The 57,671-nt window shown below is 38.8% G+C and carries 49 protein-coding genes (2 of these 49 cut by a window edge); 27 read left to right on the forward strand and 22 right to left on the reverse strand.

Going from position 1 to position 57,671, the window contains the following annotated elements; translation table 11 throughout:
• The 10 genes from ABEG20_RS21490 to ABEG20_RS21535 form a co-directional block, all read left to right on the forward strand.
• Positions 1-1,501, forward strand: partial view of a RagB/SusD family nutrient uptake outer membrane protein gene (locus tag ABEG20_RS21490; RefSeq protein ID WP_406825256.1) — the 3' portion only. 83 nt of this gene lie to the left of the window's left edge; 1,501 of the gene's 1,584 nt are visible here — the last part of the coding sequence; its start codon lies off the left edge, out of view; the stop codon is at positions 1,499-1,501.
• Between the two features lie 18 nt (positions 1,502-1,519).
• On the forward strand, positions 1,520-2,530 hold the full coding sequence (locus ABEG20_RS21495; protein ID WP_406825257.1) for a SusE domain-containing protein: 1,011 nt from the start codon (positions 1,520-1,522) through the stop codon (positions 2,528-2,530).
• A 97-nt stretch (positions 2,531-2,627) separates the two neighbouring features.
• A complete protein-coding gene (locus ABEG20_RS21500; protein ID WP_406825258.1) occupies positions 2,628-4,538 on the forward strand; it encodes a glycoside hydrolase family 13 protein in 1,911 nt (636 codons plus the stop codon).
• Positions 4,539-4,624: 86 nt separating this feature from the next.
• On the forward strand, positions 4,625-5,311 hold the full coding sequence (gene pgmB / locus ABEG20_RS21505; protein WP_406825259.1) for a beta-phosphoglucomutase: 687 nt from the start codon (positions 4,625-4,627) through the stop codon (positions 5,309-5,311).
• Between the two features lie 98 nt (positions 5,312-5,409).
• On the forward strand, positions 5,410-7,728 hold the full coding sequence (locus ABEG20_RS21510) for a glycoside hydrolase family 65 protein (RefSeq protein WP_406825260.1): 2,319 nt from the start codon (positions 5,410-5,412) through the stop codon (positions 7,726-7,728).
• Complete coding sequence (locus tag ABEG20_RS21515; RefSeq protein WP_406825261.1) at positions 7,725-9,566, forward strand: alpha-amylase family glycosyl hydrolase; 1,842 nt, start codon at positions 7,725-7,727, stop codon at positions 9,564-9,566. Before ABEG20_RS21510 ends, ABEG20_RS21515 begins: the two co-directional genes overlap by 4 nt.
• Positions 9,567-9,758: 192 nt before the next feature.
• Positions 9,759-11,135, forward strand: a complete 1,377-nt coding sequence (locus tag ABEG20_RS21520) for an MFS transporter (protein ID WP_406825262.1) — start codon at positions 9,759-9,761, stop codon at positions 11,133-11,135.
• 150 nt (positions 11,136-11,285) lie between these two features.
• Complete coding sequence (locus tag ABEG20_RS21525; RefSeq protein ID WP_406825263.1) at positions 11,286-13,217, forward strand: alpha-amylase family glycosyl hydrolase; 1,932 nt, start codon at positions 11,286-11,288, stop codon at positions 13,215-13,217.
• A gap of 165 nt (positions 13,218-13,382) precedes the next feature.
• The gene (locus ABEG20_RS21530) at positions 13,383-14,942 is read left to right on the forward strand and encodes a S10 family peptidase (protein WP_406825264.1); all 1,560 of its coding nucleotides are present in this window, start codon (positions 13,383-13,385) and stop codon (positions 14,940-14,942) included.
• A 520-nt stretch (positions 14,943-15,462) separates the two neighbouring features.
• Positions 15,463-16,425 carry an acetyl-CoA carboxylase carboxyltransferase subunit alpha gene (locus ABEG20_RS21535; RefSeq protein WP_406825265.1) on the forward strand — a complete coding sequence of 321 codons (963 nt, stop codon included), beginning with the start codon at positions 15,463-15,465 and terminating at the stop codon, positions 16,423-16,425.
• Between the two features lie 163 nt (positions 16,426-16,588).
• Here the strand turns inward: ABEG20_RS21535 and ABEG20_RS21540 are convergent, their stop codons facing one another.
• Both ABEG20_RS21540 and ABEG20_RS21545 read right to left on the reverse strand, forming a co-directional pair.
• A complete protein-coding gene (locus tag ABEG20_RS21540; protein ID WP_406825266.1) occupies positions 16,589-19,627 on the reverse strand; it encodes a DUF2723 domain-containing protein in 3,039 nt (1,012 codons plus the stop codon).
• A gap of 214 nt (positions 19,628-19,841) precedes the next feature.
• Positions 19,842-22,868, reverse strand: coding sequence for a DUF2723 domain-containing protein (locus ABEG20_RS21545; RefSeq protein ID WP_406825267.1), 3,027 nt, complete (start codon positions 22,866-22,868; stop codon positions 19,842-19,844).
• Between the two features lie 369 nt (positions 22,869-23,237).
• On the opposite strand from ABEG20_RS21545, the gene ABEG20_RS21550 reads away from it, so the two are divergent.
• The 3 genes from ABEG20_RS21550 (at position 23,238) to pth (ending at position 25,660) form a co-directional block, all read left to right on the forward strand.
• Positions 23,238-24,179 (forward strand): ribose-phosphate pyrophosphokinase, encoded by a 942-nt coding sequence (locus tag ABEG20_RS21550; RefSeq protein WP_090504927.1) that lies wholly within the window; start codon positions 23,238-23,240, stop codon positions 24,177-24,179.
• Between the two features lie 153 nt (positions 24,180-24,332).
• Positions 24,333-24,917 carry a 50S ribosomal protein L25/general stress protein Ctc gene (locus ABEG20_RS21555; RefSeq protein ID WP_406825268.1) on the forward strand — a complete coding sequence of 195 codons (585 nt, stop codon included), beginning with the start codon at positions 24,333-24,335 and terminating at the stop codon, positions 24,915-24,917.
• A gap of 182 nt (positions 24,918-25,099) precedes the next feature.
• Positions 25,100-25,660 carry an aminoacyl-tRNA hydrolase gene (gene pth / locus ABEG20_RS21560; protein ID WP_406825269.1) on the forward strand — a complete coding sequence of 187 codons (561 nt, stop codon included), beginning with the start codon at positions 25,100-25,102 and terminating at the stop codon, positions 25,658-25,660.
• Positions 25,661-26,370: 710 nt separating this feature from the next.
• On the opposite strand, the gene ABEG20_RS21565 is transcribed toward pth, so the two are convergent.
• Positions 26,371-27,036 (reverse strand): tetratricopeptide repeat protein, encoded by a 666-nt coding sequence (locus ABEG20_RS21565; protein ID WP_205058624.1) that lies wholly within the window; start codon positions 27,034-27,036, stop codon positions 26,371-26,373.
• Between the two features lie 123 nt (positions 27,037-27,159).
• Complete coding sequence (locus ABEG20_RS21570; protein ID WP_406825270.1) at positions 27,160-27,552, reverse strand: hypothetical protein; 393 nt, start codon at positions 27,550-27,552, stop codon at positions 27,160-27,162.
• A 120-nt stretch (positions 27,553-27,672) separates the two neighbouring features.
• Between ABEG20_RS21570 and recF the strand changes: the two genes are divergently transcribed.
• Together recF and ABEG20_RS21580 are read left to right on the forward strand one after the other, a co-directional pair.
• Positions 27,673-28,776 (forward strand): DNA replication/repair protein RecF, encoded by a 1,104-nt coding sequence (gene recF / locus ABEG20_RS21575; RefSeq protein ID WP_406825271.1) that lies wholly within the window; start codon positions 27,673-27,675, stop codon positions 28,774-28,776.
• The gene (locus ABEG20_RS21580) at positions 28,769-29,059 is read left to right on the forward strand and encodes a DUF721 domain-containing protein (RefSeq protein WP_406825272.1); all 291 of its coding nucleotides are present in this window, start codon (positions 28,769-28,771) and stop codon (positions 29,057-29,059) included. The genes recF and ABEG20_RS21580 overlap by 8 nt, the downstream gene beginning before the upstream one ends.
• A 99-nt stretch (positions 29,060-29,158) precedes the next feature.
• On the opposite strand, the gene ABEG20_RS21585 is transcribed toward ABEG20_RS21580, so the two are convergent.
• Both ABEG20_RS21585 and ABEG20_RS21590 read right to left on the reverse strand, forming a co-directional pair.
• Positions 29,159-29,335: a hypothetical protein gene (locus ABEG20_RS21585; protein WP_205058620.1), complete on the reverse strand. Its 177-nt coding sequence runs from the start codon at positions 29,333-29,335 to the stop codon at positions 29,159-29,161.
• 321 nt (positions 29,336-29,656) lie between these two features.
• The gene (locus tag ABEG20_RS21590) at positions 29,657-30,412 is read right to left on the reverse strand and encodes an FKBP-type peptidyl-prolyl cis-trans isomerase (RefSeq protein ID WP_406825273.1); all 756 of its coding nucleotides are present in this window, start codon (positions 30,410-30,412) and stop codon (positions 29,657-29,659) included.
• Positions 30,413-30,570: 158 nt separating this feature from the next.
• Between ABEG20_RS21590 and ABEG20_RS21595 the strand changes: the two genes are divergently transcribed.
• From ABEG20_RS21595 to gwsS, 4 genes are read left to right on the forward strand one after another with little or no spacing between them, the layout of a single operon-like run.
• The gene (locus ABEG20_RS21595) at positions 30,571-30,771 is read left to right on the forward strand and encodes a hypothetical protein (RefSeq protein ID WP_406825274.1); all 201 of its coding nucleotides are present in this window, start codon (positions 30,571-30,573) and stop codon (positions 30,769-30,771) included.
• A gap of 55 nt (positions 30,772-30,826) precedes the next feature.
• On the forward strand, positions 30,827-31,792 hold the full coding sequence (gwsG, locus tag ABEG20_RS21600; protein WP_406825275.1) for a grasp-with-spasm system ATP-grasp peptide maturase: 966 nt from the start codon (positions 30,827-30,829) through the stop codon (positions 31,790-31,792).
• On the forward strand, positions 31,789-32,004 hold the full coding sequence (locus ABEG20_RS21605) for a hypothetical protein (protein WP_406825276.1): 216 nt from the start codon (positions 31,789-31,791) through the stop codon (positions 32,002-32,004). Before gwsG ends, ABEG20_RS21605 begins: the two co-directional genes overlap by 4 nt.
• The gene (gene gwsS, locus ABEG20_RS21610; protein WP_406825277.1) at positions 31,991-33,046 is read left to right on the forward strand and encodes a grasp-with-spasm system SPASM domain peptide maturase; all 1,056 of its coding nucleotides are present in this window, start codon (positions 31,991-31,993) and stop codon (positions 33,044-33,046) included. The genes ABEG20_RS21605 and gwsS overlap by 14 nt, the downstream gene beginning before the upstream one ends.
• Before the next feature lie 81 nt (positions 33,047-33,127).
• Here gwsS and ABEG20_RS21615 read toward each other — a convergent pair whose 3' ends face one another.
• Entirely contained in the window at positions 33,128-33,547 is a 420-nt protein-coding gene (locus tag ABEG20_RS21615; protein ID WP_039479466.1) for a nucleoside-diphosphate kinase, read from the reverse strand.
• Between the two features lie 265 nt (positions 33,548-33,812).
• Between ABEG20_RS21615 and ABEG20_RS21620 the strand changes: the two genes are divergently transcribed.
• The 3 genes from ABEG20_RS21620 to ABEG20_RS21630 all read left to right on the forward strand — a co-directional run bounded on the left by ABEG20_RS21620 (position 33,813) and on the right by ABEG20_RS21630 (position 37,027).
• Positions 33,813-34,823 (forward strand): bifunctional oligoribonuclease/PAP phosphatase NrnA, encoded by a 1,011-nt coding sequence (locus ABEG20_RS21620; protein ID WP_265851880.1) that lies wholly within the window; start codon positions 33,813-33,815, stop codon positions 34,821-34,823.
• 46 nt (positions 34,824-34,869) lie between these two features.
• A complete protein-coding gene (locus ABEG20_RS21625) occupies positions 34,870-35,865 on the forward strand; it encodes an FKBP-type peptidyl-prolyl cis-trans isomerase (RefSeq protein WP_406825278.1) in 996 nt (331 codons plus the stop codon).
• A gap of 193 nt (positions 35,866-36,058) precedes the next feature.
• On the forward strand, positions 36,059-37,027 hold the full coding sequence (locus ABEG20_RS21630) for an FKBP-type peptidyl-prolyl cis-trans isomerase (protein WP_406825279.1): 969 nt from the start codon (positions 36,059-36,061) through the stop codon (positions 37,025-37,027).
• A gap of 207 nt (positions 37,028-37,234) precedes the next feature.
• On the opposite strand, the gene ABEG20_RS21635 is transcribed toward ABEG20_RS21630, so the two are convergent.
• The 5 genes from ABEG20_RS21635 to yiaA all read right to left on the reverse strand — a co-directional run bounded on the left by ABEG20_RS21635 (position 37,235) and on the right by yiaA (position 42,299).
• Complete coding sequence (locus ABEG20_RS21635) at positions 37,235-37,705, reverse strand: CYTH domain-containing protein (RefSeq protein WP_406825280.1); 471 nt, start codon at positions 37,703-37,705, stop codon at positions 37,235-37,237.
• Positions 37,706-37,755: 50 nt separating this feature from the next.
• The gene (locus tag ABEG20_RS21640; protein ID WP_406825281.1) at positions 37,756-39,705 is read right to left on the reverse strand and encodes a beta-N-acetylhexosaminidase; all 1,950 of its coding nucleotides are present in this window, start codon (positions 39,703-39,705) and stop codon (positions 37,756-37,758) included.
• A gap of 359 nt (positions 39,706-40,064) precedes the next feature.
• Complete coding sequence (locus ABEG20_RS21645) at positions 40,065-40,445, reverse strand: STAS/SEC14 domain-containing protein (protein WP_406825282.1); 381 nt, start codon at positions 40,443-40,445, stop codon at positions 40,065-40,067.
• Positions 40,446-41,023: 578 nt separating this feature from the next.
• Positions 41,024-41,740: a gamma-glutamyl-gamma-aminobutyrate hydrolase family protein gene (locus tag ABEG20_RS21650; protein WP_406825283.1), complete on the reverse strand. Its 717-nt coding sequence runs from the start codon at positions 41,738-41,740 to the stop codon at positions 41,024-41,026.
• Between the two features lie 148 nt (positions 41,741-41,888).
• A complete protein-coding gene (gene yiaA / locus ABEG20_RS21655) occupies positions 41,889-42,299 on the reverse strand; it encodes an inner membrane protein YiaA (RefSeq protein ID WP_406825284.1) in 411 nt (136 codons plus the stop codon).
• Positions 42,300-42,467: 168 nt separating this feature from the next.
• Between yiaA and ABEG20_RS21660 the strand changes: the two genes are divergently transcribed.
• Together ABEG20_RS21660 and ABEG20_RS21665 are read left to right on the forward strand one after the other, a co-directional pair.
• Positions 42,468-43,964 carry an NAD(P)H-hydrate dehydratase gene (locus ABEG20_RS21660; protein WP_406825285.1) on the forward strand — a complete coding sequence of 499 codons (1,497 nt, stop codon included), beginning with the start codon at positions 42,468-42,470 and terminating at the stop codon, positions 43,962-43,964.
• A 112-nt stretch (positions 43,965-44,076) separates the two neighbouring features.
• Positions 44,077-44,778, forward strand: a complete 702-nt coding sequence (locus tag ABEG20_RS21665; protein ID WP_406825286.1) for an AIM24 family protein — start codon at positions 44,077-44,079, stop codon at positions 44,776-44,778.
• 198 nt (positions 44,779-44,976) lie between these two features.
• On the opposite strand, the gene ABEG20_RS21670 is transcribed toward ABEG20_RS21665, so the two are convergent.
• The 4 genes from ABEG20_RS21670 to ABEG20_RS21685 form a co-directional block, all read right to left on the reverse strand.
• Complete coding sequence (locus tag ABEG20_RS21670) at positions 44,977-45,834, reverse strand: anti-sigma factor domain-containing protein (RefSeq protein WP_406825287.1); 858 nt, start codon at positions 45,832-45,834, stop codon at positions 44,977-44,979.
• A gap of 2 nt (positions 45,835-45,836) precedes the next feature.
• Positions 45,837-46,388 carry an RNA polymerase sigma factor gene (locus ABEG20_RS21675; RefSeq protein WP_406825288.1) on the reverse strand — a complete coding sequence of 184 codons (552 nt, stop codon included), beginning with the start codon at positions 46,386-46,388 and terminating at the stop codon, positions 45,837-45,839.
• 114 nt (positions 46,389-46,502) lie between these two features.
• Positions 46,503-47,396, reverse strand: a complete 894-nt coding sequence (gene lipA / locus ABEG20_RS21680; RefSeq protein WP_406825289.1) for a lipoyl synthase — start codon at positions 47,394-47,396, stop codon at positions 46,503-46,505.
• Positions 47,397-47,467: 71 nt separating this feature from the next.
• On the reverse strand, positions 47,468-47,920 hold the full coding sequence (locus ABEG20_RS21685) for a GNAT family N-acetyltransferase (RefSeq protein WP_406825290.1): 453 nt from the start codon (positions 47,918-47,920) through the stop codon (positions 47,468-47,470).
• A gap of 396 nt (positions 47,921-48,316) precedes the next feature.
• Between ABEG20_RS21685 and cysS the strand changes: the two genes are divergently transcribed.
• The 3 genes from cysS (at position 48,317) to ABEG20_RS21700 (ending at position 52,090) form a co-directional block, all read left to right on the forward strand.
• Positions 48,317-49,777 carry a cysteine--tRNA ligase gene (gene cysS, locus ABEG20_RS21690; RefSeq protein ID WP_406825291.1) on the forward strand — a complete coding sequence of 487 codons (1,461 nt, stop codon included), beginning with the start codon at positions 48,317-48,319 and terminating at the stop codon, positions 49,775-49,777.
• A gap of 337 nt (positions 49,778-50,114) precedes the next feature.
• On the forward strand, positions 50,115-50,972 hold the full coding sequence (locus ABEG20_RS21695) for a nuclear transport factor 2 family protein (RefSeq protein ID WP_406825292.1): 858 nt from the start codon (positions 50,115-50,117) through the stop codon (positions 50,970-50,972).
• Between the two features lie 230 nt (positions 50,973-51,202).
• Positions 51,203-52,090 carry a glycerophosphodiester phosphodiesterase family protein gene (locus ABEG20_RS21700; RefSeq protein ID WP_406825293.1) on the forward strand — a complete coding sequence of 296 codons (888 nt, stop codon included), beginning with the start codon at positions 51,203-51,205 and terminating at the stop codon, positions 52,088-52,090.
• 139 nt (positions 52,091-52,229) lie between these two features.
• Here the strand turns inward: ABEG20_RS21700 and ABEG20_RS21705 are convergent, their stop codons facing one another.
• The 6 genes from ABEG20_RS21705 to ABEG20_RS21730 form a co-directional block, all read right to left on the reverse strand.
• Positions 52,230-52,421 carry a hypothetical protein gene (locus ABEG20_RS21705; protein WP_025144195.1) on the reverse strand — a complete coding sequence of 64 codons (192 nt, stop codon included), beginning with the start codon at positions 52,419-52,421 and terminating at the stop codon, positions 52,230-52,232.
• A 127-nt stretch (positions 52,422-52,548) separates the two neighbouring features.
• Entirely contained in the window at positions 52,549-53,070 is a 522-nt protein-coding gene (locus ABEG20_RS21710) for a tetratricopeptide repeat protein (RefSeq protein WP_406825294.1), read from the reverse strand.
• 340 nt (positions 53,071-53,410) lie between these two features.
• On the reverse strand, positions 53,411-53,707 hold the full coding sequence (locus ABEG20_RS21715; RefSeq protein WP_406825295.1) for a hypothetical protein: 297 nt from the start codon (positions 53,705-53,707) through the stop codon (positions 53,411-53,413).
• A gap of 1,103 nt (positions 53,708-54,810) precedes the next feature.
• Positions 54,811-55,773, reverse strand: coding sequence for an AAA family ATPase (locus ABEG20_RS21720; RefSeq protein WP_406825296.1), 963 nt, complete (start codon positions 55,771-55,773; stop codon positions 54,811-54,813).
• A 5-nt stretch (positions 55,774-55,778) separates the two neighbouring features.
• On the reverse strand, positions 55,779-57,137 hold the full coding sequence (locus tag ABEG20_RS21725; protein ID WP_406825297.1) for a peptidylprolyl isomerase: 1,359 nt from the start codon (positions 57,135-57,137) through the stop codon (positions 55,779-55,781).
• Between the two features lie 55 nt (positions 57,138-57,192).
• A protein-coding gene (locus ABEG20_RS21730; RefSeq protein ID WP_406825298.1) for a hypothetical protein crosses the window boundary here: on the reverse strand, positions 57,193-57,671 show its 3' portion. 109 nt of this gene lie beyond the right edge of the window; only the last 479 of its 588 coding nucleotides appear in the window; its start codon lies off the right edge, out of view; it ends in the stop codon at positions 57,193-57,195.

Consider the following 57,671-nt stretch of genomic DNA (forward strand, 5'->3'; position numbering starts at 1 on the left):
AAAGCCTACGAATGATGTAACGGCCGACGTGGTTTATGCTACGCCTGCAGGATACAAACAAGAGCTGGTGAAATTGTATGCCACTTACGCATTAACCAGTCCAACAGGATCTGATAATAGCGACATTGGCGGTTTGAATGCCGGTTTTGCAGATTTCTTCAGGTTATTCTGGACTTCACAAGAACTGGTAACCGATGAAGCAATTTGTGCCTGGGGAGATACAGGTATTCCTGAATTGGATTATGGTACCTGGAATACCGATAATCAATTTTTAAGGGGTTTATATTCTAAAAGCATTTTACAGATTACGATCTGTAATGAATTTCTTCGCGAAAGTACACCAGAAAAACTGGCAAGTCGTAACATTACCGGTTCTGATGCTTCTGCTATTCAGCGTTATCGTGCCGAAGCCCGTTTCTTAAGGGCATTTCAGTATTGGGTGTTATTGGATGGTTTCGGAAATCCGCCTTTCGTAACAGAAGCAGATGCTATTGGCAAAACGAATCCTAAGCAAATTCAAAGAGCAGCTTTGTTTACTTACGTAGAGTCAGAATTAAAAGCCATTGAAGGCGATTTGGCCGATGCGCGGACAAATGAATATGGCCGTGCTGATAAAGGAGCAGACTGGGCATTGTTAGCCAGGTTATATTTAAATGCCCAGGTATACACCGGCACAGCAAAATACACCGAAGCCATTACCTATTCAAGTAAGGTTATCAATGCAGGTTATTTATTAAAAAATAATTACAAAGATTTATTTCTGGCTGATAATAACCTTAATAATACAGAGAACATTTTAACCATCAATTACGATGGGGTAAGAGGAACAAATTTCGGTGGAACTACCTTTTTGATTAATGCTGCAATCAATGCAGACATGAGCCCTGCATCGTATGGAGTGCCTTCAGGTGGCTGGGGCGGTAACAGAACCCGTCAGAATTTACCGGCCTTATTTCCTGATCCTAATGGAACGGCAGATAAACGCGGTATATTTTTTGGTACAAAAAGCAATGTAGACGATATCGGAGTATTTACAGATGGATTAAGGGTAACCAAATTTAAAAACGTTACGTCCGGAGGAATTACTCCTGCATCATTAAACGGAACATTCAGTTCATTGGATTTTGCATTATTCCGTTTAGCGGAGCAATACTTAATCTATGGTGAAGCCGTAATGCGAGGTGGTTCGGGCGGTAGTACTGCACAGGCACTTGCCTATGTGAATAACCTACGTCGCCGTGCTTATGGTAACAACAGTGGCGATGTAAGCACGCTATCGGTAGATTTCTTTTTAGACGAACGTGCCCGCGAGTTATATTGGGAGGCACACCGCCGTACCGATTTAATCCGTTATGGCAAATTCACTGGTGCGGCCTATTTATGGCCATTTAAAGGTGGTGTTAAAGCAGGTGCAAGTTTGCCGGCTTACCGTAACTTATATCCAATTCCGACAGCAGATTTAATCGCTAATCCGAATCTGGTTCAGAACACAGGCTATTAATCTTAATATTTTATAAAGATGAAATCAATATTCTTTAAATCCTTTGCCCTTAGCTTTATCGTGCTATCGCTATGGTCGTGCAAAAAAGACGAAACCCGGGCCATAGCCAATGCAGGTACAGGAGGTACTTTAAAAAGTTCGGCTACGACGGTAATTTTAGATAAAAGTATGCTCAATGTCAATGTGATTACTTTTACCTTAAGTAATGCTAATTTTGGTTATCAGGCAGCTGTTACCAATATTTTACAACTGGCTCCAAAAGGATCAAATTTTGCCGCAGATAAAACAAAAGATGTAATCATTGATCCAAATGTGACAACTAAAAGTTATAATGGGTTGGATTTTAATAATTTACTGCTTTCTTTGAATCTGTCAACTGCTGTAAATTCTGATATAGAAATCCGGGTAAAAGCTTCCATTTCTAATGCGGTAAGTCCGGTTTACAGTAATGTAGTTTCGATAAGTGCAAAGCCATTCCCTTTAACTTCGTGGGTCTATGTTCCGGGTGCATATCAGGGATGGAATCCACCAACAGCCGATAGCTTGGTTTCAGTTACCGGTAACGGCATCTATACCGGAATTATCAAGTTAGACGGTGGTAACTTTAAAATTACTACTGCTAAAAAATGGGATGTAGCATATGGCGATGCCGGAGGCGGTAAGCTCAGTACCTCAGGTGGGGATATCAGTTCCGTTTCGGCAGGTTTTAAACTGCTCACTATTGATCTTAATGCCAATGTCTATACGATTATCAATGCAGATTACTGGTCAATTATCGGTAATGCCATTCCAGGAAGCAATTGGACTGTTGATACCGACCTCAGTCCGGTAAATGATGGCAAAAACACCTGGACCGGAACATTTGCTTTAACGCCTGGTGCCTTTAAGTTTAGAAAAAATCATGACTGGGGAACTAGTATTGGCGATAATGGTGCAGATATTAATGTTACTGTTGCTGGTAATTATAAGCTTACCTTAACACTTAATGCAGATGGTAAAACCGGGGTTTTCACCATGGTTAAAATTTAATCATTAACTAAATTATTCCTGTAGAGATCTTTTGATTTCTACGGGATTTTTAAAATCATTATAAAGTTTTAGCATGATAAAATCCCGTACTGTCGCCATGTCTCTTCCCCTCATCCCTTCTCCTTTTAATATTCAGGCTAAAATCCATACAAAAGTGCAAGGATTAAAAACAATGTTCACTATCCTGGTTGCACTGTTGAGCAGCATTAATCTTTTTGCTCAAAAGTTAGAGCGTATAGAACCGATGTTCTGGTATGTGGGGATGCAAAATCCTAAACTGCAATTATTGGTACATGGCGAAAATATTGCTTCAAGCTCGGTTTCCTTAACTTATCCGGGGGTAAAACTCTTAAAGGTTAACAAAGTTGAAAACCCGAATTATTTATTTCTCGATTTAACCATTGCTCCGGCGGCCAAAGCAGGGAAATTCCCGATTAACTTTGCCGTTAACGGAAAAAAGATATTTACTTACACTTACGAATTAAAAAACCGCGATAAAAGCGCAGGCAGAATTCAGGGGGTAACCAACAAAGATTTCATTTATCTGCTCATGCCCGATCGTTTTTCGAACGGTGACAAGAGCAACGATGTGGTTCAGGGTTTAACTGAAACCGCATTAAACCGCGACAGTATGTATTACCGACATGGTGGCGATATCCAAGGCGTAATCAATCACCTCGATTACCTGAAAGATTTAGGAATTACGACCGTTTGGATGACACCAGAGGTAGAAAATGATATGCCACAGGCTTCATATCATGGCTATGCGGTAACCGATCACTACAAAATAGATCCTCGTTATGGTACCAACGCACTTTACAAGAAATACGTAGAAGTTGCGCATGCCAAAGGACTAAAAGTAATAAAAGATATTGTACACAACCACATTGGTACCCAACATTGGTTTTATAAAGATTTACCCATGAAAAGCTGGTTAAACCAATGGCCAAAATATACACAGACCAGTTACCGCGATCAAACGGTAATGGATATCCATGCATCAGCAGCCGACCGCAAGCAGATGTTGGATGGCTGGTTTGTACCTTCAATGCCCGATTTAAACCAACGTAACCCTTTCGTACAAAATTACCTGACCCAAAACCACATCTGGTGGATAGAATATGCTGGTATTGATGGTTTACGTTTGGATACTTATGGATACAATGATCCGGCTTACATGGCTGATTGGGCTGTAAAAGTGCAGACAGAATTTCCACACTTATCTGTTTTTGGCGAAACATTGGTAACCGCGGTGGCGAACCAGGCTTTTTTTACAGGTGGCAACACCGTTAACAGAGGTTTTGATACCCATTTACAGGGCATTACCGATGCTACTTTAAAAGATGCGATTTATGAAGGCATAAATGGTAAAAATGGCTGGGTAGATGGAATTAACCGTTTGTATGCAACCCTGGCGCACGATTTTCTTTACAAAAATCCAAATACCAACTGTATTTTTCTGGACAACCACGATATGAGCCGTTTTTACTCAATGGTGGGTGAAGATTTCGATAAATACAAAATGGGAATGAGTATCTTATTAACCATGCGCGGCATTCCGCAAATGTATTACGGAACAGAAATTTTAATGAAAAATTTCTCCAATCCAGATGGATTAATCCGTTCTGATTTTCCTGGGGGATGGGAAGGCGATAAAAAAGATAAATTCATCGCCGGTGGCCGTACAAACAAAGAAAACGAAGCTTTCAACTTTGTAAAGACCTTAGCTAATTTCCGCAAAAACAGTCCTGCATTGCAAACAGGTAAATTGATGCAGTTTGTGCCGCAGGATGATATTTATGTTTATTTCCGCTACCATGCAGAACCAAAAGGCACTGTAATGGTTATTGTAAACAATACAGAAAAAGAAAAAATACTGAATACAGATCGATTTGCCGAAAGAACAACAGGAATTACTTCCGCTAAAAATATAATTACCGGCGAAAACATCGAATTTAAAAACATTAAAGTACCCGCTAAGACTACATTGGTGCTTGAATTAAGGTAGAAAGGTAAAAGGTAGAGGGTTTAAGGTGTCGGACTTACATCTTGATACTTGATACTCACTACCTGATACAAAAAAATATAACAAAGATGCAAGAAAATCTCCAATCTAAAATCTCAGATCTCAGATCTCAAATCAAAGCTTGTTTATTCGATTTAGATGGCGTACTGGTAGATACTGCGGTTTACCACTATAAAGCATGGAAACGTTTAGCTAATACCATGGGTTTTGATTTTACTGAAGAGCAGAACGAACAGTTAAAAGGTGTTAGCCGGGTAGAAAGTTTGAACAAGATTTTGGCCTGGGGCGGCGTAGAGAAAACGGATGATGAGAAAGAAGAATTGGCCACTTTGAAAAACAGTTGGTATGTAGATATGATTACCAAAATGACACCTGCTGAAGTTTTGCCCGGAACGGTTGATTTTTTAACCGAAATACACAAAGCAGGTTATAAACTGGCATTGGGCTCAGCAAGCAAAAACTCAGGAATCATTTTAGAAAAAACAAATCTGGCCCATTTCTTCGATGAAATTGTGGATGGCAATATGGTCACCAAATCAAAGCCTGATCCGGAAGTATTTTTAAAAGGTGCTGAACTTTTAGGTTTTAAACCCAGCGAATGTGTGGTTTTTGAAGATGCCGTTGCAGGCGTAGAAGCGGCAAAAAGAGGCGGAATGAAAGCTATCGGTATCGGTGAAAAAAGCGTGCTTAGCCAGGCAGATTTGGTCGTAAGCGGATTAGATAAATTAACAGTTAAAGACTTAGAAGAGTTGTAGGAGTAGCAAGTATTAAGTAGTAAGTATCAAGTAGTAAATTTATCTTGATACCCGATTCTAATTACTTAATACTGGTTTCTCGTTACTTGATACTAAATATGAAAAATTACATTAAAGCAGATGAGTGGAATATTATCGAAGAAGGCTTTGATCCACATTTAAATAAAATTTCGGAAAGCATTTTCAGTTTGGGTAATGGACGTATGGGCCAGCGCGCCAATTTTGAAGAAACCTATACCGGAGAAACTTTACCGGGTAATTATGTTGCAGGTGTTTATTATCCTGACAAAACCCGTGTGGGATGGTGGAAAAACGGTTATCCGGAATATTTTGCAAAAGTATTAAATGCAGCAAACTGGGTAGGTATCGAAGTAAAAATTGATGATGAAATCCTGAATCTGGCAACAGCTGAGGTGATCGATTTTAAACGTGTACTGAACATGCATGCCGGATATTTAGAGCGTAGCTTCACCGCGAAATTAAAAAGTGGTAAAACCCTGAAAGTTAAATCAACCCGTTTTTGCAGCATTGCTGATGATGAAGTTGGTGCCATCCGCTATAGCATTACACCATTGGATTTTGATGGAAAATTAACTTTAACACCTTTTATCGATGGTGATGTAAAAAATCAGGACAGTAACTACGATGAAAAATTCTGGGATATGATTGCTGATGAAATTTCGGGAACGGAAGCCTATATCAAACTCAGAACAAAGAAAACAGCATTTGAAGTTTGTACAGGAAGTAATATTGAGTTGTATAAAAATGGAGAGAAATTAGATATCAATCCAGAGCCTGTACGTAAAGAGAAATTCGTCAGACAAACTTTTTCCGTAAATGTTAAAGCAAACGAAGATATTACCCTGGTCAAAATCGCGGCCAATCTGTCTTCAGAAAATTATCCTAAAGAATCACTTTTAAAAGAAACGAAATCGGTAATAGCCAAAGCATCTGCTAAGGGCTTTGATACTTTATTAAAGGAACAAGGCGAAGCCTGGGCAAGCAAGTGGGAAGAAAGTGATATTATTATCGAAGGCGATGTTTCAGCTCAACAAGCTATTCGTTTTAATATTTTTCAGCTCTTTCAAACCTATACCGGTAAAGATGACCGACTGAACATTGGTCCGAAAGGTTTTACCGGAGAAAAATACGGAGGCTCTACTTATTGGGATACGGAAGCGTATTGTGTACCTTTTTACCTGGCAACTGCTCCACAGGAAGTAAGTAAAAACCTGTTGGTTTATCGCCACAAACAATTGGGTAAAGCCATAGAAAATGCAGCAAAACTAGGTTTTAAGGATGGTGCAGCACTATATCCAATGGTAACCATGAATGGTGAAGAATGTCATAATGAGTGGGAAATTACTTTCGAAGAAATCCACCGTAACGGGGCCATCGCTTTTGCCATTTTCAATTACATCCGTTATACCGGAGATGAAAGTTATCTTTCAGATTTTGGCCTGGAAGTGTTAATCGGTATTGCCCGTTTCTGGAAACAGCGTGTAAACTGGAGCAACGATAAACAGCAATACGTAATGCTTGGTGTAACCGGACCAAATGAGTACGAAAACAACGTCAATAATAACTGGTACACCAATATTTTGGCTACATGGTGTTTGAAATATGCCACCGAAGCAGCCAACATAGTTAAAGCACAACAACCTGAAAAATACAACAGCCTGTTAAAAAGTTTGAATTTCGATCAAAAGGAATTTACCGACTGGGCCAATATCATTGAGAAAATGTATTATCCACAAGATGAAAAACTGGGGATTTTCTTACAGCAGGATGGATATTTAGACAAGGAACAAATTTTGGTGAAAGACCTTCCGGCCAGCGAGCGTCCGATTAATCAAAAATGGAGCTGGGACAGAATTTTACGTTCGTGTTTTATTAAACAGGCAGATGTTTTACAAGGTTTATATTTCTTTGAAGAAGATTACGATCTGGATACATTAAAACGAAACTTCGATTTTTATGAACCGCGTACGGTACACGAAAGTTCGTTATCACCTTGCGTTCACAGTATTTTGGCGGCCAAATTAAACGACGAAGCCCGCGCTTATGAATTCTACTTACGTACTGCACGTTTAGACCTTGATGATTATAATAACGACACGGAGGATGGTTTACACATCACTTCGATGGCAGGAACCTGGATGAGTGTGGTAGAAGGTTTTGCAGGCATGCGTGTACGCGACGGTAAATTGCATTTTAATCCTTTCTTGCCAGGCAAGTGGAAGTCTTTTTCGTTTACCATTGGCTTTAGAGGAACTACCTTAAAAATTAATATCACCGAGAGCGGCATCAGCATTAAAAACCACGCAGCTATTGATTTGGAAATCGGTATCAGAAACCAGCTTCATAAATTGGCCGGAAATACTGAAATTGAAGTAAATAACACGGAGTTGGTATGATTGTAGCGGTAAAAGGTAAAATGGAAAACGGACGGAGATTTGCTTCGACTGATCGTCATTGCAAGAAACGAAGCAATCTTAATGCGGTAGCCTATATGGTGTCAATTTTCTTTTTACTTATTTCATCACTATCCTTTGCACAAAAAAAGCGGACAAAAATGAACGATAAACAGATCGTTATATATCAGTTACTGCCCCGTTTGTTCGGGAATAAAAACACTACTAATGCACCTTACGGAACCATTGAACAAAATGGTTCTGGCAAGTTTAACGATATTACCGATAAAGCTTTAGATGGTATAAAAGAACTCCATGTAAATTATGTTTGGTATACAGGAGCCATTGCACACGCTAGCCTAACCGATTATTCTGCTTACGGAATTAAGGTTGATGATGCTGATGTGGTAAAGGGAAGAGCAGGTTCGCCTTACGCCATCCGCGATTACTATGATGTAGATCCCGATCTGGCTGTTGATATTAAAAACAGGATGAAAGAGTTTGAAGCACTGGTGAAAAGAACCCATGCTAAAAATTTAAAAGTGCTGATTGATTTTGTACCCAACCATGTGGCCAGAAGTTACCATTCTTATTCAAAACCTGATGGCGTAGTTGATTTTGGGGTACAGGATGAGGTAACCAAAGCCTTTAGTCCTAAGAACGATTTTTATTATATCTCTGGTCAGGCTTTAGTGGTTCCTACGAATGGACAAAAAACACCACTTTCAGTACTTCAGGATGGTAAGTTTGAAGAGAACCCGGCAAAAGCAACAGGAAACAATGTGTTTTCAGCGCAGCCTAGATACGACGATTGGTACGAAACCATTAAATTAAATTATGGTGTAGATTATCAGAACGGAGAGAAACAATACTTTAATCCCATTCCACCTGTTTGGTTGAAAATGCGCGATATTTTAATCTTTTGGACTAATAAAGGGGTTGATGGTTTTAGGTGCGATATGGCCGAAATGGTACCCATTGCATTTTGGACCTGGGTAATTCCTCAGGTTAAAAAGGTAAATCCGGATTTAATTTTTATCGGAGAAGCCTATATACCAAAAGTCTACCAACAATATTTAGATGAAGGTAAATTTGATTACCTCTACGATAAGGTAGGTTTGTATGACGGTTTAAAAAGGTTGATCAGGAATGAACCAAATGCTGATGTAAAAGATATCCGTTTCATTTGGCAGCAGGAAAGTGCCGGTTTTGGCCATCGCATGCTGCGTTTTTTAGAAAACCACGATGAAGAACGCATCGCATCTGCAGGATTTGCAGGCAAGGCCGAACTGGCTTTGCCCGCCATGGTAGTTTCGGCAACTTTAGGCGGTGGCCCGGTGATGCTTTATTTTGGTCAGGAAGTTGGTGAACCTGGAAAAGGAAAAGAGGGTTATGGCGGAGACGATAACCGGACTACTATCTTCGATTATTGGGGCGTTCCTAACCACCAGAAATGGATGAACGGTGGTTTGTTTGACGGCCATAAATTAAATGCTGCACAGCAAAATTTAAGGAATTACTATCAGCAATTGTTAAAAGTAACGTCGACAAGCGATGCCGTATCGAATGGAAAAATTTATGAAGTGCCTGTTACCGGCAATATGAATAACCGGATGTATGCCTTTATCCGTTACTCGGGCAAGCAACGTTTACTGGTAGTGGCCAATTTCGATCGAAACCAAACTTTAAGCGCTAACATCGAAATTCCGGAAGAAGTTTTAAAAGTTAAAAGTTCATCACCCGTTACCGAACTGTTGACAGATAAAAAATTAAATATACCTGCAGGCACAAACATACCCGTAACCCTGGCGCCGGTTAGTGCTCAGGTGATAGAATTTTAAGATAATTAACCACAGAGCACACAAAGTGACAGCACAGAGAAACACGAAGGATATTTATTCTCGGTGAACTCTGTGTCAAAACTCTGCGTTCTCTGTGGTGAAAAATGAGACACTCGTTATCGTAGAATTAATTATTAAAGCAATAGAAAATAACGCCATGCGCCATGCGCTAAGCGCTTAAAACTAAACAAAATGAGCTTAAAAACAATATTCGAGAACCCCAAATTAACACTCGCACAAATCATTAACATGAGCGTTGGGTTTTTCGGGATCCAGTTCGGTTGGGATTTACAAAGGGCCAATATGGGGCGCATTTACGAAAACCTGGGCGCCAATCCCGATCAGGTTCCATTATTGTTTTTGGCAGCCCCTTTAACCGGCCTATTGGTACAGCCGGTAATAGGTTACCTGAGCGACCGCACCTGGCATCCAAAATGGGGCAGGAGAAGGCCTTATTTTATGCTTGGGGCCATTGTGAGTAGTATTGCCTTAATCTTCATGCCACATAGTAGTGTATTGTGGATGGCAGCCGGACTGCTTTGGATCCTTGATGTTTTTGGAAACATTGCCATGGAACCTTTCCGCGCTTTTGTTACCGATAAATTGCCTGATAGTCAGGTTAACCGGGGTTTTATTATGCAGAGCATGATGATCGGTTTAGGTGGGAGTGTAGCTTCGGCCTTACCCTGGATGATGAACAATATATTCCATTTAACCAATACGGCAGCGCAGGGCAGTATCCCAGAAAATGTTAAATTCTCTTTTTATATCGGTGCTTTTTTCTTTTTCGCTGCAGTATTATGGACAGTGCTGACCACCAAAGAATATCCACCCCAGGATGTAGATTTTAAAGAAAAAGTAAAAGAAAGCAACAAAGGTTTTGGGGGTGGTGCAAGAGAAATTTTTCATGCCTTGAGGAATATGCCAAAAAGGATGCAGATTGTTTCTTTGGTTCAGTTTTTTACCTGGCCAGGTTTATTTTTAATGTGGTTTTATTATACCACCGCTGTTGCCGTAAATGTTTTTGGTGGCAAAGATGCTGCCGATCCGGTTTATGCGCATGGGGCCGATTTTGGCAGTTTAACACTCGCTTATTACAGCGTAATTACTTTTCTGTTTGCCCTGATACTACCAAAAATTGCCGATACACTGGGCCGCAAAACCACCCATGCCCTTTGTTTAATCTGCGGTGCAATCGGTTTAATCAGCGTTGCCTGGGTGCACGATAAAAATATGCTGTATTTATGTATGACAGGAGTGGGCATTGCCTGGGCCAGTATCCTTTCTATGCCTTATGCCATGTTAAGCGGATCGCTGCCTAAAGATAAAATCGGGATTTACATGGGTATCTTCAACTTCTTTATTGTATTGCCCGAAATTATTGCCTCGCTCGGTTTTGGCTGGTTAATGCGTAATGTATTAAATAACGACAGGCTTTTAGCTGTACAATTAGGTGGTGGATTGATGATTTTAGCAGCTGTAATCTGTTATTTATTTATCCGTGAACCAAAGAAAACTGATGAAGTTTTGACTTCTAAACTGGAAGTAGAAGAAAATAGATCAGTCTAAAACACTACTCCATGGTCTGTGTCCTCACAGACCATTACTCATGCTTCGGTCTGTGGCGACACAGACCGAGGTACATAAAAGATGTATTTTCAGTGCACTCTGTGAAAAAACCCGGTGTTCTCTGTGGTAAAAATCAAATAACCTAACCAAATGAAAAAAAATATTAACCGTATTGGTTCGTATCTGCACGAAACAAAAAGAGTCAAAACCATTGTTTACCTTTTGCTATTGGTAACAGCATGTATTACCGCCTGTAAAAAAGCTTCAGATGGTAGTTTAGAGCCTACGCTAACTGATCAAAAAGCTGATCTGCCAGCAGGGGCCAAAGATGGTGTGGTGTTTACCAATAATGGCACATCAGCCATTGTAACACTTTATGCACCCGGAAAAAAGTCAGTATCCTTGATTGGTGAATTTAACGATTGGTCAGTCAATGCCTTACCCATGAAAAATACCCCTGATGGAAATTACTGGTGGATTCAGGTCAATAATTTAAATGCGAATACAGAATATGCCTATCAGTTTTATGTAGATGGAAACCTGAAAGTAGCCGATCCTTATGGTGAGAAAATACTCGACCCGGATAATGACCAATATATTTCTGCGGCGACTTACCCCAATTTAAAAGCCTACCCAACAGGTAAAACCACAGGAATTGTGAGTGTGATGCAGGCTAATCAACCCGTTTATACCTGGAAAAATACCAGTTTCAACCGTCCTGAAAAAAATAACCTGGTGATTTACGAATTATTGGTACGTGATTTTACTACTGATCATAACTATGCGTCAACTTTGGCCAAACTTGATTATTTAACTGGTTTAGGGATTAATGCGATAGAATTAATGCCCGTGAATGAATTTGAAGGGAATTTAAGCTGGGGCTACAACCCGTCCTTTTATTTTGCCCCCGATAAATATTATGGTACCAAAACTGCACTACAGAATTTTATAGATGAATGCCATGGCCGAGGCATTGCAGTGATTATGGATATGGTGTTAAACCACTCCTTCGGTCAATCGCCAATGGTGCAATTGTATTTCGATGGCTCAAAACCTACAGCAAACAGCCCATGGTTTAACGTAGATGCCAAACATCCGTTTAATGTAGGTTACGATTTTAATCATGAAAGTGCGGCCACCAGGAAATTCTCGAAAGATGTGATGAAATTCTGGATGCAGCAGTATAAAATTGATGGTTTCCGTTTCGATCTTTCGAAGGGTTTTACGCAAAAGCAATCAACAGATGATGTACAGTTCAGGTTGTACGATGCCAGCCGTATTGCCATTTGGAAAGATTACAATGGTTATATCAAGAGTTTAGATCCTAATTTCTATGTGATTTTGGAACACTTTGCAGAAGAATCTGAAGAAAAGGTATTGGCAGATGATGGTATGATGCTTTGGAACAATATGAATTATAACATGAATGAGGCTACGATGGGCTGGTTGGATAATTCTAATTTTAAATGGGGCTTTTATGCCAACCATGGCTTTGCTAAATCAGAAAATTTAGTTGGTTATGGCGAAAGTCACGACGAGGAGCGATTAAATTTTAAGAATATTACTTACGGTAATGCAGCCGGAAATTATGTAATTAAAGGGAACCTGGCCACTTCTCTAAAAAGAGAAGAACTTGTAGCCGCCTTTTTATTCAGCATACCCGGACCTAAAATGGTATGGCAATTTGGGGAGCTGGGTTATGATATTAATATTGATTTTAATGGACGAACTGGCGAAAAACCAATTAAATGGGATTATTACAGCGACCCAAACCGCAAGGCACTATACGATGCTTATGCCAGATTCATCAGGTTGAAAAAGAACAACAGTATTTTTAACTCAACTAACTCAACGTATAATCTTGCCGGCGGCATCAAATATATCAAGTTAACAGAAGGAACGAATACCGTTGTGGTGGTCGGTAATTTTGATGTAGTGAGCCAAACGGCCAATATTGATTTCGGTACAGCCGGGGCATGGCTTGATGCGGTCGGTACAGGTATTACCCTGTCTAACAGCACTTATCAGAGGACTTTAGCACCTGGAGAATACCATATTTTTAGTAAAACAGCATTGAAGTAATTAATTCCAGTCATTTATCCGTCTCTGGTAAATCGTGTAAAATCATTACAACTTGCTAAAAGCCGGTATTGCAGGTGCAGTACAGGCTTTTTTATGGTAACATTTCTAATGTGCTTTTTGATTAACGCTACAATATTTTGATATTTAGCAACCAAACCAAACGCAATGAAATTCAGATTTATACTTGCTACATTTTTAAGCATGGGCATTTTTGCGTACGCGCAACAAGGCCCAAGAAAAAGCCAATCTAAAGAAACCGTAACCACTACCCAGGTAACCCTTAAAGACGAACCTAAATCTTCAGCTGATGAAAGGAACATTAAAGTGGAGAGCTCGGTAGTAACCAACCATTCCGTAAATATCGATGGCAAAGCCGTTCCGTATAAAGCTACTACTGGTACCTTACCGGTTTGGGATGAGGACGGGAAACCGATTGCTGGTTTATTCTATACTTATTACGAACGCAGCGATGTACAAAATCGCGATAGGCGACCTTTGGTAATCTCCTTTAACGGTGGTCCGGGTTCTGCTTCTGTATGGATGCACATCGCCTATACTGGTCCGGTGGTTTTGAATATTGATGATGAAGGATATCCTGTACAGCCTTATGGTTATAAAGAAAATCCATATTCTATTTTAGATGTGGCAGATATCGTATACATCGATCCGGTTAACACAGGCTATTCGAGAGCGGTAAGCAAAGATATTCCAACCAATAAATTCTTCGGTGTACGTGCCGATATTAAATACCTGGCCGAGTGGATCAACACCTTTGTAACGCGTAATAACCGATGGGCTTCGCCAAAGTTTTTAATTGGCGAAAGTTATGGTACTACACGCGTTTCGGGCTTAGCTTTAGAATTGCAGAACAGTCAATGGATGTACCTGAACGGTGTGGTGTTAGTTTCGCCAACCGAATTAGGTATTGAGCGTAGCGGCCCTGTTGATGCCGCTTTGCGTTTACCGTATTTTGCCGCTACCGCATGGTACCATAAAACTTTGGCAGCAGATTTACAAAACAAAGACCTAACGGCTATGCTTCCTGAAGTGGAAAGTTTTACCATTAATGAGCTTATCCCGGCCATTTCGCAGGGAGGGATGTTAAGTGCTGATAAAAAGAAAGCGATTGCCGTAAAAATGGCCCGTTACTCGGGCCTATCAGAAAAGGTAATTTTAGATTATAACCTGAATGTACCAACCGATTTTTTTTGGAAAGAACTATTGAGAGATAAAGGTTTCACTGTTGGCCGGTTAGATTCGCGTTATCGGGGTATAGATAAAATGAGCGCTGGCGAGGGACCAGATTATAATGCAGAGTTAACCTCTTGGTTGCATTCTTTTACACCGGCTATTAATATGTACATTCGCAACGAGCTGAACTATAAAACCGATTTGAAGTACAATATGTTCGGTTCAGTTTATCCATGGGATAAATCCGGAGACCAGACCGGTGATAACCTTCGTCAGGCCATGGCACAAAACCCATACTTACATTTATTAGTGCAATCTGGTTATTATGACGGTGCCTGCGATTATTTTAATGCCAAATATAGCATGTGGCAGTTAGATGCTGCGGGTAAACTGCAAGACCGTATGAGCTGGGAAGGTTACCGCAGTGGGCACATGATGTATTTACGCAAGGATGATCTGAAAACGGCCAATAACCACATCCGTGAGTTTATTAAAAAAGCATTGCCAAAAGCGGGCGAGGCCGCTAAGTTCTAAAAATCGGTCGTCATTTAGACTGAAGTGGAACGGAATGGAGAAATCTTTAAGCAAATTATTAGTCAAGGCTTTTGGGTTTTAAGGAGCGCAGTTGTAGTGTAATAATTATCGTTCGTCCTGCTTTGCATTGCAAGTCCGCACTCGTACCTCGCTTGCGTGCTTTCCATTGCAATCAGGGCCAGGTAGGTTAGGGCGGTGGCACGGAAAACCGTCATAGTTGAACAGGCAGGTATAAACTAAACCCGACCGGAGTGAGATGCCGATTTTAAGCATCTGTTTTTATTTAATTTAGGGTATGCTTGCTGGTTTCACAGGCTTCAATCAGCAGAAACGGGGGCGGGACAGAACCAAACCAAAGCACTACTGCAATTGCTTTCCAAATCAAGAAGAATAAAAAAATAGCAAAAGGCTATTTACAATGCTATTTCCTTTATGCTAACGCGATTTACTCCCGCAAAAACGTAAACGAAAAACTGTTGGTTACAAACTAAAAATAATTACTTATTTTTGTGGTTCAATTATGCAGCAAATAAAAACATCATTCGATTTTGAAAAACCTATTGCCGATTTAGTTCAGCAGATAGAAAAGGTTAAGCAAGTTGCCGAAAAAACTAAGGTAGATATGTCTGCCACGTTAGATGAACTTGATGGTAAATTAGATGAAACTACCAATAATTTATATAAAAATTTAACCGGTTGGAACAAGGTTCAGATGAGCCGTCACCCGGATCGCCCGCAAACCCTTGATTATATCAATATGATCTGCGATGATTTTATTGAAATGCACGGTGACAGAACGGTTAAAGATGATAAAGCGATTGTTGGCGGTTTTGCTTCCATAAATGGTCAAACGGTAATGGTTATCGGTCATCAAAAAGGTAAAAATACCAAAGAGCGCCAGTTTCGCAATTTTGGTATGGCCAACCCGGAAGGTTACCGCAAAGCTTTACGTTTAATGCGTTTGGCCGAAAAATTCAATAAACCGGTTATTTCCTTCATCGATACAATGGGCGCTTACCCTGGTTTAGAGGCCGAAGAGCGTGGGCAAGGTGAAGCTATTGCCAGAAACTTGCTTGAAATGTCGGTTCTACGTGTGCCGATCATCTGCATTGTTGTAGGTGAGGGTGCGTCTGGAGGTGCTTTAGGTATAGGCATAGGTGATAAAGTATATATGTTAGAACACACCTGGTATTCGGTAATTTCTCCTGAATCTTGTTCCTCTATTTTGTGGAGAAGCTGGGATTTTAAAGAAAAAGCCGCTGAATGTTTGAAACTGACTTCTGATGATATGTTTGGTAACAAACTAATCGACGGCATCATTCCTGAGCCGCTTGGTGGTGCACATCAGGATCCGGAGTTAATGGGTAAAACATTAAAAGAGTATATTGTAAAAGATTTATCCGCTTTGGGTAAATTAAAAACAGATAAAATGATTGAGCAAAGGATTGAGAAATTCTGTGAAATGGGTGTAGTAAACGAATAATCATTAACTAAAATAAACTTGAATCCTGTTTGGCTACGCTGAACGGGATTTTTTTTGTGCTTTATAAACCTATCAGGTTTTTAAAACCTGATAGGTTCGGTCAACAAAAAAGCAGCTACAAATGAATGCAGCTGCTTTTATAAGTTATTTTCAGATCCGTTTATTACTGCGGACCTTGTTGCGGGAAGAACATGGATAAACGGCCTTCAAGGTTATTGAAGATTTTCTGCAGCTTATCGCTCAACTTATCCTGCCCGGCAGCTTTACTCGTTTTAACCATTCGATCCAGATAGTACAGGCCGGTTTGGATGTTCTGCGATCCGGTTAGTCCTTTTGATTGTGAAATATCAGCCAGGTAGTTTAATTCCTTGTTGATGTAATCGCCGGATTTGTCTAAAATATCATTGGCCCTGGCCGTTTCACCTAATTTATATAGGTTTTCAGCCATATAAAATTTTACGACAACCGTACGGATACCGAAAAATCTGTCAGGCATTACCGCATAATATTTATCTACCACTTTTTTAGCCTCATCCATTTTGCCTTCTTTAATCAGGCTGTTGGTTAAGCTACTGAAGAGATTGGTGAAAATGAACGTATCATCTGATGATTGCGGATCTAAATATTTAGCCGTTTTCATATTTCCCCACTTAAACTTAGTCATCACATTATGATATAAAACAGGCGTGTTCAGTAGTTCTGGTCTATCTTCAGATGCGGTTGTATCAGCTTTAAGGGGTAGTAAACGTAAGGCTAAACCTTCGCTGTATAAATACTTGTCTAAACCGTTATATTGCTCAGAAGGAACGGTAGAGGCAAAATAAATCGGGCGTTTCCAGTTGTTATGTGCCAGGATATCGAACATGGCCAAAGTTCCTTTAGTAACGTAACCTTTATTAAATTTCCAATCCATTGTGGTGGTAATTTTCGAAGCGTCAGCTGCAGGTACTGTCCCTGTACTGATGACCTGCTGAGGATCTACCGTTATTTTAAGGTTTTTGGTAGGCAGGAAGTTAGATTTTGATCCATCTTGCATCGGAACTTTATCGCTTTCATCGTTTGATAACAATAAATCAACTACGTTTTTAAGCTCAACGCTACCCGCAATTTTATAATCATCATACGGCATCACATCCCTTTCGCCCTGAACATACTGTTCAGGTTTCATGGTAATTGGCAATGGAGCTGATTCATTTTGTTTTTGTCTTAAACCGTTTATGTACCAATCTGTATCAAACAAACTTAAATTTACAATACGTACATCGGGGCGAACATTCTCTACCTCCTGGATATACCAAAGCGGGTAAGTGTCATTATCACCATAGGTAAACAAGATGGCATTCGGTGCGCAGGATTGTAAGTAATCCAAGGCAATATCATGTGGTACGAGTTTGGTAGAACGGTCATGATCATCCCATCCCTGCTCGGCCATAATTACCGGTGCAGCCAATAAACCAATTACCGTGGCACCAATAGCCCCTGCCGTTGGCGTTAATTTTTTAAACAGCCATTCTTTAATACCCAGGGCCCCTAAACCAATCCATATGGCAAAGGCATAGAAAGATCCTACATAAGCATAATCCCTTTCGCGTGGCTCTAAAGGCTTTTGATTTAAGTATAATACAATCGCGATACCCGTAAAAAAGAACAACAAAGCCACTACACCCGCATCTTTCTGATTGCGTTTAAAGTGCCAAAGTGCGCCAATGATTCCCATAATCAACGGTAAAAAGAAGAAACGGTTGTACGCTTTATTATCAACGGTTGATGGCGGTAAATGACTTTGATCACCACGTAACCAGCTATCAAATGGCTTAATTCCACTAATCCATTCTCCTTCAAATCCGCTTCCCTGACCTTGTTCATCGTTCTGGCGACCAACGAAATTCCAGAAAAAGTAGCGCATATACATGTAACCGATCTGGTAGCTGGCCAAAAAGCCAACATTATCAACTACATTCGGGTGTTTACTATCATCCAAGTGCATCCATTCTTTATAAAAACTGGCATGTCTGGGATCATCACTATACATACGAGGCAGTAAAGTGTTGTTGTTATATTCGTAATCGGTTTTCTTACCCGCCACTTCATATTTATCTTTACCTTTTCTCCAGATGGTTTTACCTTCGGTTACACCTGTTTTTTCAGAGTTATAATTCGGTCCGTAGGCCAGTGGTCTATCGCCATATTGCTCACGGTTTAGGTAACTTAAGAAAGAGAAAGCATCTTTAGGTGCACTGTTATTTAGGTTTGGATCTGCCTTTGCCCTGATGATGATCATGGAGAAAGATGCATAACCGAAAATGATTAAAACGGTAGAGATTAGACCTAGGTTTAATAATTTCTTTTGATGTTTGATCGAATAACGGATTCCCCAAACCAGAGCACCGATCAATAAAATAGCGAAGAATAAAACACCCGTTCCGAAGCCAAGACCTAATGTATTTACAAAAAACAGATCGAAATAAGCACCAAACGAAACCAGGTATTGAATAATACCATATTGAATCACGGCTAAGATTAAGATGCCAGCTATGAGTGTTTTGATAATTCCGGAGGTTGTTGCTTTATTAGTTCTTTTAAAATAATAAACAAAGGCAAGTGCCGGTATAGTTAATAAGTTTAGTAAGTGGATACCGATTGATAAACCCATAATATAGGCAATAAACAATAACCAGCGGTCGGCCCTTGGCTCATCAGCATGTGCCTCCCATTTAAGGATAGCCCAGAATACAATCGCCGTGAATAATGACGATTGTGCATAAACCTCCGATTCTACTGCCGAAAACCAAAAACTATCAGAAAAAGTATAAGCCAGTGCACCAACAGCCCCTGCACCCATAATACTGATCAATTTGCCGTTAGTTAATTCTTCGCCCGCTTTCAATATTGTTTTTTTAGCCAGTGCAGTAATCGTCCAAAATAGGAATAAGATAGTTGCCCCGCTCGAAACAGCCGAACCCACGTTCATCCAGTAAGCGATTCTGGTTAAATCTCCAGCTGCAAAAATTGAGAAGAAACGTTGGATCATTAAAAACAAAGGCGCACCAGGCTGGTGAACAACCTGCATTCTAAATGCCGATGCGATAAATTCACCGCAGTCCCAAAAACTGGCAGAAGGCTCTAAGGTTAAAACGTAAGTTAGTGTAGCAATTAAAAAGCAGATCCAGCCTACTATATTATTAACTTTTGAATAATTCATTGGTTTGTTTAATGATATTAAAAAATGTTTTCACATAAAAATGCTGCCGAAATTAACTATTCTAGTCGATAAAACGGTTAAATTTTTGCATTGATTTAACAATTTTTAACGGCTTAAGGGCTTTAACATAAAGGATTTTAATTTATTGGAAAGCAAAAACCCATAAGCAGAAAGCTGAAATCTGCTCATGGGTTACATCTGGAATGTTTTTTGCCTATCCTGCAGCAAAAGGCGTAAACCTTACCATCAGATCGTTATATTGTTTTTCGAGGCTTTTGCTCAGGCTTACCTGTTTAAATACCTCCGTTAGTTTGACCATTTGGCCTAAATAACCTAAGTAGAAACGCACATCCTGTTCTGAAGAAAGCTGGTTTTTACTCTCTGAAACATCCGCCAGATGGGTGAGTTCCCTGTCTATGTAATCGGCCGTTTTTTTGATCATGGCATTTGCATGGTTTAAGTCATTTAACCGATACAGGTTTTCAGTAAAATAATAAGTGCTTATTACCTGGCGCATGCTGTAAAATTTAGCCGGAATTACTTCAAAGTATTTATTTGCCACGTTTTTGCTCTCAGTAATTTTACCTTCATTAATGAGCCCGGTTAATAAACCATTAAACATGTTCGATAACATGGTTACATCATCGGCAGATTGCCTGTCTAAATGGTTGGCATGTTTAATGTTGCCGAAGCTATACACATTTATCAGGTTATTGTACATTGGTTTCAGGTTTATGCGATCAAAATCCTGTGTGATAGCCGCATCGGGTTTCAAAGGTAGGAGCCTTTTGTTTAAACCTTCCGAATAAAGGTACTTGTTAAGCCCTAAGTATTGCTCGTTCGGCATGGCGCCGCTAAAATAAATCGGCCGTTCCCAGTTATTGTGTGCCAAAATATCAAATAAAACTAAAGTACCTTTGGTTACAAAATTCGAATTATAAGTCCACTCCATACTATCGGCTATTTTTCCGGCATCTTCTTTTGGTACAGTTCCCGTATCTAATACCTGCTGCGGACTTACGGCCAGTTTAAGGTTTTTGGTCGGTAGCACATTGTATTTAGAACCATCTGTCATGGTTACTTTATCTTCGTCATGATCGGATAACAATATGTCTAAAATTTCCTGTAACTCAATATGCTGTGCAATCTTATAATCCTGGTAATACATGATATCCCTCGTGCCTTCTACATATTGCTCATGCTTTAAAGTGATGGGTAAAGGAGCAGATTCATTTTGCTTTTTTCGCATCCCATCAATATACCAGTCGGCAGTGAATAAACTTAAATTCACCACGCGCACATCCGGACGGATATTTTCTACCTCCTGTGCATACCAAACCGGATAGGTGTCGTTATCGCCATAGGTAAATAAGATGGCATTGGGCGCGCAGGATTTTAGGTAATTGACCGACATATCTCTCGCCACATGGCTATCAGAACGATCGTGATCGTCCCAACCCTGGCTGGCCATAATGATCGGGGCCCCAAACAAGGCTATAATGGTAGCAAAAATACTTGCACGCTGGAGTGTTAATTTTTGGAAAACCCAGTCCTTTAATCCAAATACCCCTAAACCGATCCAGATGGCAAAAGCATAAAACGAGCCTACGTAAGCATAATCCCTTTCGCGTGGCTCAATCGGAACAGAATTTAGATAAACAACTATGGCCACCCCGGTAAATACAAAAAGTAAACCGATAATACCTGCATCTTTTTGATTACGCTTAAAGTGCCAAACTGCACCAATTAAACCGATGATTAGCGGCAAAAAGAAAAACCTGTTATAGGCTTTATTCTCTACAATGGATGGTGGAAGGTTTTTTTGATTGCCAAGCCTGATGGCATCCAAAGGTTTTATGCCACTAAGCCAGTTGCCGTCTTTTCCGCCAAACTGTCCATCTTCATTATCCTGCCTGCCTGCAAAATTCCACATAAAGTAGCGCATGTACATTTGCCCGGTCTGGAAAGAAAACATGTATTTTAAGTTATCGAGCAGGGTAGGTTGATGTTCATCATCAAATCCCATGTAACTTTTGTAAAAGGTAATATGTTCAGGTTTGTCACTGTACATCCGTGGCAGTAAAGTTTTATCGGCAAAAATATATTCAGATTTTGTGCCTGCAGGTTCATATTTTTGATCGCCTTTCCGGATAATCTTGCCCGTTTCTTTAATTCCGGTTTTTTCTGAATTGTAATTCTCTCCATAAAGTAAAGGCCTGTCGCCATATTGGTCGCGACCCAGGTACCTCGAAAGCGAGAATACATTATCTACATTATAATTGTTCAGGTTAGGTTTGGCCTGCGCCCTGATAACCAGCAATGCGAAAGAACTGTATCCAAATAAAAGTAGTACGGTGAATAATAGGATCAGGTTTAAAGCCCTTTTGTTTTTAAGGATGGAATAACGGATACCATAAACTAAGCTTCCGATCAATAAAGCAGCAAAAAACAGTATTCCCGAACCGAAGCCAAGGTTCATGGTATTGACAAAAAAGTAATCGAAGCTTGCTGCAAGCGATACCACATATTGGATGACGCCAAATTGCACCATAGCTAAGGCTGCGATGGAGACAAAAAATATTTTTAGAATACTTTGCCAGCTTGGCGAAGGATTCTTTTTAAAATAATAAACAAATATTAATGCAGGAATGGTAAGCAGGTTTAAAATGTGTACGCCAATTGAAATCCCCATGATGTATGCTACAAAAAGTAACCAGCGGTCTGATTTCGGTTCATCAGCCTGCGATTCCCATTTCAAAATGCCCCAGAATACGATGGCACTACAGAGCGACGACATGGCATAAACCTCGGCCTCTACAGCCGAAAACCAGAAACTGTCAGAAAAAGCATAAGCCAATGCACCGACCAAACCGGCGCCCATAATCCCGGTAATTTTTTGATTGGTGATGTCTTCACCTTTTTTAATTACTGTTTTCCTGGCCAGTGCCGTAATGGTCCAGAACAAAAAGAGTATGGTTCCTGCACTTGCAAGTGCAGAAGATATATTAATGAAATAGGCTACCCTGGTTTTATCGCCGAAAGCGAGTGCCGAAAATAATCTTTGGATCATAGACACTATCGGAGCACCAGGCTGGTGAACCACTTCCATCCGGAAGGCAGAAGAAATGAATTCGCCACAATCCCAGAAACTTACAGATTGATCTAAAGTTAAGATGTATGAGAGTGCCGCAATAATAAAACAGAGCCAGCCTCCAATGGTGTTGATCCTTGAGTAATTCATAGTTTAATTTTAGTCTTTTGATAATAAATGATTTAAGTGGTTCGCAGTAAAAAAAGTCGTATAAAAAAAGAAAATGTTGCATCCTATATGATGATTTTTTTATCTTTGCATCGCAAACAGGAACAGCAGGAAAGAAATTAAAAATATTTTAAAATCACTCTTGCATATTTAAAATAAGGTTCCTACATTTGCATTCCCTTTCGAGGAGAATATCCTCGAGAAAGCTTGTCCGATAGTATAAGGGTAGTACAACGGTTTTTGGTACCGTTTGTCTTGGTTCGAATCCAGGTCGGACAACTAAAATTTAATAACGGATCATGTTTTAAATAGACATGATCCGATTTTTTTTAACCGTAACTATACGAACCCATGCCATTGCAGTTTAACCCGGTAAAGCTTTTTTCCGGAACAGGTTCTAAGGGATTATCACTTAAGATTGCCGAACATTACGGCAAGCCACTTGGTAGCGTAACCATTCACAAATTCAGTGATGGCGAGTTTCAACCTTCCTTTGATGAGTCAATTCGTGGTAGTGATGTTTTTCTAATCCAGTCTACTTATCAGCCCAGCGATAATTTAATGGAACTTTTGCTTATGGTTGATGCTGCTAAAAGAGCATCGGCACATTATATTACAGCAGTGGTTCCTTATTATGGTTTAGCCCGTCAGGATAGAAAAGACAAACCACGTGTAGCAATCGGTGCCAAATTGGTAGCTAACTTATTGAAATCAGCAGGTATTCACCGCATCATGACGATGGATTTACATGCTGCACAGATTCAGGGTTTCTTTGATATTCCGGTTGATCATTTAGATGGATCGGTCATCTTTGTACCTTATATCAAAAGCCTAGGCTTAAAAAATTTAACGATTGCGTCTCCAGATATGGGTGGTTCATACCGGGCACGTACTTTTGCCAAGTTTTTTAATGCCGAGGTAATTATTTGCGATAAACGCCGTAAACGTGCGAATGAAATCGAATCCATGTCGATTATTGGTGATGTTACCGGACAGGATGTGGTATTGATCGATGATATTTGTGATACTGCCGGAACCTTATCAAAAGCTGCGGCTTTGATTATGGAAAATGGTGCCGCAAGTGTCAGAGCCGTTTGTACACATGCTGTATTATCTGGCAAAGCAGTTGAAACAGTAGAGAATTCAGTACTAACTGAATTGATCGTTACAGATACCATACCGTTGAAACAGGAAAGTCCGAAAATTAGGGTGTTAAGTACGGCCAGTTTATTTGCAAGGGCAATTGCCAATGTAAACGAACACGGCTCAATTAGTGATCTGTTTAGGGTTTAGTGCAAAGCGTTTAGCGATAAGCGGTTAAAACGCCAGACGCCAAACGCGAAGCGATAAAAAGAGTTTAAATAAGGTTGAAGGTAGGAGGTGAAGGCTTAAGGTCTTGATACCCGATACTTAATACTGACTACTAATAAATAAATATAAATAAAAATGAAAACAATCGCAATTAGCGGTTCTCCAAGAGAGAACGTAGGGAAACGCGATGCCAAGGAACTTCGTTACGAAGGTAAAGTTCCGGCGGTATTGTATGGTGGAAAAGAGCAACAACACTTTGCTGTAGTTATTGCTGACTTAAGAGATGTTATTTATACCCCGGATGTAAACTTTGTGGAGATTGATGTGAATGGTGTTAAAACCAAAGCTATCGTAAAAGATACTCAATTCCACCCACTTACCGACGTATTATTACACATCGATTTTCTTCAGTTATTTGATGATAAAGAAATCATAATGGAGATCCCGGTTAAATTAACAGGAACTTCTCCAGGTGTTAAAATGGGGGGTAAATTAATCCAAAAATTACGTAAACTACGTGTTAAAGCATTACCGGCTAACATGCCGCAAAACGTAGAAGTGAGCTTAGAGAAATTAGAAGTAGGTAGTTTATTCCGTGTTCGTGACCTTCAAGGTGACAAATACGTAATCACCAACACTCCTGAAGATACTATCGTTTCTGTTGCAATGTCTAGAGCATTAAAACAAGCAGAAACTGAAGCTGCTAAAGGTAAAAAATAGTAAGCTGATCTCACAGATTAATGTGATTACACAGATTTTAAAAGCGGTGCAAAAGCAATTTTGTACCGCTTTTTTGTTTTTAATGCGTAGTCGCTACTTTAAGCTTTGGTCTTTGGTCTTTTTGCTTTTACCTTAAACCTTCAGCCTTCCCGCCTTCAGCCTTTTTATTTATCTTTGCCTCCATGAAATATCTTATAGTTGGCTTAGGCAATATCGGACCGGAGTATGTACACACCCGACATAATATTGGTTTTGATATTGCTGATGAACTGGTTAAAGGTTTAGGTGGTAGCTTCGATAATATCCGTTTGGCTTATTATGCAGAAGTGAGTTTTAAAGGTAAGAAACTACATGTAATTAAGCCAACTACCTTTATGAACCTCAGCGGTAAAGCCGTAAACTATTGGATGAAAGAGTTAAAAATAGCGCCAGAAAATGTATTGGTGGTTGTGGATGACCTTGCTTTACCTTTAGGCAAATTAAGACTTAAACTGCAAGGCTCCAGTGCAGGCCATAATGGACTAAAAAGCATAGAAGAAGTTTGCGGCGGACAAAATTATGCGCGCCTTCGCTTTGGCATCGGAAACGATTACCCGAAAGGCAGACAGGTAGATTTTGTATTGGGTTTGTTTGATAAAAATGAGCAGTTGGAACTTCCTGTATTAATCGATAAAAGTGTGGATTTGATTAAGAGTTTCGTTACCATTGGTCCAGCCCACACGATGACGGCTTTTAATAAATAGATGGTTAATTGTGTAAATCATGCTGTCATTCTGAGGGCAGCGAAGGATCTTTTGTAATTTAAATCTCAATGGTGATGTAGTTCAAAAAAGATCATTTGAAGAGCAATTACAGTAGCTCTTTTTAATGTTCGTCCTGCTTTCCATTACAAGTCCTCGCTGCGCTGTGGGCTTTCCATTTTAATCAGGTCTAAAGGGCAGTGTCTTTACTACTATTAAAGGGTTGAATAACATCGTCTCCCAATAAGCCGTTATTTGTCAGCGTCATACAAACCCCGGATAGCACTACTGTCCTTGCCACCTAAACCCGATCGCAGTGGTTCCGATGCCTTATCAGCAGCTTGTATTTTACAATAAGTGGCATCGGATTAACGGAGAGCGGGAATGCAGCAACCTAAAAGCACCTGTACCTGATTTCCAAAGAAAAAAAGATAACATTATTGGCGCGTTAGTCTCGGACTGTCGTTATTTCGAGCGGAGTGCAACCCAGTCGAGAACCATGTAGTGCTCAGCGAAGCTAAATCTATTTTCCAATTTAATCTGGCTCATAAATCTTTCCATTCTGCAATGCTCCAGTCGGGATGACGATCTTTCTATAAGAATCTGTTATTGATAACTTAGTCAAAAGGCCAGCGCTTGCAATTACGAAAAGCTACTAAACAAAAAAGATCATCGAAAGATGATCTTTTTTATCAATATGTTTTAGTTAGTGTTTATTTAACCTTTTCTTGCGCTCTTGCAATGTAAGCATCAATTAATTGTGCTTCTGCACTCTCCGGATATTGCGTTTTTACTTTAGTATAAGCTTCAACAGCACCTTTAAAATCATTTTGGCTCTCGTTAACCAATCCTAATTTCTTTAAGAACATTGGTGAAGTAAATTTACTGGCTTTATCAGCTGCTTTTTTGTAATAGGTAGCTGCTTGTTTATAGTCTTTCAATTCGCTGTATGCATCACCTAATAAACCTAAAGCCAATGGATCTGCAACCGGGCTGCCCGTAGCGCTATATTTGCTTAAAGCCTCAATAGCTTGTTTATATTCGCCTTTGCGTAAGTAAATGCCACCTAAATAAAGGTTAGCTAAGTTTGCCGATTTTGTATTATCGTATTCTTTGGCAATCTGCTCAAAGCCCGGGTAACCACCTTCTCCTTTAACTGCTCTGTTTGATAATGAATCTACGCCAACAAATTGTTCTGCTTTGTACATTTTGCTGGCAGCTTCTTCAGCACGACCTTTTAAATACACGCCTTGATACCAAAGATATATTAAAACTAATAAAACGACAGCACCTGCAATAAACAGTAAGCTCTTATTATTCTCTTGTAAAAATGAACCTTTTTTAGTTGGTTGAATTGTCTGGTTATCTGTTGTAGACATGTTTGTTTAAAAAATTTAAGATTGCAAAAATACATTTTTCAATCAAAGTATCAACCTTTATTTTGAAGTATTTAATTAAACATTAGTTAATTAGGCGTTCAGATCGTAAAATCATTAAGATCATTAGCGTAACAAGCTAATCAGTGTATTAAACCAGGTTTGGTTATCACTAAAAATCCCGGTGTGGTTAATTACCAGGTATACGGTTTGACTTTCAGTGTTGCTTACAATAGATCTGATTCTAATGGGCTGCCAGAATGCACCAAAGTTTTTGGCTGATGAAGCCGGAAATAAATCGTCGAAGCCCATATAAACCTCTTCTATATGGGATAATGGTAGTTCTAATTGTTCATCTCCGGTAATAAAAATGCCATTGGAGGCGAGTAAAATATCACCCTCGTGATTGTGAACGGGCTTTAAAAACGAAAATATATCTGCGATTTTTTTAATCCAGTTCGATTTTTTACCGTTGTTCAGTTCATGATCATAAGACCATAGAACATTTCCTTCTAACATTTTTTGTGCAACCATTGATTCCTCCTTGCGATGAAAGTACAGTTTTTTTAAATGTTATTAACGATTATTTTAAACAATGAGTTTTAAGAAGTTAAAAAACGGTAAATTTGTGACATATTTATGTGGTTAAAAAATATTACCCTTCTAAATTTCAAAAATTATACAGATGCAGATCTTCACTTCTCGGAAACTGTTAATGTGTTCACAGGTAATAATGGTGCCGGAAAAACGAATATGCTCGATGCAATTCACTACCTCTGCCTGTGTAAAAGTTACTTTAATCCCATAGATAGCCAGCAGATCAAAGCCAATGAAGAGGTTTTTATGATCCAGGGTGATTTTGACCGCAATGATAAAAACGAAAAAATTTCCTGCGGTGTAAAGCGTAACCAGAAAAAACAGTTCAAACGCAATAAAAAAGAATATGAGAAACTGGCCGATCATATTGGCCTCTTTCCGGTAGTAATGGTTTCTCCCTATGATGTAAACCTGATTATGGAAGGGAGTGAGGAGCGGAGAAAGTTTATTGATAATGTGATTTCGCAAACCGATGCACATTACCTGGATCAATTGATCACCTATAACCGTATTCTGTTAAACCGGAATGCCTTGCTAAAACAGATCGCTCTTACCAGAAAGTATGACCCTACGCTGCTCGAAATTCTGGATGAACAACTGGTGATTGCCGGCAATAAAATATTCGCCACCCGCAAAGCTTTTATGGATGAATTTATTCCATTGTTTAACCAATATTATACGTACATTACCGAAAATCAAGAGATTGTGGAGTTAAACTATCAATCGCAGCTGAACGATGCTGCTTTTGAAGATTTGTTAAAAAAATCGGTAGAAAAAGACCGTGTACTGGAGCGGACCACAACCGGTATCCATAAAGATGAACTGGCTTTTATCATCAGCGGGATGCCTTTAAAAAAGTTTGGCTCGCAAGGACAGCAAAAGTCTTTTTTAATAGCCTTAAAAATTGCCCAATATGCTTATCTCGCGAAGAACAAAGGATTTAAACCTTTGCTTTTGCTGGATGATATTTTTGATAAGCTTGATGATAACCGCGTTCAAAAACTAATGCAAATGGTTTCCCACCATGATTTTGGGCAGATATTTATTACAGATACAGGAAAACAGAGGGTAAAATCAATTTTTGAAAAAATAGAAGTTGATGTAACTTTGTTTGAAGTAGATAACGGAACGATACAAAATGCGTAAACCCAATGATGTTACGGTAAAAGATGCTATCAGCAAAATGCTGGATGTGTACCGTCTGCGCCGTAAGTTTGATGAAACTTCAATCTTATCTGTCTGGCCAGAAATAATGGGTACCGCGATTGCCAACCGCACAAAACAGATATATATTCACGATAAAAAACTGTTTCTGAGGATAGAATCTTCTGTTATTAAAAATGAGCTGATTATGGTGCGGCAGGGAATCATTCAGAAATTAAATGAGCATGCAGGCAGCGAGGTGATTACCGAAATGGTGTTCTTGTAAGGCATAATAAAAGGGCAAAGCTTAAAATTTTTGCCCTTTATATTTTAATAGGGATAATCATCCCGACTAAGGACTATAGACTTTGGACTTAAGACTAAACTAACTCCTGCCTCCGCCAAATATTTTGGCCAAAATCCAGATTACCAGCGCAACCACTACAACAACCACAATTACGCCTACCCAAACGCCGGCTTTAAATATACCTTCTACCAGTTCACAACTGCTTAAGGTGGTGCATAAAAATGCAATCAGTACTAAAGGGAATGCTCTTTTCATATTCATTTTAATTTGTAATAGCTAACATTGAATACTCAAGAAAGTTTTAATAAATTCCCGGATTTGTCTCGCTGAAATTATATTTGGTGTCAAATGTTTCCATCTGATATGGTAGAAAAGTTGTTTTGAGAAATCATCTTATTTAAAAAAAACAGTCAGCTGTTACCGGCTGACTGCATAGTGAAGAATGAATATTCAAAAAAATCATCATCCCGACTGAAACGCAGTGGAATGGAAAGATCTGCTTAGCTAGGTTTAGCTTCCCTGATTCTTCTGGCTCCCGACTTCGTTACACTTCGATCGAAAGGAAGGTTGGCATATCTATTTTCCGTTAACCTTTAGCAACTCAACCTCAAAGATTAAGGTGCTGTAAGGAGGAATACTTGGACCATATCCACGTTCGCCGTAAGCAATATTGTAGGGTATAAAGAATTTATACTTAGAACCGGCTGGCATTAACTGTAAACCTTCAGTCCAGCCCCTAATTACCTGGTTTAAGGTAAAAGTTACAGGCTTACCATGGTCGTAAGAACTATCAAATTGTTCTCCGTTTAATAAAGTGCCCTTGTAATGCACTTGTACCGAATCTGTTGCGGTAGGTTTAATCCCTGATCCGGGGGTTAAAACTTCGTATTGTAAACCACTTGCGGTTGTTTGTACACCTGCACGTTTTTTGTTCTGTTCTAAGAAATCTTGCCCTTCTTTTATAATTGGTGCGTATTTAATTCTATTTGCCGCTTCTTCAGCTTTATTTTTTACCAATGATGCTTTTGTTAATGCATCGTTTATACATTGTTGGGCTTGCTGTTGGGTTAATAAAACCTTCCCGCCGGTAAATGCATCTTTCAGACCTTTTAACAATACTTCGTAATTTAAGGTAGAAAGACCAGTAGTTTTTAAACCGGCACCAATTGAAGTGCCAAAGGCATAACTGGTAGAATCTAAAGACGATTTTATCACTATTCCTGTCCCTGTTTTTGTTGCGCTGACTGGTTTTTTAGCTGTGATTTTTTTTGATTGTGCTAAACACACAAATGTTGTACCCGAAATGAGAATTATTAAAAATGCTTTTTTCATGTTATAAATTGCTTTACCTCCTGCAATTGTAGGTTTTTAATTTGGGGAGAAAGATACAATTCTTTTAAAAGAAAAATAGTTTTACTAAAAGTATAGTTGTAGAGTATAATCTTTATTTCAATTTATTATATTCGTTTACAATTTTAAACCATAAAAAAATGAAGAAAAAACTTGAAAGCCTTAATTCTGCTAAATTTAAACAACTTAGTTATGATGAATTAAAGAACGTTAAGGGAGCAATTGATCAGCAATCAGATCGTTGCCCAGACTCCAAAACTACAAGTATGACGTATGTGGGTGCACCGTATGGCGATACTGTTACCCAAACAGATACCGGCGGTGATTGTATGTGGGCGTAAGCTATTATTACCTATACCGGAACAACCAGTATAGGTAATAATAAATAAATGGTATATGAGTGTTTTGATTATTTCAAGTGAAACAGATCAGGCTACCAATGATGTGATCCGTTGGATTCATCATTATGGCGAAAAAGTTTCAAGAATCAATGAATATCCGGAAGTTAAAATTTCCTGTCTGGATATTTTATCAGGGAAGTTGAGTTTTCAGGTAGGAAATGAGGAGATTTCAATAGATAGCATTAAATCCTTTTGGCATCGCAGGGATAATTTTAAAATAGATTTTCCAAAATTTGTGCTGAAAGACGATTTTTTATTTAGTAAGGAGCTGAGGATAAATCTGCAGCACGAGTTAAAAAAAACAAATGAGTTCATTCATTTTAAGTTATTGCAAAAAAAAAGTTTAGGTGATTTTTCCAAAACCGATGTGAATAAGCTTATCGTTCTGGAGTGTGCAAAAAATGTGGGGATACAAATCCCCGAAACTTTAATTACGACCTCAAAGGAAGAATTATTTAAATTTAAGGATAAACATACCGAGATTATATGTAAAGCGATTTCTGAAGGGATTTTGTTTTCCCACATAGATTTGGGCAACATATACAGTTATACAAGTGTTGTTACAAACGAGCTCTATGATAAACTTCCCGCTTCATTCGCTTTGTCAATGTTTCAAAATAAAATAGAAAAGAAATATGAATTGAGGATATTCTTTCTAAATCAGGAATTTTACGCCATGGCAATATTTTCTCAGGCTGATGCTCAAACTTCAATAGATTTCCGTAAATACAACAGGCAAAAACCCAACAGGACTATTCCTTTTGAACTGCCAAATGAGTTAAAGGATAAACTAACGACCCTTATGGCTACCCTTGGTTTAAATACCGGTTCTATTGATATGGCCGTCACCAGGCAAAATGAATACATATTTTTTGAAGTCAATCCTGTCGGTCAGTTCGGCATGACTTCATATCCCTGCAATTATTATTTAGAAAGAAAAATTGCTGAATTTTTAATATGAAAAAAATAAAATTAGTCGACATCAAAGAATATATTGACGAAAATTTAATAAGTAACCTGCCTGTTAATTTTAGAAATCTTGAATATACCGATTCCAATACGCTTGCTAATATTCTTAAGTATATAGAAGTGCCAGATTTGGAGACCAGGTTTTGTATTAGTACAGGGCATCATAAGCCATTATCTAAATGTTTATCGGATGAGGGAGAATAATGATATCTATTTTAAGCTTTTCGCCAATTGTATACCGGTTAAAGGAGCTTCGCGATCCCTCTTGTGTGATGTGCAAAGAAACCGATCGAATTTTATTCCTAATGATCTTTATACTATTTTAGAAGATTTCCCAAGTAAGTCTATCTCAGAAATTGAGGCTATTTATGGTGAGGAAAATAAGGAAGTTCTTAACGATTATTTTGAATTCCTTTTAAATGAAGAGTATGGTTTTTTTTGTAGCGCCGAAGAACTGCAGCTGTTTCCCAAACTTAATTTGGAATGGGCACACCCATCAATAATTACCAATGCAATTATTGATGTTGGAAATGTAACCCACGACTTTCAGAAAATATTCAGTCAGCTGGAAGATTTAAACTGTCAGGATATACAGATTAGGTTTTTTAGACAGGCGTCAGTTGATGAGATCGGTGCAATTCTTTCTTTGTTGCGGTTAAGTACAATAAAATCTGTTGAATTATTTGTTCAATACAATGAACTTTTAACAGATAAAGAGATACTGGGTATTGTTGATCATAATTTAAGATTATGTAATGTAATATTTCATTCGGCGCCGTTTAAAAGAAACTTTCTGTCCAATAATAAAACGCCGGTCTATTTTGTGAAAGATATTATATCCAGCGCCGCTCACTGTGGTTTTATCTCTCAAAAATATTTTACAATGAATATTAACTCTTTTACAGAAGCCCAAAAGAATAACAGTTGCCTAAATAAAAAAATAGCAATTGATGAAAATGGTGAAATAAAAAATTGCCCGTCTATGGAGTTATCCTATGGAAATATTGCATCAGATACATTAGACAGCGTTATTTCTGAAAATAATACTTTTAAAAATTATTGGTCAATACATAAGGACCAGATTTTAGTTTGTAAAGATTGTGAATTCCGCTATATCTGTACAGATTGTAGGGCATACATCGAAAATCCAGATGATCTATTGAGCAAACCGCTCAAGTGCGGGTATGATCCATATACAAACGAATGGGATCAGTTAACAGATCGTCCGTTGATTCACGCAATCTGATTTCATCATGGCTTATAAAAAGGATAAAACAATAAAACCCCGAATGTTCGGGGTTTTATTGTAAATTTTTTGTGTCGGCAATTAGAAACGTTCGTCCGCTTTGAAGAAGAAGTTACCTTCAATTTCTGCATTTTCATCAGAATCTGAACCGTGAACTGCATTTGCATCAATTGATTTTGCATATTTCTGACGGATTGTGCCTTCCGCAGCTTCAGCCGGGTTAGTCGCACCGATCAATTTTCTAAAATCTTCAATTGCATTGTCTTTTTCTAAAATAGCCGCAACGATAGGTCCTGAAGACATAAAGCTTACTAAATCTTTATAAAAAGGACGTTCAGCGTGAACTGCATAGAACTGACCAGCAGTTTCCTCAGTAAGTTTGGTATATTTTAATGCAATGATTTTGAAACCAGCATTAGTAATGTCGTTAATGATTGATCCGATATGGCCGTTTGCTACTGCATCTGGCTTAATCATGGTAAAAGTTCTGTTAGTGCTCATTGTGCTTTGATATCAGTTTTTTTGCAAAAATACGTTTTAATTGATGAATAATCAATAAGCATTGTTTTAAGATTAATGAAGGCATTTAATTTATGATATTATGGTTTCGGATCGCTAATTAAGTTTGTTTTGATAGATGATCCTGCTAATCTTACTATCCTTATATTTCAATATCTTTTAAAACTATACGCTTACTAATCCTAAAATCTTTAAATCCTGATCAATCCTATTTTAAATTTACTTAGCTTTGCAGCGCAAAAAATATATGCTTACACTAACTGAATTAAAAACATTATTGGCTACGCCACAACGAATTGTGATCACTACGCATCACAAACCTGATGGCGATGCGATGGGATCATCCCTGGGTTTATATGGATATTTAATTCAAAAAGGCCACCATGTAAAGGTAATTACCCCAACGGATTACCCTACTTTTTTGCATTGGATGCCAAATAATAGCGATGTCATTATTTTTACAGAAGCACAGGAAAAGGCTGCCCAATTAGTGGATGAAGCCTCGCTTATATTTTGTCTTGATTTTAATACCTTAAGCCGTATTAATGAACTGGGCGAATTGGTTAGGGCTGCAGGGGCCAAAAAGATCATGATTGATCATCACCTCGAACCAGAAGATTTTGACGATTACCGCCATTGGGATATCAATGCCTGTGCTGCTGCACAATTGGTTTATGATTTTATTGTAAATCAGTTACAGGATGGGGAGCTGATTAACAAAGATGTAGCATCTTGCCTTTACACGGGTATCATGACCGATTCGGGATCTTTCCGATTCTCCTCAGCAACTGCTGAAGTATACCGTATTGCCGCAAACCTGATCGATTTAGGGGCAGACCAATCGAAAATTCATGAGTTGGTATACGATAACTCAAGCGAAAACAGACTACGCTTTTTAGGTTATTGCCTATCTAATAAACTGGAAGTTTTAAGAGATTACAATACTGCTATCATTTCGGTTAACAAAGAAGAATTGGCACAGTATCATAGCATTACCGGCGATACGGAAGGTGTGGTAAACTACGCTCTTTCTATCAATGGCATCCGCTTGGCAGCCTTAATTGTAGAACGTACCGATAAAGTTAAATTATCTGTGCGGTCTACTGGCGATTTTCCGGCTAACGAAATCTGCAAGAAATATTTCAATGGCGGTGGGCATAGAAATGCGGCCGGTGGTGCATCAGAAAAACCTTTAGCTGATGTAGTAAACGAATTTAAATCGATATTAGCAGAATATAAAGAACAATTGATCGCTTAGAAACAAGAAATAAAACAATAAAAATTTTTAAAAGTCAAATTAATAAATGAAAAAGGGAATTATCATTCTAGCAGCAGCCACTTTAGGTTTAGCCGCATGTAAACAAGAAAAAAAGGGAGCTGGTGGCTTACTATATACCATTCACCACTCAGCAGGTAACGAAAAAATCAAAGAAGGTGATATCGTTAAAATGAATTTTATTCAGAAAAACGATAAAGATTCAGTTCTATCAAGCACTTTCGATAGCGAAACACCTGCAGTATTTCCTGCACAGAAAAAAATGTATGCCGGCGATATGAACGATGTTTTAACATTGTTTGGAGAAGGTGATAGTGCTACTTTCAAAGTAAACTTGGATACGATGGCATTTCATAGTAAACAACCTAAACCAGAGCAGTTCAAAAATGATAAATACATCACTTTTACGGTAAAAATCGAAAAAGTATTTAAGAAAAAAGCTGGTGAAGCTGACTCTACTTTTAACAAAAGGGCACAGGAGTTTTTCCAGGCTGATTATAAAGCGAGTTCTGAAAAAAAGAAAGCTGCTGAACCGGCTAAATTAAAAGCTTATTTAGAGGATACTAAACTGGCTACCAAAACTACTGCAAGTGGTTTACATTACATTATCGAAAACCCGGGAAGTGCTGAAAAACCGGCTCTAGGCGATACCGTTTTAATTAATTATACGGGTAGAGTTACTAAAAAAGGTAAAGATGGTAAATACAAAATCTTCGATACAAGTGATGAGAAACTGGCTAAAGCAGAAAACGAATTTAAACCAGGTAAGCCTTATGGCCCTCAAAAAATGCCAGTTGGCGGTACAATCCCAGGATTTACTGAAGCTTTACAATTAATTGGTAAAGGTGGTAAAATCAAAGTAATTATTCCTTCTAATTTAGGTTATGGCGAGCAAGGTGCACCACAGGTTGGTATCATGCCTTTCAGTCCGATTGCTTTCGATTTGGAAATCAAAGATATCATCAAAGGAAAATCAACTCCTGCAACTTCAGCACCGGTAACAGCTGCCCCGGTTAAAAAATAGTTATTAAAATATATTTTAAATCCTGCTTATGTTGATAAGCAGGATTTTTTTTGCCTGATTTTTTGACGTTGAACCGAGAAATAAAACTTTACAAAGATTCTTAAAAACTTATTATAGGCTATCTTTGTATGATCAGATAAAGTAGCCTGCTATCCAAAAATGGATGATAGGCTGATTTTTAATTAAAATATAAATGAAAAAAGGAATAATTATTCTCTTGGCAGCGGTATCAGGCCTATCTGCCTGTAACAAGTTCGAAAAGGGTGAAGGAGATATGACTTACAAGATCTATAAAAGTGAAGGTAAGCCAAAAATTCAGGAAGGCGACTATGTAAAGTTAAATGGCGTTCAAACAGTAGAAACCAATACCAATCCAGATTCGGTAATGGTAAATACTTATGACAATGAACGTCCTGCTTTCTTTGCCATTAGCAAATCAATGTTCAAGGGCGATTTGGCTTCCGGATTAAAACTGCTTGGTGAAGGCGATAGTGCCGTTTTTAAATTGAACCTGGATTCGATGGAGAAATATTCAGGTCAGCCGAAACCTAAAGGATTAAAATCAAACATTGCTTCGTTTACCATTAAAATTGAGAAGGTTTTGCACAAGGGAAAAGATGCTGACTCGATTTTTGAGGCAAAAAAGAGACTTTTTTTCGAAGCAGAATACAAAGCTTTAAACGAGAAAAACAAAACGGTAGAACCTGGCAAAATAGCTAAATACGTTGAAGAGAATAACCTAAAGGTAACAACCGCACCATCTGGCTTACAGTATGTAATTTACGCGCCGGGCAATTCGGAGAGAGCGAGCTTAACCGATACGGTATTAATGGATTATACCGGCCAGTTTACCAATAAAAAATCGAACGGGGCATTAAATGTTTTTGACACCTCAAATGCTAAAATTGCAAAAGAAGCTGGGATTTTTTCTGAAAGCGTACAATATGTACCACGGAGCTTACCATTGGGCCAATTGCCACAAGGTGTAATTCAGGGTATTCAACTGATTGGAGTAGGCGGTAAGATTAAAATGATTTTACCATCTAAATTAGGCTTTGGTGAAAATGGCGGCGGACCCATTAATCCATTTACACCATTGGTATTTGATGTAGAGCTGAAAGGTATCATCAAGCCAAATACAGCCGTGCCATTGGCGAAGTAAATTTATTCTATAAAGCAGTGGCTGTATCATAAATACTGGAATTGTCATCCTGAGCTTGTCGAAGGACTTGCTTTAAATGTCTTACATGGCGTTTCGACAGGCTCAACGTGACAAATTAAAGGTAGGTTACGATTTATATTGCAACCTATGCTTTTTATTATTTGAAAAAAATGCTAACCAACTAATTGACCTCTGCAAGGTTTTATTTTAAGCCCAATCCTTAAAAGGCCTAACCGTTAAATTGGAATTATAATATTTTTCCTCTTCAGTAACCTCAGTATTGACCCAATCTGGCAGATCGAAAGTCTCTTCTTCGCTTTCCAGTTCAATTTCGGCCACAATCAAACCTTCGTTGTCGCCAGCAAATACATCTACTTCCCAAAGTTTGCCGTTAAACTGAATTTCGTAACGGGTTTTTGAAAGTTCGGAAACCGAAAAATTATCCAACAATTCAGTGGCTTCACCCACCGGGATTTCATACTCATATTCTAACCTTGTAGCACCAGTGGTTTGGCCTTTTATGGTTAAAAATCCCTGGCTTTCAGTTGCCCTTACGCGGATCGTTTTATCTTTATCAGTAAGTAAATAACCCTGCCTAAAAAGTTTTCCTTCCGGTTTGTTAAGGTTGTCCCACTTTTGCTGATCGATTAAAAACTTGCGCTCTATTTCTTTTCCCATGGTAGGTATTTTGTCTTTTCCGCTAAAGCGGGAATCTTAATACTGATTGGTTAACGTGCCCTTTTTTGTAAATCTGCAACAGGCATACTGATCAACCTGCCAATAGGCTGTTTGCCACGATACGTAATGACGCGCAACATACTGGCATCTTTAGGTACCTGTAATGCCGCTGTGTATTTTGGGTAAAAGCGATCGGGTGTAGAGTTGTCAAAACTGTAGTAAATGTCTAAACCATCTATTTCTGTAGTCAGTTCTATCATCAGTTGTTTATCCGCGCTGCGTTTTACGGTAAAAATCGGGTCGTAAATAGCAGGTGAATATTTAATCTCTGCTAAATCCAGTCGTTTGAAGTGCTGTTGCGTACGATCTACAAAATTGGCCCAGTTTTTCTTTTCAATCGGGCTCCAGATCGATTCGGCAATGGCAAAGGCACGTGGATAAACCATGTATTCAACCTGGCGAAAGGTAAAAATCTGCTCTGTCCAGAGGTTCGCTTGTGCACCAATAATATATTGCGCATTTACACCTGCAGGAACTGGATTAAATTGATAAGCTTTATTTAACCTCAGTGAAGCATATACTTTTGGCTCGGTAATGGCGTCAGCCTGCATATAATCTAAATAGGCGAAATCAGTCGGACTCATCACCACATTATGTTTGTCGTTAGCAGCCTGTATACCGTATTTCATTCCCCTCCAGCTCATCACAGCAGCTGTTGGCGAAACACCTCCTTCAAGAATTTCATCCCAGCCCATAAATTTTTTACCTTTCGAAATCACGATCTGTTCTACGCGTTTTTCAAAATATGCCTGAACCTGTGGCATGGTTTTTAAACCTTCGCGAAGCATTAAAGCTTTAATCTGATCGTTCTTTTCCCAAAAATTATGCGGCGCTTCATCACCGCCCATGTGGATGTACTCGAAAGGAAATAGTTTCGCTACCTGGGTAATTACCGAATCTAAAAATACATAAACCTTTTCGTTAGCCGGGCAAAGCGTATTATCAACGAGGGCCGTTGGTGGCGCACCACGGCTCCAATCCATTATTTTCTCACCCGAACGAACTTTATAATTTACTGCATCTGGTGTGCAGGATAATTCCGGATAGGAGGCAATTATGGCTAAGCTATGACCTGGTACGTCAATTTCCGGCAGTATGTTTACGAAACGTTCTTGTGCATACTGAACGAGCTCCTTAATATCCTCCTGAGTATAAAATCCGCCATATGTACGGGGTTCATCCGGGGCAGGTGGAGAAAAATCACCAAATGTTCCGGTTTTTTTAACACTCCAGGCACCAATTTCGGTTAATTTTGGCAAGCCTTTAATTTCAATCCTCCAGCCCTCATCATCAGCAAGATGTAAATGCAAGAGGTTGAATTTATAGCGAACCATGTCATCAATAAACTGTTTTACTTCTTGTTTGGTAAAAAAATGACGGGCAACATCGAACATTAAACCTCGCCAGCCCAATTTCGGATAATCTATTACATCAACACAGGGTGCTTTCCATTTAATGCCGTTTACAAGCTCTTTGCTTTCTATTTCTGCTGGGAAAAGCTGAATCAAGGATTGAACGCCATAAAAAATGCCAGCTGGCTGATTGGCTGTGATGACAACCTGTGTAGGATTAACATTTAATTTGTAGCCCTCTTTACCCAATTGTGCATCTTCTTGCGTGTTTAAAATGAGTTTGATGGTAGGGTGGCCCGAATTGCTCACCGAACTTACAAATTTGCCGGTTGCGGTAGTAATCCGGTCAGACAGATAATTAATAGATTGCTTTAGTTCTGCACTTTTTACGGCCTGTATAAGTACATTTTCGGGCAAGGTAAACAGGCCTGCCTTTTTTACCAGGGATACAGGCTCAGGTATAATGGCAATTGGTGTTTGTGCAACTTCACTTTCTGCATCGCCGATTTCAGTTTCTGTAACGATAGACTGAGCGGAGATATTAGCTGCAAAAAAACAGCAGGAGATGATCAGGAATAATTTTTTCATTAAAATCATTAAAGCGGATTGACCGGATAAGTATAATCCGCAATTTATCAAAAAAGATTTTAATCGGAGCTATTTGTTTTCTCAATTTAACCACAGCGGTCACAAAAGACGCACCAGGATTATAGCGTTGGGATGATATGATGAGCAGGTGGTGGTTCAGAGACATATAAGCCACGGCGCTAGATTGTTGTATTAAAATACATTTGTCATTCTGCACGTAATGAAGAACTTTTCTAAAAAGAAGTTATAAGCAATGATATTCCATTTTTCATCGTTTGAGATTCCTCAATATATCTAGAATGACAGCTCAAAATTATTGAATGAAAAACACAAATGCCAAGGGAATTGAGCGTTTTAATTTAAACAAACTGTTTCAACCATTCCTTGGCTTTCTGATCATCTGCAAATGATTTCATCGGGATGGGCGGATTTTGAATCTTAAATAAAATCTTCATAACCAATTGTGCTAAACCTGGTTTCGAAACCATTGCCATAGCCTTATAGATTTGAGGTAACTGCTCGGTTGAAAACTTTCGCGTTTCTTTGTCTGGTACGGGAGAATTTTTTAAGTAAATTAACAAGGGAACTTTCTTATTATTGGTGATTTTCTGCACCAGCTTAATATTGGCCTTAATATTCTCTACGGTACGTAAAACGCTTTTACTGTATGAAATCAGTATGCCATCATCCGTTAATAAATAATCGGCAATTTCGCCTTCTACAAGCTGTTTATCTTCCATTTTATAAGCAGATCGTTTTTTTTAATATTATTTAAAACTCCCTTTGATTAGAGGTGATTTTTAAAATCCTATTTTTTGTCATCTTCATTTCTAGTAGAATGAGTATAAAATAAATCACCAACAATACCATGGCAGTAAAAAAGGTTTCTACATTTTTCTGATTGATTATCAATCTAAAAAGCAGGTTAAAAATAAAAGAGAAAGCACTGCCAGAATAACTGTTGATAGTACGGATAACCTAAATTTGTAATATTTTAAAGTTATTTCTTTTGGGAAACTTATAATTATTTTAGGTAAGAAACTTTCAAATGAAGTTTTAATCCTGGTGAATTTTAAGGTCTTTTTATCCTCATTACCAAGAAAATATTTATCGGTACCGATGTTTATTGTCTCAAAAACGAAATCAAGCATCTGGCTTCTCTTTAAACTTCTGTTCCTCAGTCCTTGCTCAAGAACCTCCTTTTCTGAGCTATTTAGTAAATATGTTTTTTTAAAATAGAGCATTATATTATTCTTTGAAATTTGCTTTTTGATAAAATCTTCAACTGTAAGATAGAGGCTTGATGTTGCTGTACCAATTAGCTTTCCTTATTGAGATTAGTCTTAACGGCATGAATAAATGCCTCGTGTATATTTTTGCTAAACGGGCTTTGCTGATCTTTCAACCGCTCCGGATGCCATTGCACAAATAGCAAAAAGGATTTTCCTTTAGGTTCAATCCGCTCCATGGCTTCGGTAACCCCATCAGGAGAAATGGCACTCACCACAAGTCCTTTACCTGTCTTAGCTGTACTTTGGTGATGATTGCTATTGACCAATCCCTTATCAGTATTTACAATCTGGCTCAGCCACGAAGAAGGATTTACGATAAGCTCATGATAGCGGTCTGATTTATCGTGCATTTTCGAATGATCGAATTTGCCCCATGTTGGAATGTCGGGAATTAAAGTGCCGCCAAAAAATACATTTCCCACCTGCATGCCCCTGCAAATACCTAAAACAGGAATAGAATGCGCTTCGGTATAAGTTAATACCTTAAATTCGAATTCATCGCGTTTTTCGTTTATATCATCATCATAACAGTAAGGATAGTATTCAGGCTGGTTGTAAAATCGGGGGTGTACGTCTTCACCACCGGTTAAAACAATAGCATTGCATTTTTTGATCTCGTCGAAATTGTTAAGTTTATATCCAAGCTGGATTACTGCTATATCTTTATCGTAAGATAATACCCAATCGCGGTAAACTTCATATTTACTACAATCGGTAACGCCAATGATGATTTGATCAGCCATATTGTAATTATACAGATTTATCTTAATTTCTTTTGGAAATAACGCGCCAATATTTGAATTATACTGATGAGCTTCGCTAAAAAACGGCAGGTTTTATGAAGCAATTCCACAACACCTGCCGTTTGTTTTGTTAAATGTAGATAGCTATTTAACTGTCCTGATCTTTGTTTTTATTCACCATCTGGCTGTCCCTGGTGTTTTTCTGCACTGTGATGGCACCAAAAAGCGAGAGTAAAAAGGCGAAGGCATAAAATCCTTTTTCACTAGGTAATAAGGTGGCATTCCACAAACCGATTACCAATAAGGTAATGGTCAATAAAGTAGAAAACCAACTCAGTCCAAAATAAATTTCTGTTACCGGGATTCCTTCCAATTTATCGCGAACAGCTTTTTGCAAAGAGATTACCGCGAAGAGGCCAAACATCAATACGGTAAAATAATATCCTTTTTCATTGAGAAGCATATCAGAACGCCACAGGCCTACCATAAAGCCAATCATTCCGGTGCCCAGGGCAACCCATGAAGCTGCCACGAATGCATTTGATGGTTTTTGATTCATTGTTTTGAGATTTAATTTAATTCGATATAAACGGCTAAAAATCGGTAAAAGGTATAAAATTAAAAGCGATTACTATCAATTGTTTTTAAAATCTGATATCTTCAGATACAAAAAATCAAACAAAATCCGATCTTTTGCATTATAGCTGTATACTCTTATTTTAGTCATATGCGAACATTGCTTACTTCTGCTCAAATGCGGAGTGCTGATCAGCTTACCATCGCCAACAAGCCCATTGCATCAATTGATTTGATGGAAAAAGCTGCCAGAGCTTTTGTGCAGTGTTTTTTGAGAGACGAGTTCGATACCAGCAAAAGCGTGGCTATATTTTGTGGGAAGGGAAATAATGGGGGAGATGGACTGGCAATTGCCCATTTGCTGATGACCAACGGATATGAGAATTTAAAAGTTTATGTTGTTAACTTCGGTGAAAAACAAAGCGACGATTTTTCGATCAACCTGCAAAGAATTGAGGGAACGCGCTGTAAAAAAATAATCATCAATCAGGCAGCAGATCTAAAAAACCTGAAGGCAGATATCATTATTGATGCCATTTTAGGTTCTGGCTTAAATAAGCCATTAGCTGGTGAGTTTGAAGTGCTTGCAAGGGCTATAAACAAGCTGAATAAAAAAGTATATGCGGTTGATGTACCTACAGGCTTTTTCGCTGAAGGCAAGCTCCCTAAAGATTATAATGGTATAAAAGCCTATAAAACCATTTGCTTTCAAAGGCCGAAGATCAATTTCTTTTTCCCAGAGTCGGCTATGGCAACCGAAAAATATGAGGTGGTTGATATTGATCTGGATGAAAATTTTATCCAAAAGCAAGAGGCAGATTTCTATTTAATTGAAGCGCGTGATATAGAAAAGATCCTGCAGCCCCGAAAATTGTTCAGTCATAAAGGCACTTACGGCCACGCATTGATTATTGCAGGGAACAGCCATACCATGGGTGCCGCCTTGCTTTCAGCTATGGCTTGTTTACATACAGGAGCAGGCTTAATCACTGCTTGTATTCCACAAGGTGGATTAACCGCCTTAAATACTACATTGCCCGAGGTGATGGCATTGCCGAGGGATGAATACACCAGGATAGAAGACCCCCGGAAGTATCAGGCAATAGCTATTGGTCCGGGTTTAGGTACCGGAGCTGATCTTGAAAAACTATTGGAAAGGTTGATTATCGCGAACCAGCCACTGATTATTGATGCTGATGCGCTGAACATTTTGGGCAAAAGGCCCGATCTGCTCGATAAACTTTTTGCAAATACCATTATCACCCCACATATGAAAGAGTTCGATCGGTTATTTGGCAACCATGATAGCTGGTGGGACAGGGTGCAAACGGCCAAAGTAAATGCCAAAAAGCAGGGAATCGTTATTGTGCTTAAAAACCAGTATACTTTTATCTGTCTGCCAACAGGTAAAGTAATGATCAATCCTACCGGTAATCCGGCAATGGCACAAGGTGGAATGGGTGATGTGCTGACCGGCATGATTACAGGTTTTATCGCACAGCGTTATTCTGCAGCAGATGCTGCTATTCTGGCCTGCTATATTCATGGAAAGGCAGGTGATTATTTAGCGAAAGAACAATTTGTGGTTGCTGCATCGCAACTTGCCACCAGGGTCTCAAAAGAAATTAAGGCAATTATATCTCAATAGTTAGCCGCAATTGTGGAAAAAAAAATCATTAACCTACCATGCTTCAGGTTTATAATTTATAGTTTACAGGAATATTTAATTAACATATATCTTAAAACGGAAAACAAATTTTATGGCACAAAAAGAGTACACGCTAAATGAGCTCATTCAGGAATCGGCAGAGGACCCAAATGAAAATGATTTCTTTGAACTAGAGAAACCGGCCATGCTGGAGGTAAATCTGAAAAATCAAAGAATCCTGGCAAAAGCAGGCGCTATGGTTGCTTACATCGGAAATATTGATTTTAAAAGAGAAGGACTGTTGAGTAAAGGTTTGGGCGGTTTATTAAAAAAAGCGATATCGGGTGAAGGCACATCACTCATGCATGCAACGGGAACCGGCAAACTATACCTGGCAGACGAAGGCAAAAAGGTTAAAATCATCAAACTTCAAAACGAATCGGTTTTTGTAAATGGTAATGATGTTTTAGCATTAGAAGAGAATATTAAAAATGAAATAAAAATGTTAAAAAGCATTGCGGGTATGATGAGTGGTGGTTTATTTCAGGTGAAATTATCGGGCAGCGGTTATATTGCCATTACCACACACGGCGAACCCATTTTATTAAGGGTAACTGGTAGTCAGCCTGTGTACACCGATCCGAATGCAACGGTAGCCTGGTCTGAAAACTTAACGCCGAATATTAAAACCAATTTAACTTTTGGCTCTTTTATCGGCAGGGGAAGCGGCGAATCTTTCCAGTTGGAATTTTTTGGCGAAGGATGGGTATTGGTACAGCCTTACGAAGAAGTGAAGTACGCCGCGAAGTCTTAAAATTTTTGGTTCGTGGCGACAAGCACCAAGGAGATAGGAAACAAATTGAGGCGCTAGTGAATGGTAAGGTCGTCATGCTGAATTTATTTCAGCATCTTTAGTTAAGACCCTGAAATAAATTCAGGGTGACGATCACTAAACAAAAAATCCCGGCATTTTTCAATGTCGGGATATAATAAATTATTTAATTATTATCCTTTAAACACCACCCATAACGGTTAACTTATCCATTGTTGGGTTAACACTTCCGCCCATAGGCTCTAAGGTTACAGCAAAAGCCTGTGCTTCCTGTATGGTTTGCATTTTTACCAGTGCTTCATTATGCGTAGAATCTGCTTTTCCAAAAACCCCTAAACTTACCGGCTTGCCATTTACCAACGCCCATAGCTGATATTCATGTTCAGCGTCTGTTTTAGGTAAATCCATTGCCACATAATTGATCAATACACTTTTATCCTTTTTGTTCCAGTAAACCTTCATCTTAGATGCTGGACTAAAGGCCTGCCCCGCCATGCGTATGGTCGCCCATTCTTTGCTATCGGCCATTGCAGCCATATTACCTAAGCCCTGGTTTTCAAACTCCAGCTTGCTTACCACGCCTGCAAATTTTTGTTTATCCAGGTTTAAGCTAGCGATCTGGTCATGGGCGGCATTTAACTTATTATAAGTAATAAATAATGCCGCTGTACTCACTACCAATAAAGCGATACAAGCAACTAAGGCATAACGTAAGGCTCTCACTTTACCATCGCTTCCGTCCAAACGCATAATTTTTGCCTCCGCTGTGTAAGTTGCTTCGGGTTGAACATTTATACGCTCCTCAACGTCAGTTAATCCCAGTTTTTCAAGTAACCTTGTTTCTATATCTGCAGATGGTTGTACAGCGTTTTGCATAGCATATTGCTCCATAGCCTGCTCAATAGCCGCTATTTCATCCTTTACCTCAAGGTATTGAGATGCTATTTCCTCTACCCGCAATGTTTCTTCAGGTGACAAATCACCCAAAACATAGAGCTCAAGTACTCCAGATTCGATATATGCTTTTAAATTTTCCACGCTCAATTAAAACTCCTTCTCAATTCAATAATAGCCAACCGGATCCGGGTTTTCACCGTACCTAATGGCAGATCTAACTTTTCTGCGGCTTCCACATGCGTGAAACCCTTGTAATAAACTAAATCAAGAACTGCTTGTAAATCCGGTTTAAGGTTATTTACAAGTTGCTTAACACCAAGAACATCCGGGTTAAACGTAACCTTGTTTTGCTCATCAACGAAACTTACGTTATTTTCTATATCTTGGTTTTTGAGTGAATTCTTAAAATCTTTAGATCGTAATTTGTCGATGGATAAATTGCGTGCAATATTCATCATCCACGTAAATAAACGTCCTTTGGTTTGATCATAGTGTGTGGCAGATTGCCAGATTTTTACAAAAGTTTCCTGTAGTACATCTTCGGCAAGCTCAGTGTGGGTAATAATGCGTGAAATGACACCATAAAGTGCTGACGAATACATACTGTATAATGTTTTTAGTACCGCAGGATCTTTCGATTGCAGTGCTAGCACAAGTTCTGGCTCAGTTAGGGTTAATTTTTTAAATGCGGTCACTATGGTTACTAAGATACAATACACAACAATAAAAGCAAAAAAAAGTTTTATAAACACATTCCGCTAAAGAATACGATTATAAAATTTTTTGCATTCTTACTTAGAATAAGTGAATTATACTATCCCTTCAATCGGAAAAAGGTGTTTTTCTGCATGATAAGATGAACGCACTAACGGACCACTTTCCACATATTTTAAGCCTTTTGCCAAGCCGGCTTCTTTATACATGGCAAAGGTATCAGGATGGATCCAATCAACCACAGGGTGGTGATTGCGGGTAGGCTGTAAATATTGGCCCAAAGTTAGGATGTGTACGCCATTGGCCACTAAATCGTCCATGGCTTCGAAAATATCTTCTTTAGTTTCGCCCAAACCAAGCATAATACCTGTTTTTGTCCTCAAACCAAATTCTGAAATTCTTTTTAATGCTTCTAAACTTCTATCGTATTTTGCCTGGATTCGCACTTGTTTGGTTAAACGCTTAACCGTTTCCATATTGTGCGAAACCACTTCCGGGCGTTCTTCCAAAACACGGTATAAGTTATCCCATTGACCTTTAAAATCGGGAATCAGGGTTTCTAAAGTGGTAATTGGGCTTTCCCTGCGGATGGCTTGTAAGGTTTGTGCCCAAATGATTGAGCCACCATCTTTTAAATCATCGCGATCTACTGAAGTAATTACACAATGTTTAACGCCCATTAACCGTACCGAATCGGCAATGCGGTTAGGTTCGTCAACATCAACGGCTAAAGGGCGGCCGGTAGCTACTGCACAAAAAGAACAACTGCGGGTGCAGATATTCCCTAAAATCATGAAAGTTGCCGTACCTGCACCCCAACATTCGCCCATATTAGGACAATTGCCACTTTCGCAGATGGTATGGAGCTTGTGCGTGTCTACTAAACTGCGAACTTGTGCATATTCTTTACCAACGGGTAATTTTACACGTAACCAATCTGGTTTACGCTTTACTTCAGTCACAGCAGGTACTACCGGTAAATCAATCATGGTACAAAGTTAACGAATAGGATTGAAATGTTACAATGCCGAAATGTTTGAGGGTTGTAATAATAGTTAAGTTAACTGATTAATTGCGGGTATTCCTGGAGATCCATTTCAAAAGCAACCTGCCGTTTATTCTCTTTAAAACCAACCCGCTCATAAAATTGATGACTTTCCGTACGTTTGGTATTGCACCTTACCTTTAATTTCTTCACCTGATGCTGTTTTGCCCAAAGTTTTACGCAATCAATTAGCTGTTTTCCGATTTTTAGGTTTCGGTAAGCCGCATCGACAACCAATCCGCCAATTTCTACAAAAGCATCTGACTCAATTCTTAAGGTATAAAAACCATGAATCCAGCCAACCACCTTATTTTCGAAAATGGCAACGTAAGCACAGTTCCCGTTATTGTTGTCAATCTGCCTGATTCTAAACAGTATTTGTTCGATGTTACTCCCGTAACCCAATTGTGTGGACAGCCCTGCCACACTTTCTGCATCTTTTTCGGTTATTGCTCTGGTTTTGACCATTTATACTAATGATTTAAGAAGTGAAACTAAGTTAAAGTTTAAATTCGATTCAACCGGTAACTCTGACTGCTCGGATGTCTGGTGCTGGCCAACTCAGGAAGTTGAAGGGGCGCCGCCGGGGCTAACTACGATTTAAAATGCACCAAGCCTTGACCCTAACCTCTATTGAAGCGGCAGTCTGAGCCTGTTTGGCGAAGCTACAGCGGAAAGAGGGACTGCTATTGCCGACAAGCAATGCAGCACCTTTCCAAATAACAATCTAGCCATACCATATTAGCAATGGAAACAATTTAAGTTGATCATTCTGCCCGATAGGTAAATGTTAGCTAAAAATCATAAGCTTAACAATACAATTTTAAACGTTTCAACTTTCTAACTAAATCTTACATTTGCACTATGAATACTGGCTTACAGCTTTACAACACGCTTTCGCGCAAAAAAGAACTTTTTCAACCCTTAAATGCACCCAATGTTGGGATGTATGTTTGTGGTCCTACCGTTTATAGCGATGTGCATCTGGGCAATTGTCGTACATTTATCTCTTTCGATTTAATTTTCAGGTACCTGAAGTATGCTGGTTATAAGGTGCGCTATGTACGTAATATTACGGATGCAGGCCATTTGGAAGGTGATAGGGATGAGGGTGATGATAAGTTTGCCAAGCGTGCGAAATTGGAACAGCTTGAGCCAATGGAAATTGTACAGAAATATACCTTAGGTTTCCATGATGTATTGCGTATGTTCAACACGCAGCCGCCAAGTATCGAACCAACCGCTACCGGACATATTATTGAGCAGATTGAAATGATTAAGGTAATTATAGCCAACGGTTATGGTTATGAAGTGGATGGCAACGTATATTTTGATGTAGAAAAATACAGCAAGGAGTACAATTATACGATTTTAACCAACCGAAACCTCGAAGATATGCTGAACAATACCCGCGAACTGGGTGGCCAGGATGAGAAACGCGGAAGGTTGGACTTTGCCTTATGGATAAAAGCAAAGCCAGAAACCCTAATGCAATGGCAATCGCCATGGGGCATGGGCTTTCCGGGCTGGCATATCGAATGTTCGGCCATGAGTGCTAAATATTTGGGTGCCGAATTTGATATTCATGGTGGTGGAATGGATTTGGCAGCAACCCACCATACCAATGAAATTGCACAATCTGAAGCTTGCAGCCATAAACAACCTGCCCGCTATTGGATGCACACCAATATGCTTACTGTAAACGGTACGCGCATGTCTAAATCGGCCGGCAATGGTTTTCTTCCCTTAGAGCTGTTTACAGGTGACCACCCTTTGCTTAAAAAAGGATATAGCCCGATGACGGTAAAGTTTTTTATGTTACAGGCCCATTACCGCAGCACTTTGGATTTCTCTAACGATGCTTTGGACGCTTCAGAGAAAGGATTCCGTCGTTTAATGTCGGCCATTGGCCTTTTGGATAAATTATCGGTTTCTGACCAGAACGATTTTGATATTGATGCATTGAAAGAAAAGTGCATTAATGCAATGAATGACGATTTTAACAGTCCGATTTTGGTTGCGGAGTTATTCGAGGCCGTTCGCATTATCAATACGGTTTACGATGGTAAAGGGAAAATTTCAGCAGAAGCACTGGAAAAGTTAAAGCAGCTGATTAATGATTTTGTATTCGATATTTTAGGATTAAAAGACGAGGATGCCGGGGGTAACGACTTAAATGGCGTTTTAGATATGGTCATTAATCTGCGGACTGAAGCTAAAGCGAATAAAGACTATGCTACTTCTGACCGGATTCGTATTGGTTTACAGGAACTGGGCATTCAGCTTAAAGATGGCAAAGAAGGTACAACTTGGAGTAAGGCTTAGTCCATTATGAGAATGGTCATCCCCTCAAGGGCGATGGATTAATCGTGAAAAAATACATTCTGGGCATTTTGAATTCATCAGGGAGTCTGTTACTCTTTGAAGGAGGCAGGGGATGAAACATAGATGGAATAAGCTTATGAACAACAACTATAACCCTAAACTCAAAACTTTTGCCAGAGCCCATTGGAATGACTGTACAAATATAGCAACCAATCAGGAAGTGCTTTAGAAACCATTTAAATAGAAATAAGGAATTTAATGTGTAATTGTTAATTACTTTTGAGGCCATGCATGAAAGAAAATTTTATATTCGCCAAACATATTATACTAACTCATAATGAAACACTTATTTTCAACTGCAATCGCTTCGCTTTTAGCTTTAGGCGCTTTTGCTCAAAAAAGCGACGGAACAACGAAATCTTTAATAAATGCGGAAAAGGATTTTGCTAAAGCAATTGCCAAAAATGGAGATAAAGAAGCTTTTATAGATTACTCAACCACCAGTACTTTAGTATTCAGGCCAAACCCGGTTAATGCTAAAACTTTTTATGCAGCCAAGGCAAATGCGGAAAATGATCTAACCTGGACCCCAAACCTGGCGAAAGTATCGCGTAGTGGTGATTTAGGTTTTACTACGGGTGCGTATGAAGCTGGTACTGCAGAGAAAAAATATGGTCAATATTTATCGATCTGGAAATCAGAAAACGGCAGATGGAAATTAGCTATTGATTTAGGAACGGAAAGCAATAAGCCTTTGACTAAAGTTACGCCGTCATTTGTTGAGCCAAAAGATCACGTTGCACCAAGATTTTTGAATGAAAGAGAAATTAAGGCTGGGAAAGAAATTATCATCACCACTGAAAAAACTTTAAATACCTTATTAAAAACGCATGGCATTGCAGCATTTGGTGGCTTTTTAACCAACGATGCACGTTTACTTTTTCCTGGTAATGATGCCATTGAAGGAAAAGGAAAGATTATCGCTTTTTATAACAGTATGATCAGCAAAATTAACCTGAAAACAACAGGGGTAGATAAAGCAATCGGTAGTGATTTAGCTTATACCTATGGTGTTGCTACAGTTGATTATAAAGCCGATTTACGAGAAAGTTTTAACTATGTTTTCGTTTACGAAAAAGCAGCAGATGCCAGCTGGAATTTAATAGTACAGGCTTTTGTACCTGCAGAAAGATAAAACATAAATGTGAATTGAAGAGGGCTATCGATAAAAAGAGGCCCTTTTTTTGTGCAGGCATTTTGCATTTACCTGCACTACCATTTGGGTTTAGCCCCGATTAAAGTGGCATCCTTGCAGCGCAGCGGAAAGATATAGCGCAAAGCGGGAACAAACATTAAAAACAGGACAATTTTTGCGCTTCAAAAAAATAATGACAAATAAAACAGCCTATTTCACGTTGGAAACCTATGTATAAAAAATTACTTCTATTCGTTACGCTCGCTTTATTTTGTTTTAATGTATCGGCCCAAAAGAAAAAATTCGATATACAGGGCAAAGCCGGCGCACGTGGCATTATGCCCGAAAACACCATTGAAGGTATGCTGAAAGCATTAGATTTAGGCGTTACCACTTTAGAAATGGACGCCGTGATTTCGAAAGATAAACAGGTGGTACTTTCGCAGGAGCCTTATTTTAACAACGAAATTTCGCTTCAGCCCAGTGGGAAAGCCATTACCTTAAAAGATCAGAAGAATTTCAATATCTACAAAATGGACTATGAGCAGGTTAAGAAGTTCGATGTAGGCAGTAAAGTGCACAGCCGTTTTCCGGGACAGATGAAATTTAAAGCTTATAAGCCATTGCTTACCGAAACGATTGATGCGGTTGAGGCCTATGTTAAAGAACATAAACTGGCCAAGCCCATGTACAGCATCGAAACGAAAACAATTAAGAATGGGGATAACGAATTCCACCCGGAGCCTGCAGAATTTGTAGACTTGATTATGGAAATCATTAATGCGAAGAAATTAAGCAAAAGGGTCATTATCGAATCGTTTGACATGAGAACGCTTCAATATCTGCATGAGAAATACCCTAAAATACAAACTTCATTATTGATTGATGAAAAAGAACCCTTTGAAGATTATATTGATAAACTAGGCTTTAAGCCCACTATTTATAGTCCCTATTCCGTTCTGGTTGGTAAAGGTCTGGTAGACCGCTGTCATGCGATGGGCATCAAAATTATTCCCTGGACCGTGAATACGGTAAAGGAGCTTAAATATTTTATGGATTTAGGTGTAGATGGTGTACTTACTGATTACCCTAATATTATGGGGCAGCTGAAGAACTAACCTAACATTTGGTATCTCACTGACAGAATAAATAGTAACTAAGCTGATTGGTGTGACACCAACCAGTAGAGAGGGCGGGATAGATCAAACAAAAAAAGCGCTAAAATCAGCGCTTTTTTTTGTTGATCTTTATTAATGCCTAGTGGTGCGATTCAGGAGCTTCCGTGTGGTGTGCTTCAGTTTTCTCGTGTGAAGAAGTTTCTTCACCATGGTGGAAAATTGGTCTGGTGAAAGCCACTAGCAGGATTAAAACAATAATCCAAGCCGTTAATGGTAATGCCCAAATGCCTTTAGTTTGCTGAACCGGCGCGTGTGAATCGTGAGCTGACATATCGAATATTTTTGATTTTAAAATTTATGCTTTGTAATTGTGTGGTAAAGATAATAACAAAATTAAAATAAAAAGATTAAAAGGCGATTTGTATGTAAAAGCATAAGGGATAAAGGGCCTGAGCCTTTTATCCCTGCAGATCGTAAACCATTTTTTTGGTGCTGTTCATTTTGCTTTTGATACGGTTCTGATGTTCAAGCAATGCACTGTGCTCATCCTGGATGGCATTAAACATTTCTGCTTTTTTGAAATAGCCAGCCGCTTCTGCAAAATTTTGCTGTTGCTCAGCATGTAAGCCCAGACTTTCGTAAATGTGCGCCTCGCAAACACCGGCAACACTTAAAGCTTTATCGGCCAGCTGTTTTACCAATTTATGCATTTTAAGGGTAATCACCAGTTTTAAATAGGGCTCGTAAACTTCCGGGAAATCAGCGTCAAGTTCTGTGCATCGTTTGTAATAATAACCTGCTGTTTTGTAATCTTTAAAGCGGTTGTGGTAAATATTCCCCAACTGAAAATAACCTCTGGCGTAATCAGGATCGAAAGTAATAAGCTCATTAAAATATTGAAGTGCTTTAGGCAACTCGCCCCAGTGCAATTCTTCAATGGCCTGTAGATATTTTTCCTCTACAGTAGTATAAATGTCCATAACGGATATGTTAAATTTTGATAAGCGATAAAATGCTTAGCAAATGGGTAACGTAAATTGATTTTTAAATTTTGTTTGATGCTGTGATGGCAAAAAACACTAAGGATTGGAAAGGAAATTTAATTCAATATCCAAACCCTTTAGGCCACTAGACGGGCTAAAGTGCGATTTTTGGATATGTAGCTGACGTAGCATTTCTGTAAATTTGATACAAAGATATTTATTTTCAGTGAATTGCAAATAATTTTTTGTGTGAATCAGTTTTTCATGTTAGTTAGAGCATTTTTAATTTGCCGACTATGCCTTAAAACATGAACAATGACATGTTCGAGCATTTGCTCTACATCGTACTGCTGCCCCATTTTGTATTGATCTTTTGGGCCTGATCAAATTCTTCCGTTGTAATGTTAGGGTTTCTGATGAAAAAATCTTTATTGTATTTAAAAGCTTCCCGAAGCCTGGAAATGTACTTTTCCACCCGATCAAATTGTAATCTTTCTGGCCTAACACTTTCTATGCCGATAGAATTTTCGATATAAACCGCGTAGCTGGACATGGATGCGGTTACATGGGTTAAAATGCTTTGGGTAGAGATACAATCGGAGTTTGTACTTTCGGACTCAATGATGCGAAGCAATTGTTGCTGGCTGATTGGCTCAATTACAGTAATTAGCTCATCAACCGCTTTTTTATATTCATCTATTAGGGCTGCAATGGCACCGGTAAGGTTATTGGAATCCTCTATCTTAGAACAAATATAATTGTTTGAGATGAATTTTATTTGCGAAGTCTTTTATTGGTCGAGATTTTAGGTTACCAGATTTATAATGCCAATCAATAAAGGTAAATAGGTGAGTAGAAGTATGGTTTTAAAATCTTTACGTTCTTGTCCTTTATTAACATGAATAAGAACAAGGAATGTTATACTGGTAAACAGGATAGACAAAGGCATTATAACCAGCAGTCCCGCATTTGCAGCGCCGCAGCTTTTTTTTGATGGGTCTGCAGGTACAAGGCAAAGTGCCCAAAAGGCGAAATACGGTAATAATGAAATAAGTGCGATATAACGCCTTTTAATAAAATACAAGATCATGTTTGTCTCTATGTACGAGTTTACAGATCTTAATACACTGTTTTATAAAAGGTAACCTGTTTTCGTTAGTCTTGTGTTGGCCGGGATTTGCAATCTCGACCTGGCTCCTATGGATTTTAATCTCACTGATAGAAGGACTACAAATCCCGATAAACAGGATTTAAGTAAGCATATCGATTATTCCAATGTAAATCGGTAAAGGGATAATTGCTGAAATGACCATAAATTTTTTTTTCGACCTGCCTTTACTTATCAGGGTAATGCTTAGAAAGGTGATGAAGTAGATGAAAGTGAGAAACATCATACCTACAATTATACCAAAATCGGGCATACCATATCTTGGTTTTGTGCTTACCGGCAGGGTGTGAAAAAATATGAAAGTATAAACCCAGCTAAAAATATAAAAACCTAAGAATATTAATGAAATTATCCTTCGCCACATAAATGCGGATAGGGGTTTTATAATTTCCGTTTACCTTTTTAACCCTTAATGCTGGTATGTAAAAAGGTAACCAAAGTGTAATGTTTGGTGTTGTTTTTTAAAAAGATGAATAATTCATCGGGATCAGTAATTTTACTGAATAGACCCTGAAATGAATTCAGGGTGACGATTCTGGTAGGTCGGGATTAGAAATTCCGATTAGCTATTACAATAAATCTTTAATGATTTTTTCGATGGATAAACCTTCGGCTTCGGCGCGATAGTTACGTACAATACGGTGGCGTAAAATAGGCTCGGCAACTGCTTTTACATCTTCAATGTCAGGCGAATATTTTCCGGTTACTGCTGCATGGCATTTAGCGCCAAGTACTAAAAACTGTGAAGCACGTGGTCCGGCACCCCAGCTAATGTATTTATTTACCGCATCGGTAGCAAATTCGGTATTCGGACGGGTTTTGGCAGCCAATTTAACAGCATACTCCAAAACATGATCAGTAATGGGGATATCGCGGATCAGTTTCTGAAAATATTGAATATCGTCTGCATGGATAATTTTCTGCAGTTGAATGGTTTTATTACTCGTGGTGTTTTTTACGATATTCAACTCATCTGCAAAGGCAGGATAGTTTAACTGAATATTGAACATGAAACGATCTAACTGAGCCTCTGGTAATGGGTAAGTTCCTTCCTGCTCAATAGGGTTTTGTGTGGCCAGAACAAAGAATGGCTTTGGCAAAGTATGCGTTTGACCGGCGGCAGTAACCGATTTCTCCTGCATGGCCTCTAATAGCGCCGCCTGCGTTTTAGGAGGGGTACGGTTAATTTCATCAGCAAGGATAATATTGGAAAAAACAGGCCCTTTTATAAACTTAAAGTGCCTGTCTTCTCCTAAAATCTCTGCACCGATGATATCGCTTGGCATTAAATCTGGTGTAAACTGGATCCTGTTGAAATCAAGATCGAGTACGGAAGCAACGGTTTGTACAAGTAAAGTTTTGGCTAGTCCGGGTACGCCAACCAACAGACAGTGTCCGTTACTAAAAATGGCGATTAAAACAGATTTTATGATGTCATCCTGTCCAACTACTACTTTGCTTATTTCAGCTTTAATGTTGTTGAAAGATTGATGAAGTGCATCAACAGCTTCTACTTCGTTCTTATACTGCATTGGTGTTATTTTGCGGCCGTGGTTTTAGTCCAGATTTTTAATTCATCACAGGTGTTAAATTCGTCATCGATTTTAATATAGGTACTTTCGCGACGTTTTTGAAACCATTCGCTTAAAGTACGATTAATTTTATCACTTTGTGCTGCATCTCTGATTTTTGGAAAATCCTGCGCTAAATTTGCTTTATGTGGCGGAATTTTAGATTTTAGATATAGAATGCGGTAACCTTGTTTTCCGTCAGTTGCAGTAAATAAATCGGGTTTGGAAATACCACCGATTTTCATGCTATCGATTACCAAAAATACCGAAGGGTCTAATTTATCAACCGGAATAAAGGTGCTTCTTGCCTGAACATCCTGGGCATTAAGCATCATACCTCCATTGTATTTAGTTTCCTTATTATCCGAATAAAGATTTGCAGCAGCAGCGAAACTTAACTTTTTACCCATGAGGTTGTTATAAATGCTATCTGCATGTAACTTTAAGCGTGTTAAACTTTCTGGTGTAGTTTTGGGCATAATTAAAATATGCCTAACGTGTACCTGCTCACCTCTACGCTCTAAAACCTGTAAAAAGTGGAAACCGTAATCAGTCTCGAACACTGGCGAGATTTCTCCGGCTTTTAATTTAAATGCCCAGGCTGTAAATTCTTTAACCATGGTGTTTCTATCAATAAAGCCATAATCACCACCGTCTGAAGCTGAACCCGGATCTTCAGAATAGGTTTTGGCTAAAACACCCATATCCTCGCCACTTTTAACCCTTAATCGAAGCGCTTCAATCTTATCGCGGAATTTCTGTTTTTCTGCCCTGGTTAACTTGGGGTTTAAAATGATTTCACCAACTTCAACTTCTGTATTGAATTCTGGGATGCTATCACCTAATGATTTGAAGTATTTCTCTACCTCCATTGGGGTAACATTAATATTTTCGGTAATTTTTTGCTGCATTTTATTTGCAATCAATTCATCCTTTATTGATGGTCTGATTTCATCTTTATACTGTAATACCGATTTGTTTAAGAACTGCTCCAAACGCTCCTGCCCGCCGGCACGTTGCATACTATACCGCATACGCTTGTTTACTTCATCATCAACGGCGCCATCCTCAACCATTACCGAATCGATTTCGGCCTGTTGTTTAAGTAATTTTTGGGTCAGGGTTTGTTGTAATATTTTGCATTTAATATCATTGTTCGGTTGGTTTCCCTGATAAAGATATTGCGTGTATTGCTGGTTTAAGTCAGATAGCAGGATAATATTATTTCCTACAACAGCAGCAACTTTATCAACGGTGTGTTTTTGAGCAAAACTGTTTAAAAACAGGCAAATTAAAGCGGTTGCTACTAAAAAAACTTTCTTCATTCTATTTGTTATATTTTTCAAATTTAATACTTATCGTCAAAAAAAATCAGGTTGGTTATAACTTGGCCAGCTTCTTCAACTCACTTTCGTTAATTTTGATCTGATATTTTTGTCTCAGGCTTTTTAGCCATTTTTCTTCTAAACTCAGTTGGTAATCAGCAATTACCGCTCCCCGTACTTCGTTTAAAGGTTTATTGTAATTTTTTTGGTTCTTAACGTAAAATTCATTTATAGCCTGTTCATCTTCCTGTGCCTTGTTCCAGATTTTTTGTTCCGAAACATTGAACATTAAAACGCCTTCCCGGTATTCATTCAACAAGAAATCCTGATCTTTGCTACTAACCCCAGCTTTTTTATGTGCGGCTAATGCATCTTCATAAGTTTTAATTTCTTCCTGGTAAGCTGCATTTTTATCCAATCCCATTTCGCGGGCATCTAAAACCTTAAGCTTAAAATTGATGTACAAGTTTAAATAGGCTTGTAAAGTATCGTATGGCACACTAATATTTCCGTTATGGCTTTTTTTGTACGCCC

Origin of the sequence: Pedobacter sp. KACC 23697 (assembly GCF_045348445.1) — a bacterium.
In the GTDB taxonomy this organism is placed as follows: Bacteria; Bacteroidota; Bacteroidia; order Sphingobacteriales; family Sphingobacteriaceae; genus Pedobacter.

Coding starts and splice junctions, on each gene's coding strand:
- ABEG20_RS21495 (WP_406825257.1), top strand. CDS start 1,520: ATGAAATCAATATTCTTTAAATCCTTTGCCCTTAGCTTTATCGTGCTA.
- ABEG20_RS21500 (WP_406825258.1), top strand. CDS start 2,628: ATGTCTCTTCCCCTCATCCCTTCTCCTTTTAATATTCAGGCTAAAATC.
- pgmB (WP_406825259.1), top strand. CDS start 4,625: ATGCAAGAAAATCTCCAATCTAAAATCTCAGATCTCAGATCTCAAATC.
- ABEG20_RS21510 (WP_406825260.1), top strand. CDS start 5,410: ATGAAAAATTACATTAAAGCAGATGAGTGGAATATTATCGAAGAAGGC.
- ABEG20_RS21515 (WP_406825261.1), top strand. CDS start 7,725: ATGATTGTAGCGGTAAAAGGTAAAATGGAAAACGGACGGAGATTTGCT.
- ABEG20_RS21520 (WP_406825262.1), top strand. CDS start 9,759: ATGAGCTTAAAAACAATATTCGAGAACCCCAAATTAACACTCGCACAA.
- ABEG20_RS21525 (WP_406825263.1), top strand. CDS start 11,286: ATGAAAAAAAATATTAACCGTATTGGTTCGTATCTGCACGAAACAAAA.
- ABEG20_RS21530 (WP_406825264.1), top strand. CDS start 13,383: ATGAAATTCAGATTTATACTTGCTACATTTTTAAGCATGGGCATTTTT.
- ABEG20_RS21535 (WP_406825265.1), top strand. CDS start 15,463: ATGCAGCAAATAAAAACATCATTCGATTTTGAAAAACCTATTGCCGAT.
- ABEG20_RS21540 (WP_406825266.1), bottom strand. CDS start 19,627: ATGAATTATTCAAAAGTTAATAATATAGTAGGCTGGATCTGCTTTTTA.
- ABEG20_RS21545 (WP_406825267.1), bottom strand. CDS start 22,868: ATGAATTACTCAAGGATCAACACCATTGGAGGCTGGCTCTGTTTTATT.
- ABEG20_RS21550 (WP_090504927.1), top strand. CDS start 23,238: ATGCCATTGCAGTTTAACCCGGTAAAGCTTTTTTCCGGAACAGGTTCT.
- ABEG20_RS21555 (WP_406825268.1), top strand. CDS start 24,333: ATGAAAACAATCGCAATTAGCGGTTCTCCAAGAGAGAACGTAGGGAAA.
- pth (WP_406825269.1), top strand. CDS start 25,100: ATGAAATATCTTATAGTTGGCTTAGGCAATATCGGACCGGAGTATGTA.
- ABEG20_RS21565 (WP_205058624.1), bottom strand. CDS start 27,036: ATGTCTACAACAGATAACCAGACAATTCAACCAACTAAAAAAGGTTCA.
- ABEG20_RS21570 (WP_406825270.1), bottom strand. CDS start 27,552: ATGTTAGAAGGAAATGTTCTATGGTCTTATGATCATGAACTGAACAAC.
- recF (WP_406825271.1), top strand. CDS start 27,673: ATGTGGTTAAAAAATATTACCCTTCTAAATTTCAAAAATTATACAGAT.
- ABEG20_RS21580 (WP_406825272.1), top strand. CDS start 28,769: ATGCGTAAACCCAATGATGTTACGGTAAAAGATGCTATCAGCAAAATG.
- ABEG20_RS21585 (WP_205058620.1), bottom strand. CDS start 29,335: ATGAAAAGAGCATTCCCTTTAGTACTGATTGCATTTTTATGCACCACC.
- ABEG20_RS21590 (WP_406825273.1), bottom strand. CDS start 30,412: ATGAAAAAAGCATTTTTAATAATTCTCATTTCGGGTACAACATTTGTG.
- ABEG20_RS21595 (WP_406825274.1), top strand. CDS start 30,571: ATGAAGAAAAAACTTGAAAGCCTTAATTCTGCTAAATTTAAACAACTT.
- gwsG (WP_406825275.1), top strand. CDS start 30,827: ATGAGTGTTTTGATTATTTCAAGTGAAACAGATCAGGCTACCAATGAT.
- ABEG20_RS21605 (WP_406825276.1), top strand. CDS start 31,789: ATGAAAAAAATAAAATTAGTCGACATCAAAGAATATATTGACGAAAAT.
- gwsS (WP_406825277.1), top strand. CDS start 31,991: ATGAGGGAGAATAATGATATCTATTTTAAGCTTTTCGCCAATTGTATA.
- ABEG20_RS21615 (WP_039479466.1), bottom strand. CDS start 33,547: ATGAGCACTAACAGAACTTTTACCATGATTAAGCCAGATGCAGTAGCA.
- ABEG20_RS21620 (WP_265851880.1), top strand. CDS start 33,813: ATGCTTACACTAACTGAATTAAAAACATTATTGGCTACGCCACAACGA.
- ABEG20_RS21625 (WP_406825278.1), top strand. CDS start 34,870: ATGAAAAAGGGAATTATCATTCTAGCAGCAGCCACTTTAGGTTTAGCC.
- ABEG20_RS21630 (WP_406825279.1), top strand. CDS start 36,059: ATGAAAAAAGGAATAATTATTCTCTTGGCAGCGGTATCAGGCCTATCT.
- ABEG20_RS21635 (WP_406825280.1), bottom strand. CDS start 37,705: ATGGGAAAAGAAATAGAGCGCAAGTTTTTAATCGATCAGCAAAAGTGG.
- ABEG20_RS21640 (WP_406825281.1), bottom strand. CDS start 39,705: ATGAAAAAATTATTCCTGATCATCTCCTGCTGTTTTTTTGCAGCTAAT.
- ABEG20_RS21645 (WP_406825282.1), bottom strand. CDS start 40,445: ATGGAAGATAAACAGCTTGTAGAAGGCGAAATTGCCGATTATTTATTA.
- ABEG20_RS21650 (WP_406825283.1), bottom strand. CDS start 41,740: ATGGCTGATCAAATCATCATTGGCGTTACCGATTGTAGTAAATATGAA.
- yiaA (WP_406825284.1), bottom strand. CDS start 42,299: ATGAATCAAAAACCATCAAATGCATTCGTGGCAGCTTCATGGGTTGCC.
- ABEG20_RS21660 (WP_406825285.1), top strand. CDS start 42,468: ATGCGAACATTGCTTACTTCTGCTCAAATGCGGAGTGCTGATCAGCTT.
- ABEG20_RS21665 (WP_406825286.1), top strand. CDS start 44,077: ATGGCACAAAAAGAGTACACGCTAAATGAGCTCATTCAGGAATCGGCA.
- lipA (WP_406825289.1), bottom strand. CDS start 47,396: ATGATTGATTTACCGGTAGTACCTGCTGTGACTGAAGTAAAGCGTAAA.
- ABEG20_RS21685 (WP_406825290.1), bottom strand. CDS start 47,920: ATGGTCAAAACCAGAGCAATAACCGAAAAAGATGCAGAAAGTGTGGCA.
- cysS (WP_406825291.1), top strand. CDS start 48,317: ATGAATACTGGCTTACAGCTTTACAACACGCTTTCGCGCAAAAAAGAA.
- ABEG20_RS21695 (WP_406825292.1), top strand. CDS start 50,115: ATGAAACACTTATTTTCAACTGCAATCGCTTCGCTTTTAGCTTTAGGC.
- ABEG20_RS21700 (WP_406825293.1), top strand. CDS start 51,203: ATGTATAAAAAATTACTTCTATTCGTTACGCTCGCTTTATTTTGTTTT.
- ABEG20_RS21705 (WP_025144195.1), bottom strand. CDS start 52,421: ATGTCAGCTCACGATTCACACGCGCCGGTTCAGCAAACTAAAGGCATT.
- ABEG20_RS21710 (WP_406825294.1), bottom strand. CDS start 53,070: ATGGACATTTATACTACTGTAGAGGAAAAATATCTACAGGCCATTGAA.
- ABEG20_RS21720 (WP_406825296.1), bottom strand. CDS start 55,773: ATGCAGTATAAGAACGAAGTAGAAGCTGTTGATGCACTTCATCAATCT.
- ABEG20_RS21725 (WP_406825297.1), bottom strand. CDS start 57,137: ATGAAGAAAGTTTTTTTAGTAGCAACCGCTTTAATTTGCCTGTTTTTA.